Annotated in this window: 52 protein-coding genes; 25 read left to right on the plus strand and 27 right to left on the minus strand. The window is 63.0% G+C overall.

The features are described from left to right. Positions 1–43: 43 nt before the first annotated feature. The 5 genes from N181_RS07010 to N181_RS07030 form a co-directional block, all read right to left on the minus strand. Complete coding sequence (locus N181_RS07010; RefSeq protein WP_014327853.1) at positions 44–508, minus strand: molybdenum cofactor biosynthesis protein MoaE; 465 nt, start codon at positions 506–508, stop codon at positions 44–46. Between the two features lie 4 nt (positions 509–512). Beyond that, complete coding sequence (gene moaD, locus N181_RS07015) at positions 513–773, minus strand: molybdopterin converting factor subunit 1 (protein ID WP_014327854.1); 261 nt, start codon at positions 771–773, stop codon at positions 513–515. Next, positions 770–1,357, minus strand: a complete 588-nt coding sequence (gene pgsA, locus N181_RS07020; RefSeq protein WP_037391120.1) for a CDP-diacylglycerol--glycerol-3-phosphate 3-phosphatidyltransferase — start codon at positions 1,355–1,357, stop codon at positions 770–772. The genes moaD and pgsA overlap by 4 nt, the downstream gene beginning before the upstream one ends. 221 nt (positions 1,358–1,578) lie before the next feature. Continuing rightward, positions 1,579–3,600 carry an excinuclease ABC subunit UvrC gene (gene uvrC / locus N181_RS07025; protein ID WP_037434520.1) on the minus strand — a complete coding sequence of 674 codons (2,022 nt, stop codon included), beginning with the start codon at positions 3,598–3,600 and terminating at the stop codon, positions 1,579–1,581. Next, positions 3,597–4,361, minus strand: a complete 765-nt coding sequence (locus N181_RS07030) for an SDR family oxidoreductase (RefSeq protein ID WP_014327857.1) — start codon at positions 4,359–4,361, stop codon at positions 3,597–3,599. The genes uvrC and N181_RS07030 overlap by 4 nt, the downstream gene beginning before the upstream one ends. A 369-nt stretch (positions 4,362–4,730) precedes the next feature. On the opposite strand from N181_RS07030, the gene N181_RS07035 reads away from it, so the two are divergent. Further along, complete coding sequence (locus N181_RS07035) at positions 4,731–5,369, plus strand: outer membrane protein (protein ID WP_014327858.1); 639 nt, start codon at positions 4,731–4,733, stop codon at positions 5,367–5,369. Positions 5,370–5,472: 103 nt separating this feature from the next. Here the strand turns inward: N181_RS07035 and N181_RS07040 are convergent, their stop codons facing one another. The 4 genes from N181_RS07040 to N181_RS07055 are packed head-to-tail and all read right to left on the minus strand — an operon-like array spanning position 5,473 to position 8,156. Beyond that, positions 5,473–6,063 carry a glutathione S-transferase gene (locus N181_RS07040; RefSeq protein ID WP_037391116.1) on the minus strand — a complete coding sequence of 197 codons (591 nt, stop codon included), beginning with the start codon at positions 6,061–6,063 and terminating at the stop codon, positions 5,473–5,475. 17 nt (positions 6,064–6,080) lie between these two features. Next, on the minus strand, positions 6,081–6,797 hold the full coding sequence (locus tag N181_RS07045) for a ribonuclease T2 family protein (protein WP_037391115.1): 717 nt from the start codon (positions 6,795–6,797) through the stop codon (positions 6,081–6,083). Next, positions 6,779–7,222, minus strand: a complete 444-nt coding sequence (locus N181_RS07050; RefSeq protein ID WP_014327861.1) for a hypothetical protein — start codon at positions 7,220–7,222, stop codon at positions 6,779–6,781. The genes N181_RS07045 and N181_RS07050 overlap by 19 nt, the downstream gene beginning before the upstream one ends. A gap of 52 nt (positions 7,223–7,274) precedes the next feature. Beyond that, on the minus strand, positions 7,275–8,156 hold the full coding sequence (locus N181_RS07055) for a 23S rRNA (adenine(2030)-N(6))-methyltransferase RlmJ (protein ID WP_037391113.1): 882 nt from the start codon (positions 8,154–8,156) through the stop codon (positions 7,275–7,277). Positions 8,157–8,224: 68 nt separating this feature from the next. Between N181_RS07055 and N181_RS07060 the strand changes: the two genes are divergently transcribed. The 4 genes from N181_RS07060 to N181_RS07075 all read left to right on the plus strand — a co-directional run bounded on the left by N181_RS07060 (position 8,225) and on the right by N181_RS07075 (position 15,096). Then, positions 8,225–10,357, plus strand: a complete 2,133-nt coding sequence (locus tag N181_RS07060; protein ID WP_037391112.1) for a molybdopterin-containing oxidoreductase family protein — start codon at positions 8,225–8,227, stop codon at positions 10,355–10,357. A gap of 55 nt (positions 10,358–10,412) precedes the next feature. Further along, positions 10,413–11,009, plus strand: coding sequence for an NUDIX domain-containing protein (locus tag N181_RS07065; protein ID WP_037391110.1), 597 nt, complete (start codon positions 10,413–10,415; stop codon positions 11,007–11,009). A 95-nt stretch (positions 11,010–11,104) separates the two neighbouring features. Further along, a complete protein-coding gene (gene mprF, locus N181_RS07070; RefSeq protein ID WP_037391108.1) occupies positions 11,105–13,717 on the plus strand; it encodes a bifunctional lysylphosphatidylglycerol flippase/synthetase MprF in 2,613 nt (870 codons plus the stop codon). Next, positions 13,714–15,096, plus strand: coding sequence for a virulence factor family protein (locus N181_RS07075; RefSeq protein WP_014327866.1), 1,383 nt, complete (start codon positions 13,714–13,716; stop codon positions 15,094–15,096). Before mprF ends, N181_RS07075 begins: the two co-directional genes overlap by 4 nt. 12 nt (positions 15,097–15,108) lie before the next feature. Here N181_RS07075 and purN read toward each other — a convergent pair whose 3' ends face one another. Together purN and purM are read right to left on the minus strand one after the other, a co-directional pair. Next, entirely contained in the window at positions 15,109–15,774 is a 666-nt protein-coding gene (gene purN, locus N181_RS07080) for a phosphoribosylglycinamide formyltransferase (RefSeq protein ID WP_014327867.1), read from the minus strand. Continuing rightward, entirely contained in the window at positions 15,771–16,841 is a 1,071-nt protein-coding gene (gene purM / locus N181_RS07085; RefSeq protein ID WP_014327868.1) for a phosphoribosylformylglycinamidine cyclo-ligase, read from the minus strand. Before purM ends, purN begins: the two co-directional genes overlap by 4 nt. A 238-nt stretch (positions 16,842–17,079) precedes the next feature. Here purM and N181_RS07090 point away from each other — a divergent pair, with 238 nt between their 5' ends. The 4 genes from N181_RS07090 to ppx all read left to right on the plus strand — a co-directional run bounded on the left by N181_RS07090 (position 17,080) and on the right by ppx (position 22,705). After that, entirely contained in the window at positions 17,080–18,246 is a 1,167-nt protein-coding gene (locus N181_RS07090) for an AI-2E family transporter (RefSeq protein WP_014327869.1), read from the plus strand. After that, the gene (hdaA, locus tag N181_RS07095; protein ID WP_014327870.1) at positions 18,230–18,919 is read left to right on the plus strand and encodes a DnaA regulatory inactivator HdaA; all 690 of its coding nucleotides are present in this window, start codon (positions 18,230–18,232) and stop codon (positions 18,917–18,919) included. Before N181_RS07090 ends, hdaA begins: the two co-directional genes overlap by 17 nt. A gap of 64 nt (positions 18,920–18,983) precedes the next feature. After that, positions 18,984–21,170 (plus strand): RNA degradosome polyphosphate kinase, encoded by a 2,187-nt coding sequence (locus tag N181_RS07100; protein WP_086018579.1) that lies wholly within the window; start codon positions 18,984–18,986, stop codon positions 21,168–21,170. 11 nt (positions 21,171–21,181) lie between these two features. Beyond that, a complete protein-coding gene (gene ppx, locus N181_RS07105) occupies positions 21,182–22,705 on the plus strand; it encodes an exopolyphosphatase (RefSeq protein WP_037391105.1) in 1,524 nt (507 codons plus the stop codon). A gap of 61 nt (positions 22,706–22,766) precedes the next feature. Here the strand turns inward: ppx and N181_RS07110 are convergent, their stop codons facing one another. After that, on the minus strand, positions 22,767–24,125 hold the full coding sequence (locus tag N181_RS07110; protein WP_050999851.1) for an esterase-like activity of phytase family protein: 1,359 nt from the start codon (positions 24,123–24,125) through the stop codon (positions 22,767–22,769). A 198-nt stretch (positions 24,126–24,323) separates the two neighbouring features. Here N181_RS07110 and N181_RS07115 point away from each other — a divergent pair, with 198 nt between their 5' ends. Continuing rightward, a complete protein-coding gene (locus N181_RS07115) occupies positions 24,324–24,731 on the plus strand; it encodes a DUF2000 family protein (protein ID WP_037391128.1) in 408 nt (135 codons plus the stop codon). A gap of 34 nt (positions 24,732–24,765) precedes the next feature. On the opposite strand, the gene N181_RS07120 is transcribed toward N181_RS07115, so the two are convergent. From N181_RS07120 to N181_RS07135, 4 genes are all read right to left on the minus strand, one after another. Beyond that, positions 24,766–25,833, minus strand: a complete 1,068-nt coding sequence (locus N181_RS07120; RefSeq protein WP_014327877.1) for an adenylate/guanylate cyclase domain-containing protein — start codon at positions 25,831–25,833, stop codon at positions 24,766–24,768. A 204-nt stretch (positions 25,834–26,037) separates the two neighbouring features. Continuing rightward, positions 26,038–27,189: a ribonuclease D gene (gene rnd, locus N181_RS07125; protein ID WP_037391103.1), complete on the minus strand. Its 1,152-nt coding sequence runs from the start codon at positions 27,187–27,189 to the stop codon at positions 26,038–26,040. An 80-nt stretch (positions 27,190–27,269) separates the two neighbouring features. After that, positions 27,270–28,670, minus strand: coding sequence for a multicopper oxidase family protein (locus tag N181_RS07130; protein ID WP_037391101.1), 1,401 nt, complete (start codon positions 28,668–28,670; stop codon positions 27,270–27,272). A gap of 74 nt (positions 28,671–28,744) precedes the next feature. Beyond that, complete coding sequence (locus tag N181_RS07135) at positions 28,745–30,040, minus strand: MFS transporter (protein WP_037391126.1); 1,296 nt, start codon at positions 30,038–30,040, stop codon at positions 28,745–28,747. A gap of 286 nt (positions 30,041–30,326) precedes the next feature. Here N181_RS07135 and aspS point away from each other — a divergent pair, with 286 nt between their 5' ends. Together aspS and N181_RS07145 are read left to right on the plus strand one after the other, a co-directional pair. Continuing rightward, positions 30,327–32,114, plus strand: a complete 1,788-nt coding sequence (aspS, locus tag N181_RS07140; protein WP_037391125.1) for an aspartate--tRNA ligase — start codon at positions 30,327–30,329, stop codon at positions 32,112–32,114. Positions 32,115–32,367: 253 nt separating this feature from the next. Beyond that, on the plus strand, positions 32,368–32,748 hold the full coding sequence (locus N181_RS07145) for a rhodanese-like domain-containing protein (protein WP_037391100.1): 381 nt from the start codon (positions 32,368–32,370) through the stop codon (positions 32,746–32,748). A gap of 94 nt (positions 32,749–32,842) precedes the next feature. Here the strand turns inward: N181_RS07145 and groL are convergent, their stop codons facing one another. The 3 genes from groL to N181_RS07160 all read right to left on the minus strand — a co-directional run bounded on the left by groL (position 32,843) and on the right by N181_RS07160 (position 36,198). Then, a complete protein-coding gene (gene groL / locus N181_RS07150; RefSeq protein ID WP_037391099.1) occupies positions 32,843–34,471 on the minus strand; it encodes a chaperonin GroEL in 1,629 nt (542 codons plus the stop codon). 122 nt (positions 34,472–34,593) lie between these two features. Next, complete coding sequence (locus N181_RS07155; RefSeq protein WP_011975002.1) at positions 34,594–34,812, minus strand: hypothetical protein; 219 nt, start codon at positions 34,810–34,812, stop codon at positions 34,594–34,596. A gap of 192 nt (positions 34,813–35,004) precedes the next feature. Then, a complete protein-coding gene (locus N181_RS07160; protein WP_037391097.1) occupies positions 35,005–36,198 on the minus strand; it encodes a hypothetical protein in 1,194 nt (397 codons plus the stop codon). Positions 36,199–36,606: 408 nt separating this feature from the next. Here N181_RS07160 and parC point away from each other — a divergent pair, with 408 nt between their 5' ends. Both parC and N181_RS07170 read left to right on the plus strand, forming a co-directional pair. Continuing rightward, positions 36,607–38,883, plus strand: a complete 2,277-nt coding sequence (parC, locus tag N181_RS07165) for a DNA topoisomerase IV subunit A (RefSeq protein ID WP_037391095.1) — start codon at positions 36,607–36,609, stop codon at positions 38,881–38,883. Between the two features lie 145 nt (positions 38,884–39,028). Beyond that, the gene (locus N181_RS07170) at positions 39,029–39,352 is read left to right on the plus strand and encodes an ArsR/SmtB family transcription factor (protein ID WP_014327887.1); all 324 of its coding nucleotides are present in this window, start codon (positions 39,029–39,031) and stop codon (positions 39,350–39,352) included. 49 nt (positions 39,353–39,401) lie between these two features. Here N181_RS07170 and N181_RS07175 read toward each other — a convergent pair whose 3' ends face one another. The 4 genes from N181_RS07175 to hemB all read right to left on the minus strand — a co-directional run bounded on the left by N181_RS07175 (position 39,402) and on the right by hemB (position 42,813). After that, positions 39,402–40,313: a DMT family transporter gene (locus N181_RS07175; protein WP_037431188.1), complete on the minus strand. Its 912-nt coding sequence runs from the start codon at positions 40,311–40,313 to the stop codon at positions 39,402–39,404. Between the two features lie 3 nt (positions 40,314–40,316). Continuing rightward, on the minus strand, positions 40,317–41,096 hold the full coding sequence (locus N181_RS07180; RefSeq protein ID WP_014327889.1) for an arginyltransferase: 780 nt from the start codon (positions 41,094–41,096) through the stop codon (positions 40,317–40,319). A gap of 161 nt (positions 41,097–41,257) precedes the next feature. Next, positions 41,258–41,722, minus strand: coding sequence for an RDD family protein (locus tag N181_RS07185; protein ID WP_014327890.1), 465 nt, complete (start codon positions 41,720–41,722; stop codon positions 41,258–41,260). Positions 41,723–41,799: 77 nt separating this feature from the next. Further along, positions 41,800–42,813: a porphobilinogen synthase gene (hemB, locus tag N181_RS07190; RefSeq protein ID WP_037391123.1), complete on the minus strand. Its 1,014-nt coding sequence runs from the start codon at positions 42,811–42,813 to the stop codon at positions 41,800–41,802. A 158-nt stretch (positions 42,814–42,971) separates the two neighbouring features. Between hemB and N181_RS07195 the strand changes: the two genes are divergently transcribed. From N181_RS07195 to N181_RS07225, 7 genes are all read left to right on the plus strand, one after another. Continuing rightward, positions 42,972–43,409 (plus strand): DUF6163 family protein, encoded by a 438-nt coding sequence (locus N181_RS07195; RefSeq protein WP_014327892.1) that lies wholly within the window; start codon positions 42,972–42,974, stop codon positions 43,407–43,409. A 130-nt stretch (positions 43,410–43,539) separates the two neighbouring features. Then, a complete protein-coding gene (gene ldtR, locus N181_RS07200; RefSeq protein WP_012707529.1) occupies positions 43,540–44,052 on the plus strand; it encodes a transcriptional regulator LdtR in 513 nt (170 codons plus the stop codon). A gap of 349 nt (positions 44,053–44,401) precedes the next feature. Continuing rightward, on the plus strand, positions 44,402–45,730 hold the full coding sequence (locus N181_RS07205) for a L,D-transpeptidase family protein (RefSeq protein ID WP_037391092.1): 1,329 nt from the start codon (positions 44,402–44,404) through the stop codon (positions 45,728–45,730). 185 nt (positions 45,731–45,915) lie between these two features. Continuing rightward, a complete protein-coding gene (gene glyA, locus N181_RS07210) occupies positions 45,916–47,211 on the plus strand; it encodes a serine hydroxymethyltransferase (RefSeq protein WP_037431185.1) in 1,296 nt (431 codons plus the stop codon). Between the two features lie 12 nt (positions 47,212–47,223). Further along, the gene (gene nrdR, locus N181_RS07215) at positions 47,224–47,697 is read left to right on the plus strand and encodes a transcriptional regulator NrdR (RefSeq protein WP_014327895.1); all 474 of its coding nucleotides are present in this window, start codon (positions 47,224–47,226) and stop codon (positions 47,695–47,697) included. A gap of 21 nt (positions 47,698–47,718) precedes the next feature. Further along, the gene (ribD, locus tag N181_RS07220) at positions 47,719–48,822 is read left to right on the plus strand and encodes a bifunctional diaminohydroxyphosphoribosylaminopyrimidine deaminase/5-amino-6-(5-phosphoribosylamino)uracil reductase RibD (protein WP_037391078.1); all 1,104 of its coding nucleotides are present in this window, start codon (positions 47,719–47,721) and stop codon (positions 48,820–48,822) included. Next, positions 48,807–49,427: a riboflavin synthase gene (locus tag N181_RS07225; RefSeq protein ID WP_037391077.1), complete on the plus strand. Its 621-nt coding sequence runs from the start codon at positions 48,807–48,809 to the stop codon at positions 49,425–49,427. Before ribD ends, N181_RS07225 begins: the two co-directional genes overlap by 16 nt. Positions 49,428–49,521: 94 nt before the next feature. Here the strand turns inward: N181_RS07225 and N181_RS07230 are convergent, their stop codons facing one another. From N181_RS07230 to N181_RS07240, 3 genes are all read right to left on the minus strand, one after another. Further along, on the minus strand, positions 49,522–49,872 hold the full coding sequence (locus tag N181_RS07230) for a hypothetical protein (RefSeq protein ID WP_014327898.1): 351 nt from the start codon (positions 49,870–49,872) through the stop codon (positions 49,522–49,524). Positions 49,873–50,188: 316 nt separating this feature from the next. Continuing rightward, a complete protein-coding gene (locus tag N181_RS07235) occupies positions 50,189–50,725 on the minus strand; it encodes a GNAT family N-acetyltransferase (RefSeq protein ID WP_014327899.1) in 537 nt (178 codons plus the stop codon). Between the two features lie 2 nt (positions 50,726–50,727). Continuing rightward, complete coding sequence (locus tag N181_RS07240; protein ID WP_014327900.1) at positions 50,728–51,276, minus strand: cupin domain-containing protein; 549 nt, start codon at positions 51,274–51,276, stop codon at positions 50,728–50,730. A gap of 244 nt (positions 51,277–51,520) precedes the next feature. On the opposite strand from N181_RS07240, the gene ribH reads away from it, so the two are divergent. The 4 genes from ribH to N181_RS07260 all read left to right on the plus strand — a co-directional run bounded on the left by ribH (position 51,521) and on the right by N181_RS07260 (position 56,137). Then, the gene (ribH, locus tag N181_RS07245; protein ID WP_014327901.1) at positions 51,521–51,982 is read left to right on the plus strand and encodes a 6,7-dimethyl-8-ribityllumazine synthase; all 462 of its coding nucleotides are present in this window, start codon (positions 51,521–51,523) and stop codon (positions 51,980–51,982) included. Continuing rightward, positions 51,979–52,461, plus strand: a complete 483-nt coding sequence (gene nusB, locus N181_RS07250) for a transcription antitermination factor NusB (protein ID WP_037391076.1) — start codon at positions 51,979–51,981, stop codon at positions 52,459–52,461. The genes ribH and nusB overlap by 4 nt, the downstream gene beginning before the upstream one ends. Before the next feature lie 6 nt (positions 52,462–52,467). Further along, the gene (locus N181_RS07255; RefSeq protein ID WP_014327903.1) at positions 52,468–53,697 is read left to right on the plus strand and encodes an MFS transporter; all 1,230 of its coding nucleotides are present in this window, start codon (positions 52,468–52,470) and stop codon (positions 53,695–53,697) included. A gap of 304 nt (positions 53,698–54,001) precedes the next feature. After that, on the plus strand, positions 54,002–56,137 hold the full coding sequence (locus tag N181_RS07260) for a sodium-translocating pyrophosphatase (RefSeq protein WP_014327904.1): 2,136 nt from the start codon (positions 54,002–54,004) through the stop codon (positions 56,135–56,137). Between the two features lie 72 nt (positions 56,138–56,209). Here N181_RS07260 and N181_RS07265 read toward each other — a convergent pair whose 3' ends face one another. After that, a complete protein-coding gene (locus tag N181_RS07265; RefSeq protein ID WP_014327905.1) occupies positions 56,210–56,716 on the minus strand; it encodes an outer membrane protein assembly factor BamE in 507 nt (168 codons plus the stop codon). Positions 56,717–56,834 lie beyond the last annotated feature (118 nt).

Raw genomic sequence — 56,834 nt, forward strand, 5'->3', positions numbered from 1 at the left:
CCGCTTGAGCCAACAGAATGATTCAATTTAACCAGGAAAGGCTCTAGCGGCTCCAGCGATCGCGCGCCGCGTCGTCGGCATCCTTGGCGCTGACCCACTCGCCGGTTTTGCCGTCGGTGCGGTGCTCCTTCTTCCAGAAGGGAGCCGAGGTCTTCAGGAAATCCATGATGAAATTGGCACCGTCGAAGGCTGCCTGCCGATGCGGAGATGCGGTCACGACCAGCACGATGTTCTGACCGGGCTCGATGCGGCCGAAACGGTGAATGGCCGTCGCGGCCTGCAGCCCGAAGCGCTGCACCGCTTCAAGGCAGATGCGGCTGATCTCGGCTTCCGCCATGCCCGGATAGTGTTCGAGCTCGAGCGCCCCAAGGGCGCCTGCCTCGTCGCGGCAAAGTCCGGAGAAGGTGACAATGGCGCCGATGTTCGTCCGGCCGCGGCACAGCGCGGAGACTTCGGCGGCAAGATCGAAGTCTTCTCGCTGGATGCGCACGGTGACCGGGGCAACCATCGCCTCAGCCGCCCGTCATCGGCGGAAAAAGCGCGATCTCGCGGGCGCCGCCGATCGGCTCGGCGTGTTCGACATGTTCCTGGTTGATCGCCGCGCGGATGACGTTCTGGTGTTCGAGCGCCGATTCATACTCGGCACCGAGCGTCTTCAGATGCGCTAGCAGATCGCCGATCGTCACCACACCCGCCGGCAACTCCAGCGTTTCCTCACCCTTGCCGATGCGCTCGCGCACCCAGGAAAAATAGACGAGGTTTACGGTGCTCATTCGTTGACCACATGCTGCAAGCCGGCGCGGAAATAATCATAGCCGGTATAGAGCGTGATTGCTGCGGCGATCCAAAGCAGGACGATGCCCGTCTCCGTGATATAGGGCACGATCTTGTCGCCGGCGGGACCGGCCAGCAGGAAGGCGATCGCCACCATCTGGATGGTCGTCTTCCACTTGGCGATCCGCGTCACCGGGACGCTGACCTTCAGCGCGGCAAGATACTCGCGAAGCCCCGAAACGAGGATTTCGCGGCAGAGGATGATGATCGCGGCCCAGATCGACCAGCCGGCGATCGTTCCATCGGCGGCGACGAGCAGCAGGATCGAGGCGACGAGCAGTTTGTCGGCGATCGGATCGAGCATCCGGCCGATATTCGATGTCTGCTTCCAGATGCGCGCGAGATAGCCGTCGAAGAAATCGGTGATCGATGCTGTGACGAACAGGACGAGCGCCGTCCAGCGCGCGAAATCGGAGCTGTGCAGCCGGCCCTCGATGAAGAAGCACAGCACGATCAGCGGCACGATGAGGATACGGAAGTAGGTCAGCAGATTCGGGATGCTGTAGGCGATGGGCGTTGGCATGGACTCGGTTTCTCTGGACACGACAATCCCCCATTTCCCGCGGGTCATCGATGCGATTTATTGTTCGGATGGCATCGGGCAAGCGCCAGCTTTTCCCAGACCCTCCGGGTTTCAGGTGTACAGAATGACTTTGCGACCACAAGGTCAACAGGTCATTGCGCCACTCCTGTCATATTTGGCGGATTTCGCCTGAACGCAGTCTGAATTGCGCTGCCGGCGCTTTATTTCGCGTCTTCGTGGAAATGTTCGTAGACGAGGCGGGCCACCGTCTCCGAGATGCCGTTGACGGCCATCAGGTCGTTGATGCCGGCGCGGGAAACCGCCTTGGCGGTGCCGAAATGAGTGAGAAGCGCCCGCTTGCGCGTCGGGCCGATGCCGGCAATTTCGTCGAGCGGATTCTTGACCATTTCCTTCTTGCGCCGGGCCCGGTGCGAGCCGATTGCGAAGCGATGCGCCTCGTCGCGCAGCCGCTGGATGAAATAGAGCACCGGATCGCGCGGCGGCAGCGTGAAGCTTTCTTTGCCTTCGGCGAAGAAGCGCTCGCGCCCGGCGTCACGGTCGACACCCTTGGCAATCCCGATCGCCGTCACGCAGTCCGCGACGTCGAGTTCCTTGAGAATGGCGCGAACGGCCGTCATCTGGCCCTGGCCGCCATCGATGAGGATGACGTCCGGCCAGGCCGGAAAGGCAGCCTCCTCGCTCACGTCGATCGAGCGGTCCGGCTTGCCTTCCTCCTTCAAGAGACGCGAGAAGCGCCGCGTCATCACCTCGCGCATCATGCCGAAGTCGTCGCCCGGCGTGATGTCCGTCGATTTGATATTGAACTTGCGATACTGGCCTTTGACGAAGCCCTCGGGACCAGCCACGACCATGCCGCCGACCGCATTGGTGCCCATGATGTGCGAGTTGTCATAGATTTCGATGCGACGCGGCACGGCGGGCAGTTTGAAGGTTTCGGCGAAACCTTCAAGCAGGCGCGACTGCGAGGCCGTCTCGGCGAGCTTGCGGCCATGCGCCTCGCGCGCATTCGCTTGCGCATGCTCGACGAGGTCCTTCTTCTCGCCACGCTGCGGTACCAGGATCGAAACCTTGTAGCCGGACTTCTCGCTCAGCGCCTGACCGAGCAATTCCTGCTCATCGACCGCTTCGCAGAGCAGGACCTGCCGCGGACAGGGCTTGTCGTCATAGAACTGGGCGAGGAACGCGCTGAGCACCTCGGCGGCGGGGAGCGATGGGTCGGCCTTCGGGAAATAGGCGCGGTTGCCCCAGTTCTGTCCGGTGCGGAAGAAGAACACCTGAATGCAGGAAATGCCGCCCTCATGGTGGATGGCAAAGACATCCGCCTCCTCGACGCCGGCCGGGTTGATGCCCTGATAGCTCTGGACATGGCTGAGCGCCGCCAGCCGGTCTCGGTAGAGCGCCGCTCGCTCGAAGTCGAGGTTTTCCGACGCTTCACCCATCGCCGCGGCGATCGTCGCCTTCACCGCCTGGCTCTTGCCGGAAAGAAAATCCTTCGCCTCGCGCACGAGTTCCGCATAGTCCGGGTCGCTGATCTCGCCCGTGCAGGGCGCCGAACAGCGTTTGATCTGGTAGAGCAGGCAGGGGCGGGTGCGCGTTTCGAAGACGCTATCCGTGCAAGTCCTCAAGAGAAAGGCCCGCTGCAGCGAGTTGATGGTCCGCCCGACTGCACCGGCGGAGGCAAACGGACCGAAATAGTCGCCCTTGCGGCTGCGCGCGCCGCGATGCTTGTAAAGCGCGGGCGCGCGGGTGTCGCCGGTGACGACGATATAAGGAAAGGATTTGTCGTCGCGCAACAGCACGTTGAAGCGCGGCCGCAGGCGCTTGATGAGGTTCGCTTCGAGCAGCAGCGCCTCGATCTCGGTCCGCGTCGTCACAAACTCCATGTTCGCCGTCTCGCGCACCATGCGCGCGATGCGGTTCGAATGCCCGCGGCCCTGGGCGTAATTGTTGACGCGCTTTTTCAGGCTGCGCGCCTTGCCGACATAGAGCACGTCGCCGGCCTCGTTGAACATCCGGTAGACGCCCGGTCCGTTCGGCAGAAGCTTGACGAAGGCGTGGATCAGCTCGGCGCCCTTGAGCCCCTGCGTTTCCGGCGTGCTCTCCGCCCACTCCACCGCGGGCGCCGGCCGCTCGCTCTCGGCGACTTCGACGATGTCGTCTTCGTCGTCGGTTTCGCTGCCGTCATAAAGGATGCCGCCGTCCGTGGGCGTCCGCCCGTTCATTCCACTATCTCCCGAATATCCGGCGTCTCCCAGGCAAGGTGCTGGCCGCCGTCGAGCGCGATCATCTGTCCGGTAACCGACGGGGTCTCGAAAAGGAAGCGGATTGCCCGTCCGAACTCGTCCAGCGCCGGTCCGCGCCTGAGGATGAGCGCATTCACCTGCGCCTCGAAATCGCGCCGGTCCTGCCGTTCGTTCGGCAGCGTCGGCCCCGGCCCGATGCCGTTGACGCGAATGTCGGGGGCGAGCGCCTGGGCCATCGTCTGGGTTGCCGTCCAGAGCGCCGACTTGGAGAGCATATAGGAATAAAAGCGCGGATTTGGAGACCAGACGCGCTGGTCGATGACATTGACGATCAGGCCGGAGACATCGCCTGGACGCTGGCGCGCAAAGTCGCGGGCAAGCAGGGAAGGGGCCCTGACATGCAGGGCGAAGTGCCGTTCCCAGACGCCCTCGTCGAACTGGTCGAGGCTATCCCTGTTGAACACCGAGGCATTGTTGACGAGAATGTCGAGCGGCCCGAGGCGGGAGGTCGCCTGCGCAATCAATCCCGACGCCGCGCTGACATCGGTGAGATCTGCCTGAAGGGCGACGGCCTTGGCGCCGGCCGCGCTCAGGTCAGCCGCCAGCGCCTCGGCCTCGGCCAAGGAGCCGTTCGCATGGATAGCGACCGCAAAACCATTGGCGGTCAGATCCTCAACTATTGCCCTGCCTATGCGCCGAGCACCGCCTGTAACCAGCGCCGTCTTCAATGTCCTTCTCAACGTTCTTTCCCGTTCTGCGAATCCTGTTCCGATCGGACAAAGATATAGGCTGGAATGGCGGAGCTGAAAAACTCCCCGGACGATTCATTTCGGAAAAATTAACGCGAACCGCGTATTTTGAATTAACTTTTATCCTTATAGTATATCTTTGGTTAATCTTGAAACATAGTTAATATATCCTCTGTGTCGCCAAGGCAACATCCAATTTTGGACGCGCTTGCGCCACTAAAATTTCACATTTTAGCTCTTGTGAATCCGCATTTTCTGTCCAATTTCCGGTCAACCGGACGGGTTAATTGTAGATACCCGGTGTCCCGATAAAGCACGCTAAAGAGATGCTTCGGAGCGCCGGTCTGAAAGGAGAATAGTATGCGTACGCTCACCACCACTCTCATGGCTTCGGCCGTTGCCCTTGTCGCCTTCCAGGCAGCTCACGCCGCCGACGCCGTCGAGGAGATTCCGGCTGCCCCGGCCGCTGAATATACCGAGCCGGCCGTCAAGAACTGGTCCGGCGCCTATGTCGGCGGCACGGCCAATTGGCACTACGGCGAAGCCGACGCGACCGGCAACAACAAGTCCGTCGCCTTCGGCGGTGGTCTCTACGGCGGCTACAACGTCCAGGACGGCCAGATGGTCTACGGCGGTGAAGCCGACGTCAACTATGCCGGGAACGACTCCACGTCCAGCGGCCGCAAGGTCAAGCAGGGGGTCAACGGCTCGCTCCGTGGCCGCGTCGGTGTCGACATGAACCCGGTCCTGGTCTACGGCACGGCCGGTCTCGCCCTTGGCAACGCCAAGCTCTCGACCCCGGCCGGTTCCGACGACAAGACCCTCGTCGGCTGGACGGCTGGCGCCGGTGCCGAAACCTTCGTCACCGACAACGTCACGGCTCGCGTCGAATACCGCTACACGGATTATGCCTCCAAGGATTTCCGGGCCGGCGGCTCGACCGTCTCCTCCGGCTACGACGAGCACAGCGTCCGCCTCGGTATGGGCGTCAAGTTCTGATCCGACGAAACGGATAAAAAAGAGGCCGGGGGGACCCGGCCTTTTTTATGGTCTGAACTCAGGCGCAGATTTTCTCAGGCCCAGATTTCTTCGGCCAGGTTTCTCAGGCCTTGAATTTCGAATAGTCCGGAAAGTGTTTTTCGAACTTGGCAGGCCAGTTCTTGAGCTTCGGCCGTCCCCTTTGCCATTCGCCGGCAAAGCGCAGTTCGATGTAGCGCAGCAGCGCCGCCAGGGCGAAATGCCCCGCATGCAGCTTGCCGCCGGTCTTCGGCAGGTTGGATTCGAGATGGTCGAGTCCCCGTTCGACCTTTTCCCATTGCCGGTCGATCCAGGGCTGGTGCACCTTTTCCGGCGGATGGAAGCGCTTTTCGTAGACGATTGCCAGCAGGCTGTCGCAGATGCCGTCGCAGAGCGCTTCGAAGATTTCGATCTGCGTGCGCTTCTCGGCATTCTTCGGATAGAGCTTGCCCTTGGTCTCCCGGTCGATGAAATGCATGATCGCCCGGCTGTCGTAGATCGACTGTCCGTCGGCAGTGATCAGTGTCGGGATCTTGCCGAGCGGATTGCTGTCGATCAGTTCCGGCGGATTGGCATTGGTGTCCGTCAGAACGCTTTCCGCGGCGATTCCGACATGGTGGGCGGCCATCCGGACCTTGTTGGAATAGGGCGAGGCGGGCGAGTAGAGTATCTTCATTCGTCTTTTTTCCATTCTCATGGTGTGGCGGGGAGCAGGACCACGTCGCGTCTGCAGGCGCGGCGATCTATTTCAGGGCAGGCCCTGAAACGCAATTCCTTGTCGAAGCAGATTCGGATTTCCTCGACCAGCGCGCCCTCGCAGGTCACGGCGATCATGTCCCTCGCCAGCCCCGGATTTTTCGCTGCGAATGCGGTCTCTATCGATGTCACCGAAAGATTGCGCGATCCCTCGGCAGACGCGAGCTCGGCGGGGATGGCGACCGTCTCGCGGGCGGCCCGGGTGACGGCGAAATAGTCCGCCTGGGCGAGGCCCGAGCAGGTGCCGTGCTTGCGCCATTGATGGCCGATCAGGCCCATCGACGGAACGATGTCGAGATATTGCCGGCCAAGCGACTCAGGCACGCGATCCGATTGCCGGGTCGGGCAGAATTGCGGATAGCCGGTTTCGTTCTGCGGCCAGAGGCCATGGACAATCAGCCCATATCCTCGCTCGCACTGCGTCGATTTCTTCCTGGGATCGTTGCCTTTGCACCAGGTCGGGGACCAGGAAAGCGAAAGCACATAGAAGTCGAAGCCCTTGCCCATCGGAACGCTCGCCGATGCGGCACTTGCCGGAGAACGCGCCTCCGCGCCGGGTTTCTTGTCGCCTTCGTCGCTACAGCCGGTGAATGCCAACAGGGCGAGGAACACCGGCCGCAGCCGTCTTGCGGAAATCAACGAAGCGAAGAGCAATGGGCGCCGTAGACATACCAGGGATCGAGGCCGCCGACGCAGAACTCGATACTCCTGCCGACGCCGGCAAAGCCCCAGGGACGCTCGATCAGATACCAGAGCGGGCGCCGTACGCCGTCGCTCATCACCGCCGTCGCATAGCAATATTCACGTTCGACCAGATGCGTGTAGTCGCGCGGCTCGAAGCGGTTCTGGCCCATCTCGCGAATTTCGGCGATGGCGAGATTGGCATGAAGATAGTTCGCAGCCTTGTAGTCGAAGCGCCGCGTGATGAAGCCCAGCACGGACGGATTGCCGCAAATGCCGACATTGTAGGCCTGGGGAGCGACGGGCACCGCGGCCAAGTCCGCGGCCGTCGCGCTGGTGACCGCACCGGCGGCAAGCGAAAGCGAGGTCAGAAGCATTGCGGCAAGCTTGCAAATCATGGCTACCTCCCTGAATCGTCTTCAAGAGATTGAAGCCACTCGGCGTTGCCCGTCAAGGCCCTCGGTTGAGAGTTGCTTCGCCACGCAGCCAGAAGCAGCGTGCCGATGCGAAGCGATCCTGGCGAAGCCGTTCCTTCAGGAAGGGCAGCAGGATGTCGAGTTCGTCCTTGAGCGTATAGGGTGGATTGACGATGACGAGGCCGGACCCCGCAAGCCCCGTTGTGTCGCGATCGCTGCGGACCGAGAGTTCGGCGCAGAGCATTTTCGGAATCTCCAGCGCCCGTAGCGCCTCATGAAATTCCTTGATAGGCGCGCCCTTCTTCAGGGGATACCAGAGGCAGTAGATGCCGCCGGAAAACCGTCGGTAGGCCTTGGCGAGGCCCTCGGCCAGCCGCTCGTATTCGCCTTCCTTCTCGAACGGCGGATCGACGAGGACGAGGCCGCGCTTTTCCTTCGGCGGCAGGTGGGCGCCGAGCGCCAGCCAGCCGTCGAGCCGCGTGATCCGGCTCTGGAAATCGCCGTCAAACAGGCGGTGCAGCGTCTCGTAATCGTCCGGGTGCAGTTCCATCGCCGACAGCCGGTCCTGCGGCCGAAACAGCATGCGGGCAAGCTTGGGCGAGCCGGGATAGTGCGTGAGTCCGCCATCCGGCCCACCATCCGGGTTGAGATCGCGCAGGGCGGCCAGATAGGGCTCGAGAATGGCAGCGACGGGGGCGGGGAGTTCGGCATCGATCAGCCTGCCGACGCCGTCGCGCCACTCGCCCGTCTTCTGCGCCTCCTCGCCGGACAGGTCATAAAGACCGATGCCGGCATGGGTGTCCAGCATCCGGAAGGCCTTGTCCTTCTGCTTGAGGTAGCTGACGAGCCGCGCCAGCACCGCGTGCTTCAGGACATCGGCGAAATTGCCCGCGTGATAGATGTGCCGATAGTTCATAAGGGCCGCCGATGGCTGCGATCAATTGTTTCGATGGATGACGAATGGGACTTTGAGCCCCCCGGCGGATGCCATATAGAAAAGCCATGAACGTTGCGACCCCCATCCGAGCAGAAAAATCGGTCGGCCACTCGGTCTGTCCGCACGACTGTCCCTCGGCTTGCGCGCTGGAAGTGGACCTGACCGCCGAAGGACGGATCGGCCGCGTCCGCGGCGCTGCCGCGAACAGCTACACGGCCGGCGTCATCTGCGCCAAGGTGGCGCGCTATGCTGAGCGCATCTACCATCCCGGCCGGCTGATGGTGCCGCAGCGCCGCGTCGGCGCCAAGGGCGAGGGGAACTGGCAGGAGATTTCCTGGGGGGCCGCCCTCGACGAGATCGCCGACCAGTTCGTCAAGGCCGAACAGAGGCACGGTTCGGAGGCGGTGTGGCCCTATTTCTATGCCGGCACCATGGGGCAGGTGCAGCGCGATTCCATCGAGCGCCTGCGTCATGCCAAGCGCTATTCCGGCTTCTTCGGCTCGATCTGCACCAATATGGCCTGGACCGGCTTTACGATGGCGACCGGAGCCTTGCGCGGTCCGGATCCGCGCGAGATGGCCAAGTCCGATTGCGTGGTGATCTGGGGCACCAATGCGGTGGCGACGCAGGTCAATGTGATGACCCACGCGGTCAAGGCCCGCAAGGAGCGCGGCGCCAAGATCGTCGTCATCGACGTCTACGACAACCCGACGGTCAAGCAGGCCGATATCGGCCTGGTCCTGAAGCCGGGCACCGATGCAGCGCTCGCCTGCGCCGTCATGCATATCGCCTTCCGCGACGGCTATGCGGATCGCGCCTATATGGCGGAATTCGCCGACGATCCGGCCGGGCTCGAAAAGCATCTCAAGACACGCGGGCCGGAATGGGCCTCGGCGATCACCGGCCTGTCCGTCGAGGAAATCGAGACTTTTGCGAAGCTCGTTGGGACGACGCCGAGAACCTATTTCCGTCTCGGCTACGGCTTCACCCGCCAGCGCAACGGCTCGGTCGCCATCCACGCTGCCGCTTCCGTTGCGACCGTGCTCGGCTCGTGGAAGCACGAGGGCGGTGGTGCCTTCCATTCCAACAACGACATTTTCAAGCTCGACAAGCGCGAACTCGTCGGCACCTCGTTTCACGACCCGGACGTGCGCATGCTCGATCAATCGCAGATCGGCCGGGTGCTGACGGGCGACGCCGAGGCGCTGCGCGATCGCGGCCCGGTAACGGCTCTGCTGATCCAGAACACCAATCCCGTCAACGTCGCGCCCGAGCAGCGGCTGGTAAGGCGTGGCTTCCTGCGCGACGATCTGTTCGTCGCCGTTCACGAACAGTTCATGACCGACACCGCCCGGCTCGCCGACATTGTCCTGCCGGCCACGATGTTCCTGGAGCATGACGATCTCTACCGCGGCGGCGGGCACCAGCACATTCTGATCGGCCCGAAAATCGTCGAACCGCCGCCGACGGTGCGCACCAACCTTTTCGTCATCGAGGAACTGGCAAAGCGCCTCGGCGTCGCCGATCGTCCCGGCTTCGGCCTCTCGGAGCGGCAGCATATCGACCGATTGCTGGCCAATTACGGTATTGGCTTTGAAGAGATGAAAGAGAAGAAATGGCTCGATTGCCAGCCCGGCTTCGACGAAGCGCATTTCCTCAAAGGCTTCGGCCATCCGGACGGCAAGTTCCGCTTCAAGGCCGATTGGACCGGCACGCCCGCCCCGAACCGGCCGCCGAAGTCAATGGGCTTGCAGGGACCTCACGAAAACCTTCCTGAGTTCCCCGACCACGTCGATCTGATCGAAGTTGCCGACGACCGCCATCCGTTCCGGCTGGCAACCTCGCCGGCGCGCTCCTTCCTGAACTCGACCTTCTCCGAGACGCCCTCCTCGATCGTGAAAGAAGGGCGCCCGGAGGTGATGGTCCATGCCGAGGACGCAGCCGAGCTTGGAATCGCCGACGGCGATATCGTGAAGCTCGGCAACGACCGCGGCGAAATCCGCCTTCATGCCAGGATCGGCGGCGGTGCGCGCCGCGGCGTCGTCGTTGCCGAGGGTCTCTGGCCGAACGGCGCCCATCTCGACGGCGAGGGCATCAACGTCCTGACCGGTGCGGATGCGGTCGCTCCCTATGGCGGCGCGGCCTTCCACGACAATCGGGTCTGGATGCACAGGGCCTGAGCAACAATCGAAAAATCCATAGAGCGCGGGCGAAACCCTCTTTCAAGGATGAACCATGACGAAACATGACGACCCGCGCATCCGGATCATCGACCGCCGGTCTCTCTGGAAGGGCTTCATCAGCCTCGAGCAGGTCACGCTTGAGCAACAGATGTCCGACGGCAGGACTGCCCGTCTCGTTCGCGAGGTGCACGACCATGGCCGCGCCGCGACGATCCTGCTCTTCGACCCGGAGCGCCAGATCGTGGTGCTCGTCCGGCAGTTCCGTCTTCCCGTCCTCCTGCAGGGCGAGCCGGCTTTCCTGATCGAGACGCCGGCGGGCCTGCTCGACGGCGAGGCGCCGGAAGTGGCGATCTGCCGCGAAGCGATGGAAGAGACCGGCTATCGTATCGAGAGTGCCATGCATCTCTTCGACGCCTATATGAGCCCCGGCTCGATAACCGAGCGCACGAGTTTCTTCCTCGGCCGCATCGACACGTCCAAGAAGGTGGCGGCCGGCGGCGGGCTGGCCCATGAGGGGGAAGACATCGAGGTGCTTGAAATTGCCTTGGACAAGGCCGTCGCGCTGATCGGCACCGGTGAAATCTGCGACGCCAAGACGATCATGCTTCTGCAATGGGCCATGCTGAACCGGGCGGCGCTGGCGGCTTAACCCATTGATACAGCATACATTACCGATAATTCACTTTTTGTGCGCGGCATGCTGCGGTAAATCGATCGTGTCTTCTTCAACGACACGGGCGATCCATGACGTCCTCTTCCTCCCTCCACGAAATTGAAGTCCAAGACGAACCGGCCGAGGGTGGGTGGCGGCCATTCCTGAGGCGTCACCAGCGCTATCTTTCCGCCATAGGCACACTCGTAATGATCGCGCTCTTCGGCGTGGCGATTTTCCATCTCACCGCCGAGGTGAAGTATGAAGATGTGGTGGCTGCCCTGGCGAGCACGAGCTGGAGCACGGTGGCAACCGCCATCCTGTTCACCGCCCTGAGCTTTCTCTCGCTCACCTTCTATGACGTCGGGGCGCTCGACTATATCAAGCAAAAGCTCCCCTATCTCGACGTCGCCCTGACGGGGGCCTGTGCCTATGCAGTCGGCAACACGGCGGGCTTCGGACCCTTGAGTGGCGGCGCGATCCGGTATCGGTCCTACTCTCGCCTCGGCCTGGAGCCTGACGATATCGGCCGGGTCATCGCCTTTGTCACGCTCGCCTTCGGCCTGGGGCTTGCCGCCGTCGCATGCCTGAGCCTGCTCGCCGTCGCCGAGTATGTCGCGCCGCTGACAGGGATCGCGCCGTTCTGGCTGCGGGCGATAGCCGTACTCGTGCTTGGCGCAATGCTCACCGTCATGGTGGCGGCACGCAGCGGTCATGAGATGCGTATCGGCCGCGTCACCCTGCGCCTGCCGGATACCAGGACCTCGTCGCGTCAGTTCCTGGTGACGGCGCTTGACCTGGCGGCCTCCGCGACCGTGCTCTATGTGCTGCTGCCGGCAGGCACGATCGGCTGGCCGGCCTTCCTGGCGATCTATGCCGTGGCGGTCGGTCTCGGCGTGCTGAGCCATGTGCCGGCGGGCTTGGGGGTCTTCGAGACCGTGATCGTCGCGACCCTTGGCCATGCGGCCAAAGTCGACGCTATTCTCGGAGCCCTGGTCCTCTACCGCGTGATCTACCATGTGCTGCCGCTGTTGATCGCCATCGTCGTGATCATCGGCATGGAAGCCCGCCAGCTCGCCGGCCATCCGGCCGCGTCCAGCCTGCGCCGCGCTGGCGGCCGCATGACGCCGCTCCTGCTTGCGACCCTGGCTCTCGTGCTCGCCCTCATGCTGGTCCTTTCGAGCGTCACCCCGACACCGGACGAGAACCTCGCCTTCCTCGAAAGCTACGTTTCCCTGCCGATCGTCGAGGGCGCGCACTTTCTTGCCAGCCTGCTGGGGTTGGCGCTGATCATTGTCGCGCGCGGGCTGGCGCTGCGGCTCGACGGCGCCTGGTGGGCCTCGGTCGTCATCGCGCTCACCGCTCTTCTGCTGTCGCTCATCAAGGCCGTGGCGCTGGTGGAAGCAGGCATGCTTGCTTTCTTCATCGTCGGGCTCCTTGCCAGCCGCCGGCTTTTCGTTCGTCCCGCCTCGCTGTTCGGGCAGGCGCTGACCCCTCCCTGGCTGATGGCGATGGGGGTCATCTGCCTGGGCGCCTATGTCGTCCTGCTCTTCGTCTATCGCGACGTCGACTACAGCCATGAGCTCTGGTGGCAGTTCGAGTTTTCGGCAGAGGCGCCGCGCGGGCTGCGCGCCCTGCTTGGGGTCACGATCGGCGCGACCGCGGTGGCGATCTGGAGCCTGATGCGCCCGGCCACGACGGCGGTTGCGCCGGCATCCGAGGAGGACATGGAGCGTGCCATCGCGATTGTCGAAGCTCAGGACATGTCCGATGCCAACCTGGTGCGGATGGGCGACAAGAGCATCATGTTTTCCGCCGATGGCCGCGCCTTCCTCATGTACGGCCGCTGGTCGCGTTCCTGGATCGCGCTTTTCGATCCCGTCGGCCCCCTGGATGCCTGGCCGGATCTCATCTGGCAGTTCATCGAGACGGCTCGTTCCAACGGCTGCCGCGCGGTCTTCTACCAGGTCTCGCCGAGGGGACTAGCCTATTACGCCGATGCAGGCTTGAGAGCCTTCCGTCTCGGCGAGCTCGCCGACGTCGACCTCGAGCGTTTCGAGATGAAGGGCGGCAAATGGGCGAACCTGCGCCAACAGGTCAGCCGCGGCCTGCGGGATGGGTTGGAATTCTCGGTGGTCGAGCCCGTCGATGTGCCGGCGATCCTGCCGGAGCTTGCCGAGATATCCGATGCCTGGCTCGCGCACCACAGCGCACGCGAGAAGAGCTTTTCGCTCGGTGCCTTCGATCCGCAATATCTCGCCACACAGCCGGTCGCGATCCTCAGGTGCAATGGTCGGATCGTGGCCTTTGCCAACATTCTCGTGACCCAGACCAGGGAAGAAGGGTCGATAGATCTGATGCGCTTCTCGCCTGAAGCGCCCAAGGGCGCGATGAATTTTCTGTTCGCGCAGCTCATGGAATATCTGAAGCTTAAAGGTTATCGGCGCTTCAATCTCGGCATGGCGCCGCTCTCCGGCATGTCGTCCCGCCGCCTGGCGCCGGTCTGGGACCGCGTCGGCCGGACCTTCTATGAACACGGCGAACGCTACTACAACTTCAAGGGCCTGCGCGCCTTCAAGTCCAAATTCCATCCACATTGGCAGCCACGCTATCTTGTTGCGAGCGGCGGACTCAACCCGATCCTTGCCCTGATGGATGCGACGTTCCTGATCGGCGGTGGCCTCAAGGGAGTGATAAGGAAATGACGCTTATGGGAAAACTCTGGAGCACCGCCTTCCTTGCCGCACTGGTCCTCGGGACGGCTAACCTTCCGGCCGCGCCCGACGACGCGCGGAAGTTCGACACAGGAATGATCCCGTCGCCGCATATCCTGTTTCCCAGGCAAGACGCGACAGGACTCGTCGTGCTGCTTTCGGACGCCGGCGGCTGGACGGCGAAGGAAGATGCGGTTGCTCGCTCGCTGTCCGGCGACAATGCGATCGTCATCGGGATAGACCTCAGGGCCTATCTGATGGCCCTCGCCAAGGATGATGGCGACTGCGTCTACACCGTCTCCGACATCGAATCCTTGAGCCAGCAGGTGCAGCGCGCGGCCGGAAGCGTTGCCTATCGCCCGCCGGTCGTTGCAGGGGTTGGCGCCGGTGGCGCAATGGCTCTGGCGATCGCCGCGCAATCCCCGGCCGAGACGATCGGCAGGACCCTTGCCATCGATCCGGAAGAAGGAATTGCCCTGACGAAGCAACTCTGCACCCCGGCGGAGAAAAATCGCAAGGACGATCGCATGGTCTACGGCCTGACCGACGGACCCTTGCCCGACCCGGTGGCGGTGACCTTTTCTTCTGCCGCGTCAGCGGATGGTCGAGCCCATGTCGCTGCGCTTGTCGAGAAGCATTCGGAAATCGAGACCGACGATACCGACGATAATGCCTATGCGGCGTTGTCCGACGCCCTCTCGGGCTATCTGGGCGAGGACGACGAAGCCGACAATCCGTTCGGGCTGCCGCTGACGATCCTCGACGCCAAGCCGAGCCGCGACACGATGGCGGTGATCTATTCCGGCGACGGCGGCTGGCGCGACATCGACAAGGAAGTCGGCAATGTCCTGCAGCAGCAGGGGGTTCCAGTCGTCGGGGTGGATTCGCTGCGCTATTTCTGGGCGGAGCGCCAGCCGCAGGAGACCGCCGATGACCTACAGCGGATCATTGGCTATTACGGCAAGCGCTGGAATGTCCGCAACGTCCTGCTGATCGGCTATTCCTTCGGCGCCGATATCCTGCCGCGCACCTACAACCTGCTGCCGCCCGCCGACCGGGCGCGCGTCCGCCAGGTGACGCTCATGGCGCTGTCGCATCAGGCCGACTTCAAGGTCTCCGTCCTCGGCTGGCTGGGCGCGGAAGGGGCCGGGAGCGCCGGCGATCCGGTCGATGATGTCAAGGCGATCGACCCGTCGCTCGTCCAATGCATCTACGGCACCGAGGAGGAGGACGACGCCTGTCCGGAACTGAAATCGTCCGGTGCCGACGTGGTCGCGATCGAGGGCGGCCATCATTTCGACGAAGACTATCCGGCCCTGACGCGGCGCGTCCTTGACGGCCTCGACCGAAGGCTTGCGGCGGCGAAGTGAAGGCGACTGGTATCAGATGGCCGGAGAAATGAGCGTGCCCGAGGCTTCCCCGACCGCATGGCTGACGGCGCGCCCCTCTTTCATTTCCACCTGGCCCTCGGCGACCAGCCTGAGCGCCAGCGGATAGGTCTTGTGCTCCACCGTCAGGACGCGCGCGGCGAGTGTCTCGGGCGTGTCGCCGGCAAGGATCGGAACGGCGGCTTGGGCGATGATCGGGCCGTCGTCCATGGCTTCGGTTACGAAATGCACGCTGCAACCGGCGAGCTTCATGCCCGCCTCGAGCGCGCGCTGATGCGTATTGAGCCCCGGGAAGAGCGGCAGCAGTGACGGATGGATGTTGAGGATCCGGCCTTCGTGGCGCTGGATGAAGGCTGCGGACAGCAGGCGCATATAACCGGCAAGGCAGATGATGTCCGGCTGGAGCCGGTCGAGTTCCGCGAGGATCGCCGCCTCGTGCGCTTCCTTGCTTTGAAAGTCCCTGCGCACGAATGAGGATGTCGCGATGCCGAGCGCTGCCGCCTTGGCGAGGCCGCCGGCCTCCGCCTTGTCGGAAATGACAGCGATGATCTCGGCGGGGAAATCCGGATCAGTCGCAGTCGACACCAGCGAGAGCATATTGGAGCCGCCGCCCGAGATGAAGACGACGACCCTTTTCTTTGCGCCTGCGGTCACGCTCATAGGGCGAGGCTGCCCTTGTATATCGTGCCGGCAGCACCCTCGTCGCGCGCCACTATGCGGCCGAGTGTGAAGACCGTCTCGCCTTCGCCGGCCAGAACCGTCGCGACCTTGTCGGCTTCCGCCGCCGGAACGACGGCAATCATCCCGACGCCGCAATTGAAGGTGCGCAGCATCTCGTTGGCGGCGACGCCGCCGGTTTTCGCCAGCCAGGAGAACACGGCCGGAGGCTTGACCGCGTCGAGGTCGATCTCGGCGGCGAGATGCTTCGGCAGTACGCGCGGAATATTCTCGGGGAAGCCGCCGCCGGTGATGTGCGCCAGCGCCTTGATCGCGCCGGTCGCGCGGATCGCTTTCAGAAGCGGCTTCACGTAGATGCGGGTCGGGGTCATCAAGAGGTCGGCAAGCGTACCTTCGCCGAAGGGTGCCGGAGCATCCCAGGCGAGACCCGAGAGGGCGACGATCTTGCGCACCAGCGAATAGCCGTTCGAGTGGACGCCGGAGGAGGCGAGGCCGAGGATGACGTCGCCCTCGGCAATGTCGCCCGCCGGGAGAAGCTGTCCGCGCTCGGCCGCGCCGACGGCAAAGCCGGCAAGATCATAGTCGCCGCCGGAATACATGCCGGGCATTTCGGCCGTCTCGCCGCCGATCAGCGCACAGCCCGCCTCGCGGCAGCCGGCGGCGATGCCGGCGACGATCGCCGCGCCCTGGTCCGGGTCGAGCTTGCCGGTGGCGAAATAGTCGAGGAAGAACAAGGGCTCGGCGCCCTGCACGACGAGGTCGTTGACGCACATGGCGACGAGGTCGATGCCGACGGTGTCGTGCTTGTTCGCATCGATGGCGATCTTGAGCTTGGTGCCGACGCCGTCATTGGCGGCGACCAGCACCGGATCGGTGAAGCCGGCCGCCTTGAGATCGAAGAGTCCGCCGAAGCCGCCGATCTCGCCGTCGGCGCCGGGACGCCGGGTCGAGCGCACATGCGGCTTGATCTTCTCGACCATCAGGTTGCCGGCATCGATATCCACACCCGCGTCGCTATAGGTGAGGCCGTTCTTTCCCGACTGGCTCATGCTCGTTCTCCAAAGCTCGTCGTATTTTGCGGATGCGATTGGCACGGTAAGCTGAGGAGTGCAAGCGGAGAGGCCGGGCCTCGCGGCTTTTTTCACGTTTTTGCCTCCGCTTCATCGCCTTCAGGCGCCAAGCGAGCGGATTGAAGGGCGTCGGGCTTGACCTGCGCGCGCACCGCACCCTATCTCGTCGGACGAAAGACGAGGGGCGCGACGCGCCGGACGCGTGACGGGGAACACCATGGGCAATCGGATCAGCGGTTTCGGACTTCAGCGCCAGATCTTCTTCTGGCTGCTTGTGCTCGCCGCCTTCATTGCCTTTCTGATGGTGTTCAGCTCCATCCTCCTGCCGTTCCTCGCCGGCATGGCGCTTGCCTATTTCCTTGATCCCGTCGCCGACCGGCTGCAACGCCTCGGCCTCACCCGCCTGATGGCGACGATCGCCATTCTCGTTGCCTTCATCGTCCTCTTTGCGCTGTCGCTGATCATCGTCATCCCGCTGATTTTCACGCAAGCCGCCGACTTCATCCAGAAGATGCCCGGCTATGTCGCGAGGCTCCAGGCCTTTGTGGCGGACACCACCCAGTCGACGCTGGTGCCTGACTGGCTCGAGGCTCAAATGGCGGCAATCAAGGAGAATTCGGCCAAGCTCCTCGAGCAGGGTGCCACCTTTCTCGGCACCTTGTTCCAGCAGCTCTGGAATTCCGGCATGGCGCTGCTGGACATCCTGTCGCTCTTCATCATCACACCGGTCGTCGCCTTCTATCTGCTGCTCGACTGGGATCGCATGGTTCAGAAAGTCGATAGCTGGGTGCCGCGCGACCATGTCGACGTCGTGCGCCAGATCGCCCGCGACATGAACGCGACGATTGCCGGCTTCGTGCGCGGCCAGGGATCCCTTTGCGTCATTCTCGGCCTCTACTACGCGATCGGCCTGTCGCTCGTCGGGCTCAATTTCGGCCTGCTGATCGGTTTCTTTGCCGGCATGATCAGCTTCATCCCCTATGTCGGATCGCTGGTCGGCCTCGTGCTTGCCGTCGGCGTGGCGGTCGTCCAGTTCTGGCCCGACTACATCTGGATCCTGCTCGTCCTTGCCGTCTTCTTCACCGGCCAGTTTCTCGAAGGCAACATTCTCCAGCCGAAACTGGTCGGCAAAAGCGTCGGTCTCCATCCCGTCTGGCTAATGTTCGCACTGCTGGCCTTCGGCGCGCTGTTCGGTTTCGTCGGCCTCCTCGTCGCCGTGCCGGCGGCCGCGGCGATCGGCGTCCTTGTTCGTTTCGGTATCCAGCGGTACCTTGATAGCGACCTCTACCACGGGCATAGGACGGCCGCGAACCAGCAGTCGGAGGGTCAGGAGCCCGACCGACAGATGCCATCCCCCAGAGCAAAGCATGACAAGACGCCCTAACGAACAACTGCCGCTCGTCTTCGGCCATGACCCGGCAACCGGCCGGGAGGATTTGCTCGTTTCCGATCGCCTCAGCGCAGCCATTGCGATTGTCGATCACTGGCCGGAGTGGCCGTCTCCGATCGTTATCATCGCCGGACCGGTCGGCTCGGGGAAGTCGCACCTCGCCAACATCTGGCGCGAAAGGTCGGACGCGGTGGCAATCCACCCCGTCGCCGGCTCGAATGCCGCCGACATCGCCGCCTTCAAGCCGGTGCTCTTCGAGGACGTCGACCGGCAGGGTTTCGACGACACGGCGCTCTTCCATGTCATCAACAGCGTCCGGCAAAACGGGACGGCGCTTCTGATGACCTCGCGGCTATGGCCGATGTCCTGGGCGGTAACGCTTCCGGATCTCAAGTCCCGGCTGAAGGCGGCGACCGTCGTCGAGATCGGCGAACCGGACGACGAACTCCTGACGCAGGTGCTCTTCAAGCTTTTCGCCGATCGCCAGTTGCTCGTCGACGAGCGTTTCGTGGCCTATATAGTCAATCGGATGGAGCGATCGCTTGAGGCGGCGCAGACGCTCGTTGAGCGAATGGATCATCTGGCGCTCGCGCGCGGCACGCGGCTGACGCGTGCCCTTGCGGCGGAAGTCTTGGAAGAACTTGCAAATGCCCGTCGGTCCGATTGACTGTCACAGAACCGTCGTCAAACTGGGATAGCTCGTTCATCCGGAGCAATGGGGTCTGATGGGAATGGATAACGCGACGTCTGCAATCACCGAACAAAAGGCGCCTGCGGAGCAACTTGATCTTCTCACGAGCCCGGAGCGCTTCATCAACCGCGAGTTCTCGTGGCTTCAGTTCAACCGCCGGGTGCTCGAGGAAACGCTGAACACCGCGCATCCGCTCCTGGAACGCGTCCGCTTCCTGTCGATTTCCGCCGCCAACCTTGACGAATTCTTCATGGTTCGTGTCGCCGGCCTCGAGGGCCAGGTGCGCTCCGGCGTGTCATTGCGCAGTCCCGACGGCAAGACGCCGGTCGAACAGCTCGACGAGATCCTCAAGGAGATCGACAATCTCCAGATGGAGCAGCAGGCCTCGCTCGCCGTCCTGCAGCAGTATCTCGCCAAGGAGGACATCCTCATCGTTCGGCCAGCCTCCCTGTCCGCCCAGGACAGAAGCTGGCTTGCCAATGAATTCAACCAGTCGATCTTCCCGGTGCTGACGCCGCTATCGATCGATCCGGCGCATCCGTTCCCGTTCATCCCGAATCTCGGCTTCTCGATGGGCCTGCAGCTCGTCAGCAAGACCGGCCGCGAGCCGATGACGGCGCTGTTGCGCCTGCCGGTGGCGCTTGACCGGTTCGTCCGCCTGCCGGACGTCAAGAACGTCATCCGCTACTTCACCCTCGAAGATGTCGTCGGGCAGTTCATCGACCGCCTGTTCCCGGGCTATGAGGTTCAGGGGTCCGGTACGTTCCGCATCATCCGCGACAGCGATATCGAGGTCGAGGAAGAGGCCGAAGACCTGGTGCGCCTGTTCGAGACGGCCTTGAAGCGCCGCCGCCGCGGGTCGGTGATCCGCATCGAGACCGACTCCGAAATGCCCGCTTCGCTCCGCCAGTTCGTCGTCCACGAGCTCGGCGTTCCCGACAACCGCGTCGCCGTGCTGCCCGGGCTTCTCGCCCTCAACACGCTTTCCGAAATCACCAAGGCGCCGCGCGAGGATCTGCGTTTCGAGCCCTATAATCCGCGTTTCCCGGAACGCGTTCGCGAGCATGGCGGCGACTGCCTCGCCGCGATCCGCGAGAAGGACATGGTGGTCCACCATCCCTACGAGTCCTTCGACGTCGTGGTGCAGTTCCTGCTGCAGGCGGCGCGTGATCCCGACGTGCTGGCGATCAAGCAGACGCTCTACCGTACCTCCAACGACAGCCCGATCGTGCGCGCCCTGGTCGACGCCGCCGAGGCGGGCAAGTCGGTGACCGCGCTCGTCGAACTGAAGGCCCGGTTCGACGAGGAGGCGAACATCCGCTGGGCGCGCGACCTCGAGCGCGCCGGCGTCCAGGTGGTCTTCGGTTTCATCGAACTGAAGACGCACTCGAAAATGTCGATGGTCGTTCGCCGCGAGGAAGGCAAGCTCAGGACCTATTGCCATCTCGGCACTGGCAACTATCACCCGGTCACGGCGAAGATCTATACTGACCTGTCCTTCTTCACCTGCAATCCGGTGATCGCCCACGACATGGCGAACATCTTCAACTTCATCACCGGCTATGGCGAGCCGGAGGCGGGAATGAAGCTCGCCGTCTCGCCGCATACGATGCGTCCGCGCATCCTCAAGCACATCGACGAAGAGATTGCGCATGCCGAGGCGGGCCGGCCAGCGGCGATCTGGATGAAGATGAACTCGCTCGTCGACCCGGAAATCATCGACGCCCTCTACAAGGCCAGCCGTGCCGGCGTCGAGATCGACCTCGTGGTGCGCGGCATCTGCTGCCTGCGTCCGCAGGTGCCGGGCCTCTCCGACAACATCCGTGTCAAGTCCATCGTCGGCCGCTTCCTCGAGCATTCCCGGATATTCTGCTTCGGCAACGGCCACGGCCTGCCTTCGGAAAATGCGCTTGTTTATATCGGTTCGGCGGATATGATGCCGCGCAATCTGGATCGGCGGGTCGAGACGCTCGTGCCTCTCATCAACCGGACTGTGCACGAACAGGTAATTTCGCAGATCATGCTGGGCAATCTCATCGACAACCAGCAGAGCTACGAGATTCTTCCGGACGGCACGTCGCGCCGCATGGAAGTCGGCAAGGACACCGAGCCGTTCAACGCGCAGCATTATTTCATGACCAATCCCAGCCTCTCGGGCCGGGGTGAGGCTCTGAAGTCCAGTGCACCGAAGCTGATTGCCGGCTGGAAAAGCGGTTGGCGCAAGTAAACTGGAATCGCATGGTCGAATCTGAAGCGCAGGGGCGTCTGCCCGGCATCCGCCCGGTGTCCGTCGTGGACATCGGCTCAAACTCCATTCGCCTCGTGGTCTACGAGGGGCTCAGTCGAGCCCCCGCGGTGCTCTTCAATGAAAAGGTGATGTGCGGGCTCGGCAAGGGGATCGACGCGACCGGCCGGATGGAGGAGGAGAGCGTCCAGAGGGCGCTGAAGGCGCTGCACCGCTTTCGTGCGCTGTCCGACCAGGCGCGTGCCACGCAAACCTATGTGCTGGCAACCGCCGCCGCGCGCGAGGCTTCGAACGGCGCAGCCTTCATCGAGAAGGCGGAAGCCATCCTTGACCAGAGGGTTCGCATCCTGACCGGCGAGGAGGAGGCCTATTACTCGGCCATGGGCGTCGTCAGCGGCTACCACGATCCGGATGGCGTCGTCGGCGACCTCGGCGGCGGTTCGCTCGAACTGGTCGACGTCGAGGGCCGGCGGATCGGCAACGGGATAACCCTGCCGCTCGGCGGCATCCGCCTCTTCGAGCACAGCAATGGATCCTTGAGCCGGGCGCGCACGTGGGTGCGGAAGTTCATGAAGGGGGCGGATGTCCTGAGGCGCGGTACCGGGCGCACTTTCTACGCCGTCGGCGGTACCTGGCGCTCGATTGCCAAGCTGCAGATGGAAGCGCGCGACTACCCGCTGCACATGATGCAGGGCTACGAGATCTCCTATGAGGAGGCGATGGCGATCCTCGCCGAGGTGATAGAGCCCAAGGTCCTGAAGCCGTCGGCCTTTGCGACGATATCCAAGAGCCGTCGCAGCCTCTTGCCGTTCGGCGCCGTGACGATGCAGGAGGCGATCTCCATCATGAAACCGGAACGCATCTCGTTTTCCGCGCTCGGTGTTCGCGAAGGCTACCTCTACTCGCTGCTTTCCAACGAGGAACGCCTGCAGGACCCGTTGCTCACCGCAGCCGACGAGATCGCCATCCTGCGCGCCCGTTCCCCGGAACATGCCCGCGAACTTGCCGAATGGACCGGCCGCATGGTGCCGCATTTCGGCATCGTGGAAACGGACGAGGAGAGCCGTTACCGGCAGGCGGCCTGCCTGCTGGCGGACATCAGCTGGCGCGCGCATCCGGACTATCGCGGCCTGCAGGCGCTGAACATCATCGCCCACTCGGCCTTCACGGGGATCACCCATGCCGGCCGGGCCTATATCGCGCTCGCCAACTACTATCGTTTCGAGGGGCTCAACGACGACGGCGCCACCAGCCCTCTCGCCGGCATCACGACGCCGCGCCTGCTGGAACTGGCGAAGCTGCTCGGCGGCCTGTTGCGGGTTGCCTATCAATTCTCCGCCTCCATGCCGGGTGTCGCCCGCCATCTCACCCTCAGACCATCGACGCGACCGGATGTCGATCTCGAATTCGTCGTGCCCGCGGCCTATCTCGATTTCGAAGGCGAACGCCTCGATGGCCGCCTGCAGCAACTGAGCCGTCTGACGGGCAAGAAACTCGCTTTCCACTTCGAGCGCTGAGCGCCGCCGCCCATTGGGCGGTAGCGGTCGCGCGCGGATGTCCACGCGCGACCGTTTGGGCCTATTCGGCCTTGAGGAATTCGCTGACGTCGAGCAGCACGAATTCATTGTCGTCCGCCTTGTCGAGCGCGCGCCCGGCGGAGAAGGGCAGATTGTTGTCGTTGCCGACGACGATATGCGTGTCGTCCACCCGATCGACGTTCTCAATCGTCACGAAGGGCATGTCGTAGTAGCCGTCGCCGCCGCCCTGGCGCTTCCGGTTGTCCGGATCGGCGACCTTCAGGAGATCGATGTAGCCGATCTTTCGCACCGCCTTGCCGACGTTTTCCTCGGTCATCTCGATCTTGTAGATGCGCTTCAGCTTCGATCCGACCGCAAAGCAATCGGGCTTGGGTTCCTTGGGGTCGGCACAGGCCTTGTCGACGGCGCCGGCGCCGTTGTCGCGTTCGATCACCAGCGCCGTCTTTTCGTCGAGCATGTTGAAGTCGCCGATCGCCTCGCCGCCTTCGGCGAGCGGATAGAGCCAACTGCGCCCGGTCCAGTCCTTGCTTGCAGCATCGAGCTCGACGATGCGGAGCGCCGGACGGCCTTCCGCCTGCTCGACCGATTCACTGTCGATCCAGAGAGCCCCTTCGAGCAGACCGTAGAGCTTGGTGCCGTCCTTGGACAGCGCCAGACCTTCATAGCCACCGGAGCGCTTGAGGTTGAAGGCCGGGGTCTTCTTGGATGGGTCCGCCTGCAGAGCCAGCGTCGGATTGTCCGGCGAGAGCACCGGCTTGCCATCCACCAGCGTTGGGATGACGTCGGTGAGCTTGCCGCTCGTGTCGAATTTCAGGACATAGGGACCGAATTCTTCGCCGACCCAGAAACCGTCGGCGACCGGCTGGATCGACTCGACGTCGAAATCCCCGCCGGTCAGATAGCGGCTCGTGGAGCCTTCCATGACGATCGGGAAGGGAGCCTTGCGGTCGGGATCGGACAGGAAGACGGTTTCCAGGGCTTGGACCTTGCCTGCGTCCCAGTCGATCTTCACGTGATGAAGCATCAGCATGGCGTCGGTCGAATTGAGCTTGTTGCCGAAGCCGTTGTCCGAAAGGCTCCAGAAGGTGCCGTCCGGCATCGCCTTGATACCGGAAAAGCCTTGCATCGGCTGGCCGTTGAAGGGGAGCGACAGCCCGGTCGGCCGAACGCCGTCCTTGCCCGGCACGCTGCCCAGTTCCTGGGCACGCTTGCGGTCGGCGGTCGAGAACTTGCCGGAGGTCTTGAGGTAGTCGGCCGCATCCGCCGGCGCGGCGATGATGGTATTGGCCGGAAGGATCGCATGCGCCTTCAGCGTCGCCGGAAAGGCCCTCTCCTCGGCGAGCGCGCTCGTCGACATCAAAAGCGTCAGCGTCACGCCGGCAAGAAACGATTTCGTCATGAAGTTCACCCTGGGTTGGAGATCGGCACCGATCCCCGATAGGCGGCTTTGATGACGCTTGCTTGATGCTTGTTTGACAGCCCCGTGAAGCTTTGATGACAGCGGCAAGCCGTCCCGGCGCCGTGCACGAATGTTCAAGATCGGCGGCGATTTCCCGCGGTAAGCTGGCAGTCGTTGGCGGAGATCGGATTGCTCATCATGTTCGAGACGAAATTTGCGATAGCCCTGCGCGATGACCTTGCCCAATGGCAGAAGCTGAATGTCACCGCCTTCCTGGCGACGGGCATTGCCGGGCAGAGGCCGGAGATCATCGGCGAGCCCTATCGCGACGCAGCGGGCAATGTTTACAATGCCTTGAGCATCCAGCCGATCATCGTGCTTTCGGCGGACGCCGCGACATTGAGCAATATCCAGAGACGCGCGCTCGAACGCAATATTCGAATCTCGCTCTATGTCGACGGCATGTTCTCGACCGGTCACGATCGTGCCAACCGCGAGGTTTTCTCACGGTCCGGACCGGACGAGGCCGCCATCGCGGGGATCGCCATCCATGCTGAACGGAAGCTCGTCGACAAGATCACTAAGGGCGCGAAACTGCACGGCTAGAATTGCGCTCGGGAGGAAAGGCGCGGAACATTCCTCATCCCGAGTGATCTGCCGTCGCAATTTCGATCCGCGAATTAGGCAAGGGCGGGCCGCCGGCGTGAAGCGCGAAGACGCCGAGCTTCTGGCCACGCCCCTTGACCTCGTGCTCGCCGAGGTCTTCGCTTTTGACGAAAGCGGGCAGGCGCAAGCGACGCAGCAGGTCGGCGGAAATCAGCACCTGCCGGTCGAGCGTCCGGCAGAGGCCTTCGAGACGCGCCGTCGTGTTCACGGTGTCGCCGAAATAGGTGATCTTGTGCCGGTCGACGCCGATTTCCGCGGCGACGATCGTTCCGCCGTGGAGCGCGGCGCGCAGCCGCGGCACTTCGCCGTAAACCTTGCGCCAGCGGGCCGCGGACGCTTCGACCTGGTCGAGAATGTCGAAGACGCAGCGAATGCAGGCGGCGTCCGCCACGGCGCGATCGAAGGACCAGGTGATGACTGCGGCGTCGCCGATATAGTCGTCGATGGATCCGCGATAGCGCAGGACCGGATCGGCGACCTCGGCAAACAGCTTTCCGAGATATTCCTGCATCTTGAGGTCGCCGAAGCGCTCGGCGTAGGAGGTCGAGCCGGCGACATCGACAAACAGGAAGACGCGTTCCTCCTGCACTGGCTTGCGGTAGCGTCCCGTCAGCAGGCTCAGGAACACGTCGCGGCCGAGCAGTTCCCGCACCCGCAGGACAAAAATAATGGGACCGGAAACGACGAGCGCATAGATGAGCGCATTGAAGGACGGCACCATCGCGTCGCTCCAGGACTGCTGCAGCACGCCGGTCAGTTTCAGCGCCATCCCCGCCGCGACAAAGCCAAGATTTTCGACCGCGAAATACACGGCGACCGATGACAGAAGGAAGGCAGGCGTCGGAAAGCTGTGGATCGTCCGATAAAGGCGCCGGAGGATGATGTGTCGTTCGAAGGCAAGGACCGGCATGCAGATAAAGACCGCATAGGTCGCGCCGATCAGCGCACCGTCGCCATAGACGACCCAGGCATAGGCCACGCCACTACCGGCGACCACCAGAAGCAACAGGATGAACTCGAGCGTGGAAAATCTCCAGCGCATGCGCGATGGCCCCGAAAATCGAAAATACCGAAAGGATAGCCGCGACTTGGACAACCCATCCGCAGCGATGCGAACATCTGATCTTCGGCCTACAGCGCCGCGCGCCTTATCGGGCGCGCAAAGGTCGCTGTAGCGTCGGACCAGCTTTCGATTCGTCTGGCTAAGGCCGGATTCGGGCGGAAAGGTGTTGGCAGCCGCGGTCGTTCAACCGGGGATTTCCACTGCCTCGATCTTCTTTCCGACAAACCGAAGTGCCACTTCGCCATTGATGAGCTTCAGCGCCATGTCGCCGAACAGCTCCCGGCGCCAGCCTTTCAGCGCCGCGACGTCGGCCTTTTCGCCTTCGGCGGCGATCCGGTCGAGATCGTCGCTGCTGGCGATGATCTTGGCCGCCACGCCCTCCTTCTCGGAGATGAGCTTCAAGAGCACCTTGAGCATCTCGCCCGCTGCGGCCGCCCCCTCCGGTGTGTGATTCTGGCGGGGCAGGCGGGGCAGGTCGGTCTTCGGGATCGCCAGGGCCTCGGTCACCGCCTCGACGATCGCAGCGCCCGCGCTGGAGCGCTCCCAGCCCTTCGGAATGGTCCTCAGCCGGCCGAGCGCCTCCGCGTCCTTCGGCTGCTGCTGGGCAATCTCGTAGATCGCGTCGTCCTTGATGATTCGGCCGCGCGGCACGTTGCGCGCCCGCGCTTCGCGCTCGCGCCATGCGGCGATCTTCTGCAGAACCGCCAGTTCGATCGGCTTTCTGACGCGCATCTTCAGGCGCTGCCAGGCGTTCTCCGGATGAAGATCGTAGGTCTCGCGGCTTTCCAGAATTGCCATTTCCTCGGCGAGCCAGGAGGAGCGTCCTTCGCGTTCGAGCTCCGCTTTCAGGTAGTGGTAGATGTCCCTGAGATGCGTCACGTCGGCCAGCGCATATTCGAGCTGCTTGTCGCTGAGCGGCCGGCGGCTCCAGTCGGTGAAGCGCGACGACTTGTCGATCTGCTCATTCTTGATGCGACTGACGAGTTGGTCATAGGAAACGCTGTCGCCGAAACCGCAGACCATCGCCGCAACTTGCGTGTCGAAGAGCGGATGCGGAATGAGGTTGCCGAGATGGTGAATGATCTCGATGTCCTGGCGCGCCGCGTGGAAGACCTTGACGACGTCGGCGTTGGCCATCAGCGCGAAGAACGAAGCGAGGTCGATCCCCGGGGCCATCGGATCGACGATCACCGCCGTATCGGGGCCTGCCATCTGGATCAGGCAGAGTTCGGGCCAGAACGTCGTCTCGCGCAGAAATTCCGTATCGATCGTGATGTAGCTCGAGAGGGCCAGCTCTTGGCAGGCGGCCTCCAGTTCTGCTGTCGTCTGAATCATCGGGGCTTAATTCACTGTGGCGAAAATGAGGCTTGAACCTTCCCTCTATAGTTTCGCTGCGGTCGTCTCAATCGAAATTGTCAGATTATTCTGAAATATCCGGTCATTCCGGTCTTTTGATGTTCGATGATGTGGCAGTGGATCACCCAGTCGCCGGGATTGTCGGCAACAAGCGCCACCTCCGCCTGTTCGTCCGGCAGCAACAGGATCGTGTCGGTCGGCGGCGGCAGAAAGCTTCGCTTGTTCGAGCTCAGGATGCGGAAGCTCAAGCCATGCAGGTGGATAGGATGCGCGTGCGGGGTGCGGTTGGCGATTTCGAGCACATAACTTTTGCCGAGCTTCAATTCCTCGATCGGTGCAATCGGGTCGGGCGTGTCTCCCGACCACGGAACCTTGTTGAGCGCCCAGAAAGTGAAGCCGAGCGAACCGCAGACCGATGGTACCGCTTTGTGTTCGGCGGTCGCGGTGAGTTCGAGGGGAATCCGCTTCGCCGTCGAAAGGTCGGCTCTAGCGACCGGATTGGCGGGCAGGGGAGCGACGTCGCCAAGGTCTCGTTTCAGGGAAGGGCCGACCGCCTGGAGGCTTGCGATCGTCCATGGATTCGACCCGCGGAAGTTGCCGAGCGTCGCGCGCGCCCCTTCGCTGTCGGGCATGCGCATGACGAGATCGACGCGCTGCCCCGGCCCGATGTCGAGCCGATCGAGCAGGAACGGACGTTCGACCGGATTGCCATCGAGTGCGACCACCTTCGCCTCGGCGCCTTCAAGGCCGATCGTGTAGATGCGTGTTACGTCGGTCGCGGCGATCCTGACGCGAACGAGCCCGCCGGCCGGTGCGTCGTAAACGGGTTCCTGCTGCCAGTTCGCAGTTCTGACCGTTCCATAGGTGCCGCCGCGCGCCGCATCCCGCGGCTTGAAGGGGTCGATGTATTTCCCTCCGGCGCCCAGCCGCCAGTCACGAAGATTAAGGACGATTTCAGCGTCGAAAGTCGGGTCTGCCGGGTTCTCGACAACAATCAATCCGGTCAGGCCATGGCCCATCTGCGTCAGCGTGTTGCAATGGGGATGGTACCAGAAGGTGCCGGCGTCGGGCGGGGTGAAGAGATAGTCGAAGTGATCGCCGGGATAGACGTAAGGCTGGGTCATTTCCGGCACGCCGTCCATTGCATTGGCGATCCGCAAGCCGTGCCAATGGATCGTCGTCGGCTCATCGAGCCGGTTCATGAGCCTTGCCGCATAGGCCTCGCCCTTGCGCATCCGCAGGACCGGTGGCATGCCGGCATGGGTCGTTTCGCCGAGTCCGTATGTCATGACGGGCGTGACGCCATCGCCCGCAATCTGCGCCTTCGCGAGCTGCGCCGTGAGGAGCTGGGGTTCGGGAGCCGCCCCGGCGCGTGCGGCAAGTCCGGCACCGAGCGCAAATGCGCCGCCAAGTGCGGCCGAGCCCTGGAGGAAAGTGCGGCGGCTGAGCAGCGGCGTCATGACGTCCACATTCTAAAGGGGCCGAGCGGCTCACGGATGAGTCCGGCCCGCGGCGTTTCGGGAACGGCGCCGTTTTAAACCTGATCTTCGCGTTCAGCAATTCGATCGGATCGCGCATCTTGCCGCAGGCCCCGCCCAGCTTGATGCGGATGGCCGCCGCCGGCCAGCTTGTTGAAGAAGGACGACGTCCGCAGCAGGTTGCGGAACGGCATGGAGCGTTCCCCGGTGGGAACGGCCTCACGCGCCGTCATCCGCTGCAGCGTGTAGAGCATGAAGAGGAAAAGGACCGCCGCAGTATAGATGAAGAGTGCCCGCGGCCCGAAGAGGTCGAGCATGAAGGAGGCGAAGAGCGGCCCGATGATGGCGCCGAGCGACCAGAAGAACAGCATGCCGGCGGAAACCAGCGCGTGCTGCCCTTCGGCCGCGTGGTCATTGGCATGGGCCGAACAGAGCGAATAGAGCGGCATGGCGAAGGCGCCGAAGGCGAAGATGCCGGCGAAGTTCAGCCACTCGTCGCTGCCGGCGCCGAAGGCGAGGAAGAGCCCGGCAACAAGCGACCCGAAAGTGGCGATCAGGATGATCAGCCGGCGGTCGAACTGGTCCGAGTAGTGCCCGAGCGGATATTGCAGCACGACGCCGCCTATGATGCCGGCGCTCATGAACGTGGCAATCGCGGTCACCGACAGGCCGATCCCTTGCGCATAGATCGGTCCGAGCGACCGGAAGGCCGCGTTGGTGAGCCCGACGACGATGCAGCCGATCGTGGCGAGCGGCGAGATGTTCCAGAGCGCCTGGACGTCGAAGCGGATCGCTTCCGGCGCGACGGGGCTCGAGCGGTCGGCAAAGGAGATCGGCACGAGCGACAGCGTCAGCGCCATCGAGATGAAGGCGAAGAGCTCGAAGCCGCCGATTCCCACGCCCGGAATCAAGTATTGCGCGGCGGTCACCGAGCCGAGATCGACCAGCCGGTAGACCGACAGCGTACGCGCCCGGTTGGCATTGGTGACGCTGGCGTTCAACCAGCTTTCCACCGTTGCAAAGAGGCCGGCGAAGCAGATGCCGGCGACGAGCCGCATGAGGAACCAGAACCACGGTTCTATGACGAGCACCATGGCGATTGCCGCCGCCGAAGCGATTGCCGCCATGGCCGAGAAGGTGCGGATATGGCCGATGGCTCTGAGGATTCGGGTCACGTAGACGCAGCCGATCGCAAAGCCGACATTGTAGCCCGCACCGACGACGCCGATCAGCGATGTCGAAAAGCCTTCCTCGAGCGCCCGCAGGGATATGAAGGTGCCCTGCAATCCATTGCCGCCGATCAGAATGCCGGCGGTGAGGAGGAGGGGGATCAGCGGGCGAATCTGGGACATGGGCGCATCCGGCTTCACGGCGGCGACTCTTGGGGCGGGCGGTCCTTCCTGTTTAACGGGACGCCGTCGGTGGGGACAGTCGTGATTTGTGACCTTTTCCGGAATCTTGTGCGGTTGACGTCCGGCGCGGCGAAGATCTTCGGGGCGGAACTGCCGACGGGCGCGCGGGCGCGTCGCGGCCTTGACAAATCCGGCGCATCATGCGCTTTTCCGCCCGACTTTGGCTATGCCGCCGCGCCCGCCTTGGCGAGCCTCGCGCGGCCCTCTGCAATTCCAGGACCAGACGATGCACCGTTACCGCAGCCACACCTGTGCCGCACTCCGCAAGTCGGACGTCGGCTCCACCGTTCGCCTTTCCGGCTGGGTTCACCGCGTCCGCGACCATGGCGGCGTGCTGTTCATCGACCTGCGCGATCACTACGGCATGACCCAGGTCGTCGCCGATCCGGATTCGCCGGCCTTCAAGATGGCCGAGACCGTGCGCGGCGAGTGGGTCATCCGCGTCGACGGAACGGTAAAGGCTCGCACCGACGACACCGTCAACAAGAACATGCCGACCGGCGAGATCGAGCTTTATGCCGGCGAAATCGAAGTCCTCTCGGCCGCCAAGGAACTGCCGCTGCCGGTCTTCGGCGAGCCGGACTATCCGGAAGACGTGCGCCTCAAATATCGTTTCCTCGACCTTCGCCGCGAGACGCTGCACAGGAACATCGTCAAGCGCACCGAGGTCATTTCGGCCATGCGCCGGCGCATGAGCGACATCGGCTTCACCGAATATACGACGCCGATCCTGACGGCCTCGTCGCCGGAGGGCGCGCGCGACTTCCTCGTGCCGAGCCGCATTCATCCCGGCACCTTCTACGCGCTGCCGCAGGCGCCGCAGCAGTACAAGCAACTGCTGATGGTCGCAGGCTTCGACCGCTATTTCCAGATCGCCCCCTGCTTCCGCGACGAGGACCCGCGCGCCGACCGGCTGCCCGGTGAGTTCTACCAGCTCGACCTGGAAATGAGCTTCGTCGAGCAGGAAGACGTATGGGACACGATGGAGCCGATGATCCGCGCGATTTTCGCGGATTTCGCCGGCGGCAAGCCGGTCACCGACAAGTTCCCGCGCATCCCTTATGACACGGCGATCCGCAAATACGGTTCCGACAAGCCGGACCTTCGCAACCCGATCGAGATGCAGGAAGTCACCCAGCACTTCGCCGGCTCCGGCTTCAAGGTCTTCGCCAACATGATTGCCTCCAACCCGAAGGTGGAGATCTGGGCGATTCCGGCCAAGACCGGTGGCTCTCGCGCATTCTGCGACCGCATGAATGCCTGGGCCCAGGGCCAGGGGCAGCCCGGCCTCGGCTATATCTTCTGGCGCAAGGAAGGCGAGAAGCTCGAAGGCGCCGGCCCGCTTGCCAAGAACATCGGCGAGGAGCGCACCGATGCGATCCGCACGCAGCTCGGTCTCGAGGATGGTGATGCCTGCTTCTTCGTCGCCGGCGAGCCGGCCAAGTTCTACAAGTTCGCCGGCGAGGCTCGCACCAGGGCCGGCGAGGAGCTGAACCTCGTCGATCGCGACCGGTTCGAACTGTGCTGGATCGTCGACTTTCCGTTCTATGAGTGGAACGAGGACGAGAAGCGCGTCGACTTCGCCCACAACCCGTTCTCGATGCCGCAGGGCGGGCTCAAGGCGCTCTCGGGTGACGATCTTCTGTCGATCAAGGCCTTCCAGTACGACATGGTCTGCAACGGCTTCGAGATCGCATCGGGCTCGATCCGCAACCAGTCGCCGGAACTGATGGTCAAGGCCTTCGAGAACGTCGGCCTCAGCCAGGCCGACGTCGAAGAGCAGTTCGGTGGTCTCTACCGCGCCTTCCAGTACGGTGCCCCGCCGCATGGCGGCATGGCCTTCGGTATCGACCGCATCGTCATGCTGATCGTCGGCGCCAAGAACCTGCGCGAGATCTCGCTGTTCCCGATGAACCAGCAGGCCGTCGATCTGCTGATGGGCGCGCCGTCGCCGGCAACACCGGCGCAGCTGCGCGAGCTGGCGATCCGCCCGATCCCGCAGAAGAAGGACTGAGCTTCACGACAGCGCCGCGCGTCTTATGAGACGCGCAAAGGTCGCTGTAGCACTTTCATTGCTGCATGTTTTTTCCTTGAACCGGCTACGATTTAAGGAAACATGCAGTAGAAGCGACAGAAAACCCGGCGAGACCATCGCCGGGTTTTTCTTTGGTCGGGCTGCGTCATCCGACTGCTCGCCTTGACAGTGATTCTTTTGAAGCGTTCCCTTATTCCGCTGCCCCGGAGCAGCGCATCGATGGAGAGCAACGATGGCGAAGAACGTCAAGGATCTGCTGGCGGAAGCGAATAGTGCCGTCCCGAAATTGTCTCCCGCCGAAGCCGCCGAAAAGGTGCACTCAGGTGATGTGCTCATCGTGGACGTCCGTGATCCGACAGAAGTCCAGCAAACCGGCAAGCTCAAGGGGGCGTTGAACGTCTCACGAGGCATGCTGGAATTTCGAGCAGATCCGGAGAGCCAGTACCACAACCCAGCCTTTCAGAAGGACAGAACCATCCTTCTGCATTGCGCCTCCGGCGTCCGTTCCGCTCTTGCGGGCAAGACCCTCCAGGAGATGGGCTATACCTCGGTTTTCAATATTGGCGGCTTCAAGGAACTGGCCGAAGCAGGGATCGACACCGAGCCCGCATGAGCCATCAGTTCACCTCGCGAGCAGGCAAGCTCTGGACGTGGGACGTGACCGTACCCCGTCCCTGATCGCCAGCCACGCCTAAGCGTTCCGCTACTCAGAAATCCATGCCCGGGCCAGGGGGCATCGGCATCTGGCCCTCTTTCTTCGGCTTCTCGGCGATCATCGCTTCCGTCGTCACCAGTAGGCCTGCGACCGAGGCTGCGTCCTGCAGCGCCGCGCGCACGACCTTGGCCGGGTCGATGACGCCCATCGCGAAGAGATCGCCGAATTCTCCTGTCTGGGCATTCCAGCCGTAGGCGAAGTCGGTCTTCTCGCGCAGCCGCCCGACGATGATCGATCCCTCGGCGCCGGCGTTCTCGGCAATCTGGCGCACCGGCGCTTCGATGGCACGGCGGACGATTTCGACGCCGACGCGCTGGTCGGCATTACCGGTCGACAGGCCTTCGAGCACCTTGACGATACGCAGCAGAGCGACGCCGCCACCCGGCACGATGCCTTCCTCGACCGCGGCGCGCGTCGCATGCAGCGCGTCGTCGACACGGTCCTTCTTCTCCTTGACCTCCACTTCCGTCGAGCCGCCGACGCGGATCACCGCGACGCCGCCGGCGAGCTTGGCGAGCCGCTCCTGCAGCTTCTCCCGGTCGTAGTCGGAAGTCGTTTCGTCGATTTGCGCCTTGAGCTGTGCGACACGGCCGCTGATATCCTCTTTCGTGCCGCCGCCGCCGACGATGGTGGTGGCGTCTTTCTCCACCATGACGCGCTTTGCCCGTCCAAGCGCCTCCATCGTCACGTTTTCGAGCTTGATGCCCAGATCCTCCGACACGACCGTGCCGCCGGTCAGGATGGCGATATCCTCCAGCATCGCCTTGCGCCGGTCGCCGAAGCCGGGTGCCTTGACGGCGGCGATCTTCAGGCCGCCACGCAGCTTGTTGACCACGAGCGTCGCAAGGGCTTCCCCCTCGACGTCTTCGGCGATGATCAGCAGCGGCTTGCCGGCCTGGATCACCGCTTCGAGAATCGGGACCATCGCCTGCAGGTTGGAGAGCTTCTTCTCGTGGATCAGGATGTAGACATCCTCCAGATCCGCCCGCATCTTGTCCTGGTTGGTGATGAAATAGGGCGAGAGATAGCCGCGATCGAATTGCATGCCTTCGACGACTTCGAGCTCGATTTGGGCGGTCTTGGCCTCTTCGACGGTGATGACGCCCTCGTTACCGACCTTCTGCATCGCCTCGGCAAGATAGCGTCCGATCTCCGCGTCGCCATTGGCCGAGATCGTCGCCACCTGGGCGATTTCCTCGTTCTTGGAAACCTGCCGCGCTTTTCCCTTCAATTCGGTGACGAGCGCCTCGACGGCAAGATCGATGCCGCGCTTCAGGTCCATCGGGTTCATGCCGGAGGCCACGGCCTTGGCGCCTTCTTTGACGATCGCCTGGGCCAGCACCGTCGCCGTCGTCGTGCCGTCGCCGGCAATTTCACTGGTCCTCGAGGCGACCTCCCGGAGCATCTGCGCGCCCATATTCTCGAACTTGTCCTCGAGCTCGATCTCCTTGGCGACGGAGACGCCGTCCTTGGTGATCCGCGGCGCGCCGAAGGACCTGTCGATGACCACGTTCCTCCCCTTGGGGCCGAGGGTGACGCGGACAGCGTTGGCCATTATGTCGACCCCGCGCAGCATCCGGTCACGCGCATCGGCGCTGAACTTGACGTCTTTGGCAGCCATGGATCCCTCCCTCAACACGATAAATCAGGTACTCCTACCGGCAGCGGCCGGGCCTCACGAATGAACCCTTGCCGGCCGCAGGAGCGAGACGATGGCCTCGTCCTGAGGCGGAAGGTTCGCAGTCATTCCTCATCGACGTCGGGCGTCAGGATGTCGATAAGCGCGGCAACCCGGCCGGCCGGAAGATGGCGGCCCTCGCCGATCAGGGCTTCGTCGTTGTTGACCCAGGCAATCGCTTCGGCAAGTTCACTCGCGGTCGCGCCCGTCGCAAGAAGTTCGGCCATCAGGGTTTCGTCGACCGGGCCGAGAATGGCGGTGATATCCGAATGCTTCAGTCCCATTGCGTCCTCCTTCCGCTTTTCTTCGGTCGGGAATGCACAAACTGCCGGCAAACCATGTCGAGATAGATAGGCCGGCGCCGGCGAGCATCAAGCGCCACATCGCAACATCGATCGCAGCAACAAAAAAAGCCTGGCGGAGTTCGCCAGGCTTGGACACGAAGGCCGCTCCGAGTCGCGGCGTTTCATGGTGCGTCAGTCGTTCGCCGTCACCTTGACGCCGAGAACCGATGGGATGGTGTTCGGCGCGCCCATGGCGGCACCCATGATCATCGGGAACGGCACGGGCTTTTCCGGTTCGGCGCTGATCGTCAGGCTCTTCGGCGCGTCGAGATAGGCGTTGACCGCGGCTGACACCTGGTTCTGCAGTTCCGGCAGGTTCAACTGCGCCATCATGATCGGCACGAGACCCTTCAGCGACTGTGCCATCTGCTCGCCGGTGACGCCCTGCTGGCTGCCGGCATAGTCGAGCGCCTTCTTGGTGATCGAGGCGTCGTCGAAACGGATCGAGGCGCTGTTGAACGTCAGTTGCTGCATGAGGCCGAGCATGGCGAGGCCCATTGCCTGGTTGGCCTCTTCCTTGTTCGGATTGGCTTGCGCGGCCTTGTTCGCCTCCTGCAACGCCTTCAGGAACTGGAGCGTGTAGCCGGAAAAATCCATGGCGATGTTCAACCGGCCGACGTTCCTGAAGTCGAAGGCGTATTCCTCAACGGCGAGATTGCCGCTCTCGAGTTCCCAGCTTCCCTTCATCGTCATCTGGCCGTCGAGCTGCTTCACGTCGAGCTTCTCGATCGCATCCTTCGCCTTGGCGTCCTCCACATCCGAGAGGTCCGCGTACAGTCCGGCCAATGTCGCATCGAAGTCGAAGCCGGCGTCATTTTCCTGCCGGTTCAGATTGCTGTCGATGCTGGCGATCTTGAAGACGTCCTTGCCCTTGACCTTGACCTCGATCGGACCGGTGCCGAAGCTCTCGTAGAGCAGAACGTCGTCGATCGTGCCGCCCGAGGCATTGCCCGGAATGGAAAGGCCGCCGATCGCGATATCCTTTATGGAGACGCTGTCCTCTTTCTCGCTGACATTCACATCCGCGAAGGAGACCGTTTCGGCAGTGTAGCCGCCGTCATCGCTTTCCTCGACGCCTTCGAACGTCACGTCGCCTATGTTGATCGACTCGCCGGGCTGTCCTGTCACTTGCAGCTTCACGCCGCTTGCCGTCACCACGTCGCCGTCCGCCTCCGCCTTGTCGAAGGCGAGCGAGGTGCCGTTCACCTCGAGTGCGGCACTCAGTTTCTTTATCATGTCCGCGCCGTCCAGGGCGAGGGCCGGGCCGGCAAGCGTGAGGAAGGCGGCGCTGGCCATCATCAGGCGGATCTTGCGCGTATTCATCATTGCGGTGTTCCTTGTAAAAACGTTCGTTTGTGGGGCTGTTTGCGAGGCTGCGGGTGGTTTTGGCGGTCGTCTCGAAAAGCGTCAACCATGAGGATGCGCAGACGACCTGCGGCGGGGAGGCGACCACTGCAATGCAATACGGCCGTTCGCGTCCAACATCGTTCCTTGCATAAATTCCACCCCTCAACCTGGCCAAATCGGCAGACGTGACCCTAATACGAAACAGGGCAGATTTATATCGCCGAGTCGAATGACGGATGTTCCCTGCGGATCATGCTTTCCGGATAATTACCCGGAAGGATTTCATCCCTGCAACCCGGGGTATAGGCAAGTGGCCGAAGCGCGTTCTCCACAGTGCTATCGCCTCGGATTCTTGCCGCGGCGAGCCGGTTGCGGTAGCAAGGAGGCATGGGACAAAGCCTTTTGCCGCCGTCAGGCGGGGACGACAACATTCAGCCGGTTGACCTCAAGGCGGCGCTGGAAGAGCGCTATCTCGCCTATGCGCTGTCGACCATCATGCATCGCGCGCTTCCGGATGTCCGCGACGGATTGAAACCGGTCCATCGCCGCATCATCCATGCGATGAGCGAGATGGGCTTGAGGCCCAATTCCTCGTTCAAGAAATGCGCCCGCATCGTCGGCGATGTCATCGGTAAGTTCCATCCGCATGGCGACCAGTCGGTCTATGATGCGCTGGTCAGGCTCGCGCAGGATTTTTCACAGCGCTACCCGGTCGTCGACGGGCAGGGCAACTTCGGCAATATCGACGGCGACAACGCCGCCGCCTACCGCTACACCGAAGCAAAGATGACCGAGGTCGCGGCCCTTCTTCTGGAGGGCATCGACCAGGATGCCGTCGATTTCCGCCCGACCTACAACGAGGAGGATCAGGAGCCGGTCGTCCTTCCCGGCGCCTTCCCGAACCTACTGGCCAACGGCGCCTCGGGCATCGCGGTCGGCATGGCGACGTCCATCCCGCCGCATAATGCCCATGAGCTTTGCGACGCGGCGCTCCATCTCATCCGTCATCCGAACGCGCCGCTGGAGGATCTGCTGTTCGATCCGGCCAATCCGCAGCGCGGCGGCATCGAGGGTCCGGATTTCCCGACCGGCGGCATCATCGTCGAGAGCCGCGCCAGCATGCTCGAATCTTACCGCACCGGCCGCGGCGGCTTCCGGGTCCGGGCCCGCTGGAGTGTCGAGGACCTGGGGCGCGGCGGCTATCAGATCGTCGTTACGGAAATTCCCTACCAGGTCCAGAAGTCGCGGCTGATCGAAAAGATCGCCGAGCTGCTCATTGCGCGCAAACTGCCGCTGCTCGAGGACATTCGCGATGAATCGGCTGAGGACGTCCGTGTCGTGCTGGTGCCGAAGAGCCGCTCGGTCGATGCCAATATCCTGATGGAATCGCTGTTCAAGCTGACCGAGCTCGAAAGCCGCATTCCGCTCAACATGAACGTGCTGTCGATGGGCCGCGTGCCGCGTGTCATGGCGCTCAACGAGGTGTTGAGCGAATGGCTGGCGCATCGCCGCGAGGTCCTGCAGCGACGTTCCCGCCACCGGCTTGCCGCCATCGACCGGCGGCTCGAGATCCTCGGCGGCTATCTGATCGCCTATCTCAACATCGACGAGGTCATCCGCATCATCCGTGAGGAGGATGAGCCGAAGGCGGTGATGATCGAGCGCTTCGCGCTCACCGATGTCCAGGCCGAAGCGATCCTCAACATGCGGCTTCGCTCACTGCGCAAGCTCGAGGAGTTCGAGATCCGCACCGAGTTCGACGCGCTGTCGAAGGAGAAAGCGGAAATCGAAGCGCTGCTCGCTTCCGACGACAAGCAGTGGCAGGCGGTCGCCTGGGAAATCGGCGAGGTCAAGAAGAAATTTGCCAAGGCGACCGAGCTCGGCAAGCGCCGCAGCACCTTCGCCAATGCGCCCGACGCCGATATCGAGGCGATCCAGCAGGCGATGATCGAGAAGGAGCCGATCACCGTCGTCATCTCGGAGAAGGGCTGGATCCGGGCGCTCAAGGGGCACATCTCCGACACGTCCGCGCTGCAGTTCAAGGACGGCGATGCGCTGAAGGTGGCGTTCCCGGCGCAGACGACGGACAAGATCCTCGTCTTCACCACCGGCGGCAAGGTCTATACTCTCGGCGGCGACAAACTGCCGGGCGGCCGGGGCCATGGCGAGCCGTTGCGAATCATCGTCGATATGGAAAACGATCAGGATGTGCTGACGGCGCTCGTGCATGATCCAGCGCGCAAGCTGATCGTCTCGTCGGCCGCCGGCAACGGCTTCCTCGTCACGGAAAGCGACATTGTCGCCAATACCCGCAAGGGCAAGCAGGTGATGAACGTCGTGATGCCGGACGAGGCGAAGCTTGTCGTGCCGATCAAAGGGGATCACGTTGCCGTCGTCGGCGACAATCGCAAGATGCTGGTCTTCCCGCTGGCGCAGATACCGGAAATGGCGCGCGGCAAGGGCGTGCGCCTGCAGCGCTACAAGGACGGCGGTATTTCCGACATCCGCTGCTTCAACATGGCCGACGGCCTCACCTGGGAGGATAGTGCCGGCCGTGTCTTCACGAAGACGAAAGACGAGTTGGTCGAGTGGCTGGGCGACCGCGCCGGCGCCGGTCGCCTTGTGCCCAAGGGCTTTCCGCGAAGCGGCAGGTTCAGCGGCTGATTGCCGGACCTTCGGCTCCCCTGGTCGCTGGTTCGGATCTGTTTATCCACAGCTTCCGCGTCTCATTCGCCGACGGCCGCAACTCTTCGATGTTTCCTTAAATCGGCCGCGATTTGCCGAATGATGCGCCGGAGAGAGGAACGCGATGATCTCGGCTCTTGACGATACATTGTTGGCGCTCGCCGATCCCACGCGCCGCCGCATATTCGAAGTCCTGTTTGCTGGTGAAACCGCCATTGCGGACGTCGCCACTGCGGTCGGCGCCGAACAGGACGAGTTGTCAAATCACATGGTGATACTGGAGGAGGCGGGGCTGATTACCCGCCGGCACAAGGACGATCGCGAAGTGGTCGCCGCCGATCCGGGCCCATTGGAGGTCGCGGCGGAATGGATCAACACCAATCGGGAGCTCTGGGCGATGCGATCGCAGATCGAGGAAACGGGGCCCGCTCCGGCCCCCCCGCAGTGACTCCTGCAGCGCCGCGCGTCTGATCAGACGCGCACGGGTCGCTGCAGCATCAGCCGGTAAATGGCAATTCTGCACAGGGAAGCCGCGCCTTCGCCGCCTTGCTGCGCATCTGCCAGAGCGAATGGCCGAGCAAAGCGAGAATGAGGATTGTGCCGCCAATGACCGTTTGGAGAGTGGGCATCTCGGAAAAGACGACCCACACCCAGATCGGCGCCAGGATCGTCTCGAGCAGGTAAAACATCCCCACTTCCGGCGCCGAGAGATACCGCGGTCCCGTCGCCAGACAAAAGAAGGCGACAGGGATCATCACCAGCCCGTTGAAGAGAATGTAGCCCGGTTCGGCAATGGCGATTCCGCTCGCTGGCAGGAGCATGAGCGCCGCGAGCGCCGGGAAGATCGCCGTCGTCAGCGGCACCAGCGCCATGTCCCGTCCGTCGGCGCGGCTGATCGTGATGGCGCTCGCCAGCAGGAAGGCGGAGCAGGCGGCCATGGCGTCGCCGAACAGGTGCCCGCTTTCAAGCCCGTCCTGGACGATCACCCCGACGCCGAGAAGCATGATCGCCATCGTCAGCAGCGTCGCGTTGGAGGGCCGCTCCTTCAGGAAGATCCAGGAAAGGATCGCTGCGAACATCGAGGTGAAGGCGAGGATGAAGACGACGTTTGCCGTCGACGTGTTGAATACCGCGAGCAGGAAGGTGAAGGAATTGATGCCGTAAAAAAGGCCGGCGATTAGCCCGGCCTTGCCGGGGATCAGCGCGATGCGGCGGCGGAGCACGCGATTGATGAAGAACCAGGCGGCAATCGCCACCGCAAAGGTCGACAGGCTGCGCACGGCGAGGATAGACCACACTTCACCGTCTGCCGAACGGATCAGCGGGATGTCGAAGGAAAGCGCAAGGCCGCCGAGGCCCGTGATGGCAAGGCCGCGCCGGTGCCGGGCGGCGTCAGAGGAGGGGGTCAATCGTCAATCCGTGGCGGTTTCGGGGGAGTCTTCCCCTCCAGCATAACGCTCCCAACCGCGGGCCATAAGGTGCTCCTGCGGTAAAAACTTTGTTTTATACCCCATCTTGCGGGATCCCTTGACCCAGTAGCCGAGATAGACGTGCGGCAGGCCGCGTTCCTTTGCCCGGCGGATATGATCGAGGATCATGAAGGTGCCGAGGGAGCGGTTTGCGAGGCCTGGATCGAAGAAGGAATAAACCATCGACAGCCCGTCGCCCATCCGGTCGGTGAGCGCTGTTGCGATCAGAGGACCTCTGGCCTTCTCGCTGATGCCATCGCCTTCGGCCCGCAAGCGGTACTCGATGATCTTCGTGTGCACATGGGTATCCTCGACCATCATGGCGTAGTCGAGCACCGACATGTCCGACATGCCTCCCCTCTGGTGCCGGCAATCCAGATAGCGGCGGAAGAGGTTGTACTGCTCGCTCGATGGTTCTGCCGGGTATTCGGTGGCGACCACGTCCTGGTTGGCCGCCAGAACACGACGCATCGAGCGGGTGGGCAGGAACTCGTTGGCCAGTATTCGCACCGAAATGCAGGCGCGGCAGGTCTCGCATGCCGGGCGATAGGCGATGTTCTGCGAACGGCGGAAGCCGCCCTGCGTCAGAAGATCATTCAGTTCGGGCGCGCGCTCGCCCACCATGTGCGTGAAGACTTTCCGTTCCATCTCGTTCGGCAGGTAGGGACAGGCTGCCGGAGCGGTCAGATAGAATTGCGGAGACGATGTGGTCTGCGTGTTCATCGAGCGCGGGGGTCACTCTTCGCGAGGTTACTCTGCAATAGGATGGCCGAAGAATGAAAAACGTCAACACACTCGTTCGGGGCGAGCGAGCAAAGTGCCGGCAAATTTTTCCTGGGGCCGTCGCTTCCGGCTCTGGCCGGCTTTTCCGGGCCGTAAAACGGTCAATACATGTCGCGTCGGACGGCGACAGTGCCGATCAGAAGATCGTGCAGCAACCTGCCGCGGTCCGTGAACAGCCCGATCAGCAGGATCAGCGGCGTCAACAGCGCATTGGCGATCCAGAAGATCGCCAGATGGACGATCGCGGTCAGGAAATCCATCGGCCGCCCATCGGTTCGAGCGATCGCTACGCCCATGATCCTCATTCCGAGCGACGCCTGCTCGCGGCCCCCGACCGTCAGGCCGAAATAGAGCATCGCCACGAGCGCGAAGAGCACCGGATAGAGGAAGAAGCCGAGGCCGAGCGTCAGGATGCCCAGGAAGAAGACCACCACTGCAGCCGGGATCCACAGCAGCGCGACGATCAGATAGTCGATAATGAAGGCGAACACGCGGCGCGACAGGACACCCTGGTAAGCGCGCCAGTCCTGGCTCGGAAGTCGGAGTTCCTGGTTTTGCATGCTCATGTCAGCCTCGCATCGTTTCGATCACATATGGGGACCGAATTCGACAAAACAATGCGTCTGGCGTGCGAACCGGCCGCTCACCGCTTTGCCAGGATCCTCGCCACCTCGACGGCGAAATAGCTGAGGATGCCGTCGCAGCCGGCGCGCTTGAAGGCAAGCAGCGTCTCGAGCATGACGCGCTCGCCGTCGATCCAGCCGTTGGCGGCTGCCGCCTTGATCTGCGTGTATTCGCCCGAGACCTGATAGGCGAAGACCGGCAGGCCGAAGGCTTCCTTCATCCGCCAGCAGATGTCGAGATAGGGCAGGCCCGGTTTCACCATCAGCATGTCGGCGCCTTCCTCGACGTCGAGCGCGGCGTCGCGGATCGCCTCGGTGCCGTTGGCCGGATCGATGTAGTAGGTCTTCTTGTCGCCTTTCAGCAGGCCGCCGGTGCCGATCGCCTCGCGATAGGGGCCGTAGAAGGCGGAGGCGAACTTCGTCGCATAGGACATGATGCCGACATTCTGGTGGCCGGCCGCATCGAGCGCCTCGCGGATAGCGCCGATCCGCCCGTCCATCATTTCGGAAGGAGCAATGATGTCGGAGCCGGCATCCGCCTGGATGACGGCGGCGCGGGCGACCGCTTCCACCGTCTCGTCGTTGACGATCTCGCCGGCCCGCAGGATGCCGTCATGGCCGTGGCTGGTAAACGGATCGAGCGCGACGTCGGTAATGACGCCGATATTCGGCACGGCCTTCCTGATCGCCCGCGTCGCCTCGTTGATGAGATTGTCGGCGGCAAGGCTGTTCGAGCCGGTCTCGTCGCGGAGCGCCATCTCGATATTCGGGAAGGTGGCGACGGCGGGAATGCCGAGGTCGGCCGCCTCCCTGACCGCCTCGACGGCCTTGTCGATGCTCATGCGGCTGACGCCGGGCATCGCTTCGATCGGCTGAACGATGCCGCTGCCCGGCACGATGAAGATCGGCCAGATCAGGTCGTCGACGGTGAGCCGGTTCTCCTGTACCAGGCGGCGTGTCCAGTCCGCCTTGCGGTTGCGGCGCATCCGACGGTGTCCGGTGATCCTGTCCACAAGATTTGTCCTGTCGTTCATCGCGCCCATGTCCTTCTTCTTTCATCTGCGTCGGTCGAAGGCGGTTTATCACGCGCCTCGGCAGATTGAAAACCGCATCGCGGCGGGTGAGGGGCTGCGGCATTTCCACCCGCGCTTAGCGCTGGTGGATTGCCGGCACTCGGCCTATCTTGCCGGCCATGCTTCACGATTCTGCTCATGTCCCGAAGCCGTCGCTCACCGAAATGCTGTTCGGCTGGTTCCTGCGCCTGGTCTCGGCTTCCTGCTTCTGGTTCGCGCTGAACTACTGGGCGATGCTGATCGGCTTCTCTCACGGCGGTGCCGGTCGATTCGATTTGCTGGCGCCGGAGTGGCGTGCCGCGGCGACCGCGCTTGCCGTCCTCTATCCGGTCGCCGCCATCGGGCTCTGGTTGCTGGTCTCCTGGGGGCCGGTGATCTGGGTGCTTGCGGCCGCCATCGAGATGGTCATGTACGAGTTCTATCCTGGCATGCTCGAGGCTCGTCCGCTGCTCCTCGTGCTGCATGGGACGGTCGCCGTCACCTTTGTTCTCTTCCGTGCGGCGATACTCTGGCAGCGCCTGCGCCAGGCGCGGCAGGTAAGGGTTGATTCACCCTGAGACAGGCTCTGCGAATGGTAAGTACATGTTAAGGCTGCGGTTTAAGTAGAATTTTATACGTATTCGATAGGGTCTCACTCAAGGCGGGAAGACAAAGAAACACCGCCAAACGAAACAGTGAGGCACGAAAATGAACACCAAGATGAAGCCGCAGGTAGCAGCACCCCGGGACCCGCAGGAAGAAACGATCCGTGGTCTCTATATGGAATCCCTTCACCTCGTCGAGCGTCTGCATCGCCGTCTGCTCGACGTCATCAAGGACGAGTTCGACCGGCAGGGTCGCAGCGACGTCAATGCCGTCCAGGCGCTGCTGCTGTTCAACATCGGTAATTCGGAGCTGACGGCCGGCGAGCTTCGCTCCCGCGGCTACTACCTCGGTTCCAACGTCTCCTACAACGTCAAGAAGCTCGTCGATCTTGGCCTCATCAACCATCAGCGCTCCCGCATCGACCGGCGTTCGGTCCGCATCAGCCTGACGGAAGAGGGCCAGGAGATCGCCGAGACCGTTGCCAAGCTCTATGAGCGCCATATCGGCTCGATCCACAAGGTCGGCGGCATCGGTTCGGACGAGTTCACCCAGATGAACAAGCTCCTGCAGCGCCTCGACCGCTTCTGGAACGACAGCATCATGTATCGCCTGTAATCACGGCCATACGCACCTCCAGCTTCAAGGGTCGGACGCAATCCCTGCGTGTCCGACCTTTGCTGGCATTTCCCGAGCGAGTTGTTGTCGAAGCTCCGCCGCGCCATGCCTCGGGAGAGGTCGAGACACGAATTGGCCATATTGCTATGACAGCGACGCTTTCATGCGGCAGGTGCGCAATTGCGTTTTTTCGCGGCGATTCGTTTTCGCCCCGACCTGCCGGGATGGCTCTCGCTCGCACGACCGTGAAAGCAATTTGAGGGCCGGGTGGGCACGCGGGTTTACCTTTGTTAACCATGTGCGTGCTAGGGCTCGGGCAGCGCGCTTTTTGCGCATTGGGTGGTAGGACATGTCGAAAAAGAACGGAATTGATGCTTTCTCGCGCCGCGTGTTTCTGCGTTCGGCCGCATCGCTCGGTACCGCCGCGTGGGCTGGCGCCGCCAGTGCCCAGGACGCACTGGGCGAGCTCATCAATTCGCCGCGCCGCGGCTCCTGGGATGACCAGTTCGACGCCAAGGCCTCGCGCACCGCGACGGCAGTCCTCTCCAATACGCCGGTTTTCGGTCCTCAGACGATCGGCCATGTGCAGCAGGCCATCTTCGATTACCAGCAGATCGTCGCCGGCGGCGGCTGGCCCCAGGTTCCGCAGACCGGCGTAAGGCTCGAGCTCGGCGTCACCGATCCCTCGGTACAGCAGCTGCGTCAGCGCCTGATGGTCTCGGGCGACCTGCCGCGGTCGGCCGGTATTTCCTCTTCCTTCGACTCCTATGTCGACGGCGCGGTCAAGCGCTTCCAGGCGCGCCACGGCTTGCCGGCCGATGGCGTGATCGGCGAATATTCCTTCAAGGCGATGAACGTCGACGCCGCGACGCGTTTGGCCCAGCTCGAGACCAACCTTGTGCGGCTCCAGTCGATGTCGGGCGATCTCGGCCGCCGCTATGTCATGGTCAACATCCCCGCCGCCTATATCGAGGCGGTCGAGAATGGTCGCGTTGTGCTGCGCCATACCGCGATCGTCGGCAAGATCGACCGTCAATCGCCGATCCTCAATTCGAAAATCTACGAGGTCATCCTCAACCCCTACTGGACCGCGCCGCGCTCGATCGTCCAGAAGGACATCTTGCCGTTGATGCGCAAGGACCCGACCTATCTCGAGCGCAACGCCATCCGCCTCTTCGACGGAAGCGGCAACGAAGTGTCGCCCGAAACCGTCGACTGGAACGCCGAGAAGGCGCCCAACCTGATGTTCCGTCAGGATCCTGGCAAGATCAACGCAATGTCCTCGACGAAGATCAACTTCCACAATGAACATGCGGTCTACATGCACGACACGCCGCAGCAGGGCCTGTTCAACAAGCTGATGCGTTTCGAATCGTCTGGCTGCGTGCGCGTGCAGAACGTCCGCGACCTTTCCACCTGGCTGCTCAAGGAAACGCCCGGCTGGTCGCGCCAGCAGATCGAGGCGACCATTAAAACGGGCGTCAATACGCCGATCAAGCTTGCCGAAGAAGTGCCGGTCTACTTCACCTACATCACCGCCTGGTCGGCCAAGGACCGCGTCGTCCAGTTCCGCGACGATATCTATCAGCGCGACGGCGCAGCGGAGCTGGCCCTCCAGACGACGACCGGAGTCGAGCAATCGCCCGGACCAATCGACGCCGACGCTTTGCCGCAATAAGCAAAGTGCAGCATTCCTAGATTCGTAGCCGCGCATTCCCCGGGATGCGCGGCTTTTTCATGACTGGCCGGCCGCGACTTTGGGCGCGGCGGACGGTGGAAATGGCGCAAACCGCACAGCGGATATTGCTCTCGGCGTGCGAGGAAGATAAAGGAACAGCCACCCTTGAGAGGAGCCTCGCCCCGATGCTTGCACAGACCACTGACGCCTTCTTCACCCGCTCGCTCGCCGATAGCGATCCGGAAATCTTCGGTGCGATCGAGAAGGAGCTGGGTCGCCAGCGCCACGAGATCGAGCTGATCGCCTCCGAGAACATCGTGTCCCGCGCCGTGCTCGAGGCCCAGGGCTCGATCATGACCAACAAATATGCCGAGGGCTACCCGGGCAAGCGCTATTACGGCGGCTGCCAATATGTGGATATCGCCGAGGAACTGGCGATCGATCGGGCCAAGAAGCTCTTCGGCGTCAACTTCGCCAACGTGCAGCCGAACTCCGGTTCGCAGATGAACCAGGCGGTGTTCCTGGCGCTCCTGCAGCCCGGCGACACCTTCATGGGCCTCGACCTCAATTCCGGCGGTCACCTGACCCACGGCTCCCCGGTGAACATGTCGGGCAAGTGGTTCAACGTCGTTTCCTACGGCGTGCGCGAAGACGATCACCTGCTCGACATGGACGATGTCGCCGAGAAGGCCCGCAAGCACAAGCCGAAGCTGATCATCGCCGGCGGCACCGCCTATTCGCGCATCTGGGACTGGAAGCGTTTCCGTGAGATCGCCGATGAAGTCGGCGCCTGGCTGATGGTCGACATGGCCCACATTGCCGGTCTCGTCGCTGGTGGGCAGCATCCGTCGCCGTTCCCGCATTGCCATGTCGCGACGACCACCACGCACAAGTCGTTGCGCGGCCCGCGCGGCGGCATGATCCTCACCAATGACGAGGACATCGCCAAGAAGATCAATTCGGCCGTCTTTCCGGGCCTCCAGGGCGGCCCGCTGATGCATGTGATCGCTGCCAAGGCCGTTGCATTCGGCGAGGCGCTGCAGCCCTCCTTCAAGGACTATGCGGCCCAGATCGTCAAGAATGCCCGCACCCTTGCCGAGACGCTGAAGGCAAACGGCCTCGACATCGTGTCCGGCGGCACCGACAACCACCTGATGCTGGTCGACCTGCGCAAGAAGAACGCCACCGGCAAGCGCGCCGAGGCGGCGCTTGGTCGCGGCTACATCACCTGCAACAAGAACGGCATCCCGTTCGATCCGGAAAAGCCCTTCGTCACCTCGGGCGTTCGCCTCGGCACGCCGGCCGGCACGACGCGCGGCTTCAAGGAGGCGGAATTCAAGGAAATCGGCGAGTTGATCGTCGAGGTGCTTGACGGTCTCAAGGCCGCCAACTCCGACGAGGGCAATGCGGCCGTCGAAGCTGCCGTTCGCGAAAAGGTCGTGAAGCTCACTGACCGATTCCCGATGTACGGCTACATGTGATCGGACGATTGCATGCGCTGCCCCTATTGCAGTTCCGAAGACAGCCAGGTGAAGGATTCCCGTCCGGCCGAGGACGGGAACGCCATTCGCCGTCGCCGCATCTGCCCGGATTGCGGTGGCCGGTTCACGACCTTCGAGCGGGTGCAGCTGCGTGAGCTGATGATCATCAAGAAGACCGGTCGGAAGGTGCCTTTCGACCGGGACAAGCTCTTGCGCTCCTTCGAGATCGCCCTGCGCAAGCGCCCCGTCGATCGCGACCGTATCGAGCGGGCGGTGTCCGGCATCGTCCGCCGGCTGGAAAGCTCCGGCGAGACCGAAATCCCCTCGGAGGAAATCGGCCTTCAGGTGCTCGAGGCCTTGAAAAGCCTCGATGACGTCGGTTTCGTGCGATACGCCTCCGTCTATCGGGATTTCTCCCACGCCGAGGATTTCGAGAAGGTCATCGCGGAGATCAGCGCCAAGATCGCGCGCGATCCCAGCGAATAGCTGTAGCGAGCGGAGGAGCGCATGGGCGGGCCGACGCGTGAGGACGAGAGGTTCATGGCGGCGGCGCTGCGCCTCGCGCGCCGCAATCTTGGTCTGACATCCACAAATCCTTCGGTCGCCTGCCTTATCGTCAAGGACGGAACAATCGTCGGGCGGGCCGTGACGGCGCCGGGCGGGCGCCCGCATGCCGAGACGCAGGCGCTCGCCGATGCCGGTGAGAAGGCGAGGGGGGCGACGGCCTATGTCACGCTCGAACCCTGTTCGCATCACGGCAGGACGCCGCCCTGCGCCGATGCGTTGGTCGCCTCGGGGGTTGCCCGGGTCGTCGTCTGCCTTCTCGACCCCGATGAGCGTGTCGCCGGCCGTGGAGTGGTGATGCTGCGCGACGCCGGCATCGATGTCGATCTTGGCGTTCTCCGCGATGAAGGCGAGCGTGTGCTCGAAGCCTATCTCATGCGCCAGCGGATGAAACGGCCGCATGTCACCCTCAAGCTTGCCGTTTCGGCGGACGGCATGATCGGGCGAAAGGGCGAGGGGCAGGTCAGGATCACCGGTGCGGTCGCGCGCGCCCAGGTCCAAGTGCTGCGCGCCGAGACCGACGCCATCCTCGTCGGGGTTGGCACGGCAAGCGCCGACGATCCGGAACTCACCGTTCGGTTACCTGGGCTTGAAGCGCGTTCTCCGATCCGCATTGTCCTTGATCGTCGTCTCGATCTGGCGGTCGGGTCGAAGCTCGTTCGTTCGGCCCGTGCGGTTCCATTGATCGCCGTTGCCGATTCGGTGCTCGATGCGCCCGCAATGACGAGGCGCAGCAGGCTGGAAGAAGCGGGTGTAGAGGTGTTGAACGCCGACACGATATCCGACCTTTTGACCGCACTTGCGTCGCGCGGCATTTCATCGCTTCTGGTCGAAGGCGGGGCGCGGGCCGCGCGCCAGTTTCTCGATGCGGGTCTCGTCGATCGAATTCTGCTCTATACGGGACCGGCGACCCTTGGCGAAGACGGCATCCGATCCCCATTTGATCGGACGACCGTACCGGCAGGATTCTCGCTCAAGCGCACAGCCCATTACGGCGACGATATATTCGACGACTACGAGAGAGATAGCGGATGTTCACAGGCATAATCACCGATATCGGTACCGTGGAGAAGGTCACGGCGCTGAGAGAAGGCGTCAAGCTGCGCGTCGCCACCAGCTATGATCCGCAGACGATCGACATGGGCGCCTCGATCGCCCATGCCGGCGTGTGCCTGACCGTAACGGCCCTGCCGGAGGCCGGCAGCAATGAGCGCTGGTTCGAAGTCGAGGCCTGGGAAGAGGCCTTGAGGCTGACCACTATTTCCGGCTGGCAAGAGGGGACCCGCATCAATCTCGAGCGCTCGCTGAAGATCGGCGACGAGCTCGGCGGCCACATCGTCTCCGGCCATGTGGACGGCCAGGCGGAAATCCTTGCCGTCGAGCCGGAAGGCGACGCCGTGCGCTTTCGGCTCAGGGCGCCGGAACATCTCGCCCGATTTGTCGCGCCGAAAGGTTCCGTGGCGCTCGACGGCACATCTCTGACGGTCAATCGGGTCGATGGCGCCGAGTTCGACGTGCTGTTGATCCGCCACTCGCTCGAGGTCACGACCTGGGGTGACCGCCGGGCCGGCGACTTTGTCAATTTCGAGGTCGACACCATGGCCCGCTATGCGGCAAGGCTTGCCGAGTTCCCCGCGCCGAAGGCGGAATGAAAACATTACTGCAGCGACCTTTGGGCGTCTAAAAAGACGCACGGCGCTGTAGCCGAGAAGCCCGCCCCCGGTGACCCCGGGGGCGGGCAATCTGTCAGCGAACATAGATGGTCAATCCACCATCGGCGGCTTCCTCGGCGCCGGCGATGTTGTTCATCTCGACGTTTTGCGTCTTCAGCTTGGCGGCCAGCGGCTTGTTGGCCTCGACTGCGGCCAAGAGGGAGGCGCGTTGCTCCGCCGACGCCTCGTCGATCCACATCCGTGTCTGGTTTTCTTGCTTCAACGTGTCGACGTCGACGACCCTGATATTGTCGCCCTTGAAGGCGCGAACGCTCTGGTCGATGTGGCTCGGCCAATTCATCTTGGCGTCGGTGGCATAGGTCATGCCGCCGAAGCTCAGCGTCGAGAGGGCGGCGATGACGGAAAAAGTCGCGATGCGGTTCATTGTCATGCTCCTTTGCTTTGCGGGCCGCGGCCCGGGCCGGCAATCGAACGCATGACTCGTCGCGATCGCCAGATCCATCGGGCAGCGCCGCCTTGGCCAGCACGGACCGTTTGCGGGTGGGGTCATCCGCAGCGAGGGGTGCTGGACTGTTTCGACTGGTTGAGGCGGCGTCTCCGCGCCGTGCCAACGGTTAGGAAACTGGACCGGAATGTGGCCGTTTCCATGGCGTAACGCACTGAAAAATAATTAAAAATTGTTCATGTTGGCGGATGCCTGGGCGTCAGGCAATGGGGAGGCGCGTCGTCGCCGGCTCGGCTCAGGTTGCGCCCGTCGACCGCCGTTCGAGCATGAGCATCGGTCTGCCGTGGTAGGTGGTGCGCCAGAATTCCCTGAACCCGTGCTTGAGCGCGACCCGGATCGAAGCCTCGTTGCCGGGTTCGATGATGCAGGTCTTTCTGAGGGCGGGAAACTCGCGGTCGCCCCAGGCGAGCGCGGCGGAGACGGCTTCCGACGCGAGGCCGCGGCCATGGCTCCTGGGAGAAAGCGCCCAGCCCATCTCCATCGTTCCCTCTAGCGACGGTGTGATCTGGCGGTGGGGATCGTGAAAGCCGGCCTCGCCAATGAAAGCACCGCCCTCCTTCTCCTGGATCGCAAAGAATCCGAAGCCGAAATAGTGCCACATCCCGACCTGGCGCAAAAAGCGCGTCCAGGATTGTTCGCGCGTGTAGGGAACGCCGCCCACGTAACGTGTCACCTGCTCGTCCGCGAAGAGCGCGCTGTAGGAGGGAAAATCGTCGCGCCGGTAGGGACGCAGTAGAAGCCGCTCGGTCTCGATCACGGGCACACGATGCATTTTCACTCCGGTTTGGCTGATGGGGGAAGTGGTGTTGGGTCTTGAGCATGAGCGCCCGGCTCGCCGTCCCAATATTCCGTCGTGGATCCGGGCCGGCCGATAAAGTCGAACGAAGTCTCGCCCGTGTCGGCCCGCCGGGTTCTGGCGAGGAACTTGCCGGAATCGGGATATTCGCAGATTTCGGTCGCCGCCATGGTCGATATGGACAGATATTTGAGCGGCAGCGTTCCGGTGTTGATCAGGTGATGGGCCGTTTCGGGGCCGCCGGCCGGTGCGCCGAGCACGTCTCCGGGCCTGACGGCATAGCGGTCACCGCCGAAGCGGTATGTTCCCTCACCCTCGAGAATGACGAACAATTCTTCCTCGACATGATGGTTGTGGAAGGGGCAGCCGGATTTGCCGGGCGGCACCTCGCCATAGCTGATGCCGAGGTCCTTCAGCCCAAGAAGTGCGCCGAACGAGGCGTCCCGCGACTCGAAGAACGCGCCCCGGCGCCAGTGGTTGAGGCCGAGCTCCCTGAGACTGACAATCGGCTTGCGGACTTCCGACATGGCGTTCCTCCCGACCGTGGCGGCGCTCCGCAACATGAACAGCTTCACCTTGCAGAATCGTCCGCAATATACTTGAGGTTTTAAGGCTAGTATACGCCGGAACTGTCATCGGGCAGTCTGAAGCGGAGCATGGCGCGGCAAATGGCCCCCGCATGGAGGAATTTGCTTGCCATTCTGTGCAGGCCGTGGTTTGACCGCCGCCTGTGCGGGCCAAGGCCGGCCGATATTTCAAGACAGGTGATCCATGGCGAAGACCAAGCCCGTCCGCATCCTGATTGTGGAAGCGCGCTTCTATGACGATATGGCGGATGCAATGCTCGACGGAGCGAAACATGCGTTGGACGCCGTCGGCGCGAGCTATGATATTGTCACGGTTCCGGGCGCACTGGAAATTCCCGCGGCGGTCGCCATGGCGCTCGACGGCGCCGACGAAGGCGGCACCGACTACGACGGCTTCGTCGCACTCGGCATGGTGATCCGCGGCGAAACCTATCATTTCGACATCGTCGCCAACGAGTCGGCGCGCGCCCTGATGGATCTTGCCGTGAGTGAGAGCCTGGCGCTCGGCAACGGCATCCTGACGGTGGAAAACGAGGAGCAGGCGTGGGCGCGTGCCCGCCGGTCGGAGGGGGACAAGGGCGGCTTTGCCGCACGCGCTGCGCTGACCATGATCGAACTGAAGAACAAGCTGGGTGCAGAAAAGTGACGAACACGCCTTCGGATCAGCCGCTGAAGCAGGCCAACCAGCGCGGCGCCGCGCGCCTTGCGGCCGTTCAGGCGCTCTACCAGATGGAGATCGGCGGAACCGGTGTCCTCGAGATCGTTGCCGAGTTCGAGGCGCATCGCCTTGGTCAGGAACTTGACGGCGAGACCTATCTGAAGGCGGACGCCTCTTGGTTCCGCTCTATCGTCTCCGGCGTCGTGCGCGACCAGCGCAAGCTCGACCCGTTGATCGGATCGGCCCTTCAGGACGACTGGGCGCTTTCGCGGCTCGATTCCACCGTGCGCGCCATCCTGCGCGCCGGCACATTCGAATTGCTGGAGCGCAAGGACGTGCCGATTGCAGTGATCGTTACCGAATATGTCGAGATCGCCAAGGCCTTCTTCGAGGACGAGGAGCCGAAACTCGTCAACGCCGTTCTCGACAGGATCGCCAAGCAGATTCGCTGCGAGCGGCGGAAATAGTCCCTGATGCTTATTGCGGCCGCTGAAGACATCGGAACGGTTCTTCGCGAGGCCCGCCGCAACGTCTTTTTGCTGGGCGTCGCTCAGGCGCTGCTCGGCGTCGTCGGACCGATCAGTTTTGCCGTCGGCGGGGTTGCCGGCCATCAATTGCTCGGCGACGACAAGTCTCTCGCGACTGCGCCGCTGACTGCCTACAATGTCGGCATGGCGCTTGGCGTCATCCTGGTGGCAATCCTGTCGCGATCCGTCGGACGGCGCTTTGCCTTCATGGTCGGCGCGATGATTGCTGTGATCGGCGGCCTGATCGCCGCTGCGGCCCTTTTCCGGGAGAGTTTCTGGGCTTTCGCAGCCGGTCTGGCGATACTCGGCTCCTCGAACGGCTTTACCCAGAAACTGCGTTTCGCTGCCGCGGATGCATCGCCTTCCTTCTACAAGGCGAAGGCGATTTCCTGGATTCTCGGCGGCGGCATCGTCTCGGCGGTCCTGGGCCCCCAGATCGTCATCTTCGCCGGTGACTACTTCGCACCCGTCTGGTTCGCCGGCGCTTTTGTCGCCCTGATGCCGGTCTGCCTCGTCGCCCTTGCCTTCTTCTTGCCCTTGCGGCTGCCGAAAGCCACGGCGACATCGGCCGTGCATGCGGACCTGCCCGCCCGGTCACTCCGCGAGATCGTCAGCGGCCAGCGCTTTTCGACCGGAATGATCTGCGGCATCTCCTCCTATGCACTGATGACCTTCATGATGACGGGCGCCCCGGTCGCCATGGTCGTCGGCTGCGGTTTTTCGAGCGACTTGGCGACGCTCGGGATCCAGTGGCACGTGCTTGCCATGTTCGCCCCGAGCTTCGCCACCGGCTCGCTGATCAGCCGCTTCGGCGCGGAGCGCGTCGTCGCCTGCGGCCTCTTGCTGCTCATGGGCTGTGCGGCCGTCGCCCATCTGGGATTGGCGCTCTGGAATTTCTGGGGCGCGCTCGTCCTCCTCGGGCTTGGCTGGAACTTCGGCTTCATCGGCGCGACAGCGATCGTCGCCCAGAGCTATCGACCGCAGGAGGCGGACAAGGTCCAGGGCTTCCACGACATCGTGTTGTTTTCGACCGTCGCCGGCTCGTCTTTCGCTTCCGGCAAGGTTCTGGCCGTATACGGCTGGGATATGCTCAACGCCGTCATCTGGCCGGTGGCCGGCTTCTGCCTTTTACTCCTCTTTCTCCTGATGCGTGCAGGCAAGAGAGCTGCAGCCTGAAGCCGCCGTTTCTTCCGTGAGGAAACTGGACCACGGGGCCCGGTGTGCCGGTATTTTCAGGGGCTTGACGATCTACTTTCGCAACCGCACTCTGGCCGCGCCGTGACGGCATGCCGCGTGCATGATTCCTTAAATCAGAATCGATTTGAGGACAAAATCATGCAGCAATCCAAAGTGCTACAGCGACCTTTGCGCGTCTAACTGGACGCGCGGCGCTGTAGAGGAGGCGGGTGCGATTCGCGGAAAACGAGGGGCCCGCGGCAGGGAGTTGAGGCCGCGGGTTTTTAACGGAGGATAGTGCGAAATGACCATATTGTTGGGCGTTATCGCATGCGGGTTGCTTTCGGTGGCCTATGCCATCTGGGCAACACAGTCGGTGCTGGCCGCCGACCAGGGGAATGCCCGCATGCAGGAGATCGCAGGTTTTATCAGAGAGGGGGCGCAGGCCTACCTCACGCGTCAGTATACTACCATTGCCATCGTCGGTGTCGTCGTCTTCTTCGCCGCATGGGCTCTGCTGTCGAGTGCGGCCGCCGTTGGTTTCCTGATCGGCGCAGTGCTCTCGGGTGCGGCCGGCTTCATCGGTATGCATGTTTCGGTCAGGGCCAATGTCCGCACGGCCCAGGCCGCATCGGTCAGCCTTGCCTCCGGTCTCGACATCGCATTCAAATCCGGTGCAATCACCGGCCTCCTGGTGGCCGGCCTCGCGCTCCTGGGCGTCTCGGTCTACTATTTCATACTCACCGTCGGCCTCGGCCATGGACCGGCCGAGCGTGAGGTCATCGATGCGCTTGTCGCACTCGGCTTCGGCGCCTCGCTGATCTCGATCTTCGCCCGCCTTGGCGGCGGCATCTTTACCAAGGGCGCCGATGTCGGCGGCGACTTGGTCGGCAAGGTGGAAGCAGGCATTCCGGAAGACGACCCGCGCAACCCGGCGACGATCGCCGACAATGTCGGCGACAATGTCGGCGACTGCGCCGGCATGGCGGCCGACCTCTTCGAGACCTATGCGGTCTCTGTGGTTGCGACCATGGTACTCGCATCAATCTTCTTCGCCAGTGCGCCGATACTCGCGACCGTCATGGTCTATCCGCTGGCAATCTGCGCGGCCTGCATCATCACCTCGATCATCGGCACCTTCTTCGTCAAGCTCGGCACCAACGGCTCGATCATGGGCGCGCTCTACCGGGGACTGATCGTTACGGGCTTCCTTTCGATCTTCGGTCTCGGCGCTGCGACATCGCTGACGATCGGCTGGGGTCCGATTGGCATTGTGGCGGGCCAGGAAGTCACCGGTTGGGCGCTGTTCGCATGCGGCATCATCGGCCTCATCGTCACCGCGCTCATCGTCGTGATTACCGAATATTATACCGGCACGAACAAGCGGCCAGTGAACTCGATTGCGCAGGCCTCGGTGACCGGCCACGGCACCAACGTGATCCAGGGGCTTGCCGTGTCGCTCGAATCGACCGCCTTGCCGGCGATCGTCATCGTCGGCGGCATCATCACAACCTATCAGTTCGCCGGTCTCTTCGGCACTGCGATCGCGGTCACGGCCATGTTGGGCCTCGCCGGCATGATCGTCGCGCTCGACGCCTTCGGCCCGGTCACCGACAATGCCGGCGGCATTGCCGAGATGGCGCACCTGCCGCCCGAGGTGCGCAAGTCGACCGACGCCCTGGATGCCGTTGGCAACACAACGAAGGCTGTGACCAAGGGCTACGCGATCGGCTCTGCGGGGCTGGGTGCGCTGGTGCTGTTCGCGGCCTATTCCAACGACCTCGCTTTTTTCGCCGCGAATGGCGACAAGCATCCCTACTTCGCCGACGTGGGCCCGATCTCGTTCGATCTCTCCAACCCCTATGTCGTCGCCGGGCTGATCTTTGGCGGTCTCATTCCCTATCTCTTCGGCGGCATTGCCATGACCGCCGTCGGAAGGGCAGGAGGCGCCGTGGTCGAGGAAGTGCGCCGTCAGTTCAAGGAAAAGCCGGGCATCATGGAAGGCAAGGACCGGCCGGACTATGGCCGCGCCGTCGATATGCTGACCAAGGCGGCGATCCGCGAGATGATCATTCCCTCGCTCTTGCCGGTTCTCGCACCGATCGTCGTCTATTTCGGCGTGCTGCTGATTTCCGGATCGAAGGCCTCGGCCTTCGCGGCGCTCGGCGCCTCGTTGCTCGGCGTCATCGTCAACGGCCTGTTCGTGGCTATCTCGATGACCTCAGGCGGCGGCGCCTGGGACAATGCGAAGAAGAGCTTCGAGGACGGTTTCGTCGACAAGGACGGCACGCGCCACATGAAAGGCTCGGAGGCGCACAAGGCGTCGGTCACCGGCGACACGGTCGGCGATCCTTACAAGGATACGGCCGGTCCGGCTGTCAACCCGGCGATCAAGATCACCAATATCGTGGCCTTGTTGCTGCTCGCCGTGCTCGCCTGACGCGACGTCCGTTCAACGGAAAAGCCCGCGGAACACGGTTCCGCGGGCTTTATTGTGAGGGCATTTCGTCAGTTATTGCCCGAAGTTCTTGAACAGGTTGCGTGCCGCAGCCTGTCCAGCACCGGGTCCGGTCAGAAGCTGGCCCAGGAAGCTCGTTTCCTTGCCGCCCGTCGGCGTGGTGCGGGACAGCATGTCGAAGACCTTGCCGTCCTTCATCGTATAGTGGGCGAGCTGGCTGACGACGCCTTCCTTGTCGAAATAGACCGCGAGGATAGACTGGTCGATCAGCTTGGGTTTCATGAAGGCGACCGGACGCTTGCGCTTCTGCGAGATGTAGTAGAACACCTCATTGTCGAACGTCGCCGTCGTCGAGGGCGTGCCGAGCGAGAGCAGCACCTGTTCGCGGCTCGACCCGACGGGAACCAGGTTGAGGGTCTCCTGGTCGACGACATAGCCCTGGTGCAGGACTTCGCCGACATTGGTTGCCTGGCAGCCGGCAAGCACTCCAGTGCATAGGGAAGCCACGACCACGGCACGGCCAAGAACTTTCAGGTTTGATGTCAGATACCGCTTCGTCAACGACTGCTCCCCTTGGAGTAACGATGGCATATGCGCCATTGCATTTCGTGCCTGCTTCGGTAAACCAGCTTCGGCTATCATGCAATAACGTCATGGGCGCGTGCCCATGAATTCGAGA

This window comes from Sinorhizobium fredii USDA 205 (assembly GCF_001461695.1).
GTDB lineage: Bacteria > Pseudomonadota > Alphaproteobacteria > Rhizobiales > Rhizobiaceae > Sinorhizobium > Sinorhizobium fredii.

Coding starts and splice junctions, on each gene's coding strand:
- purM (WP_014327868.1), bottom strand. CDS start 16,841: ATGAGCCAGTCGGGAAAGAACGGCCTCACCTATAGCGACGCGGGTGTG.
- moaD (WP_014327854.1), bottom strand. CDS start 773: ATGAGCACCGTAAACCTCGTCTATTTTTCCTGGGTGCGCGAGCGCATC.
- N181_RS07100 (WP_086018579.1), top strand. CDS start 18,984: ATGGATAACGCGACGTCTGCAATCACCGAACAAAAGGCGCCTGCGGAG.
- N181_RS07065 (WP_037391110.1), top strand. CDS start 10,413: ATGACGAAACATGACGACCCGCGCATCCGGATCATCGACCGCCGGTCT.
- N181_RS07180 (WP_014327889.1), bottom strand. CDS start 41,096: ATGAACACGCAGACCACATCGTCTCCGCAATTCTATCTGACCGCTCCG.
- hemB (WP_037391123.1), bottom strand. CDS start 42,813: ATGAACGACAGGACAAATCTTGTGGACAGGATCACCGGACACCGTCGG.
- rnd (WP_037391103.1), bottom strand. CDS start 27,189: ATGATTCAGACGACAGCAGAACTGGAGGCCGCCTGCCAAGAGCTGGCC.
- N181_RS07185 (WP_014327890.1), bottom strand. CDS start 41,722: ATGAGCATGCAAAACCAGGAACTCCGACTTCCGAGCCAGGACTGGCGC.
- N181_RS07110 (WP_050999851.1), bottom strand. CDS start 24,125: ATGACGAAATCGTTTCTTGCCGGCGTGACGCTGACGCTTTTGATGTCG.
- N181_RS07035 (WP_014327858.1), top strand. CDS start 4,731: ATGCGTACGCTCACCACCACTCTCATGGCTTCGGCCGTTGCCCTTGTC.
- purN (WP_014327867.1), bottom strand. CDS start 15,774: ATGAGCGTGACCGCAGGCGCAAAGAAAAGGGTCGTCGTCTTCATCTCG.
- N181_RS07160 (WP_037391097.1), bottom strand. CDS start 36,198: ATGATGAATACGCGCAAGATCCGCCTGATGATGGCCAGCGCCGCCTTC.
- N181_RS07050 (WP_014327861.1), bottom strand. CDS start 7,222: ATGATTTGCAAGCTTGCCGCAATGCTTCTGACCTCGCTTTCGCTTGCC.
- N181_RS07235 (WP_014327899.1), bottom strand. CDS start 50,725: ATGCATCGTGTGCCCGTGATCGAGACCGAGCGGCTTCTACTGCGTCCC.
- uvrC (WP_037434520.1), bottom strand. CDS start 3,600: ATGAACGGGCGGACGCCCACGGACGGCGGCATCCTTTATGACGGCAGC.
- N181_RS07230 (WP_014327898.1), bottom strand. CDS start 49,872: ATGAACCGCATCGCGACTTTTTCCGTCATCGCCGCCCTCTCGACGCTG.
- N181_RS07090 (WP_014327869.1), top strand. CDS start 17,080: ATGGGCAATCGGATCAGCGGTTTCGGACTTCAGCGCCAGATCTTCTTC.
- N181_RS07130 (WP_037391101.1), bottom strand. CDS start 28,670: ATGACGCCGCTGCTCAGCCGCCGCACTTTCCTCCAGGGCTCGGCCGCA.
- N181_RS07170 (WP_014327887.1), top strand. CDS start 39,029: ATGATCTCGGCTCTTGACGATACATTGTTGGCGCTCGCCGATCCCACG.
- N181_RS07120 (WP_014327877.1), bottom strand. CDS start 25,833: ATGCGCTGGAGATTTTCCACGCTCGAGTTCATCCTGTTGCTTCTGGTG.
- N181_RS07055 (WP_037391113.1), bottom strand. CDS start 8,156: ATGAACTATCGGCACATCTATCACGCGGGCAATTTCGCCGATGTCCTG.
- N181_RS07260 (WP_014327904.1), top strand. CDS start 54,002: ATGACCATATTGTTGGGCGTTATCGCATGCGGGTTGCTTTCGGTGGCC.
- N181_RS07240 (WP_014327900.1), bottom strand. CDS start 51,276: ATGTCGGAAGTCCGCAAGCCGATTGTCAGTCTCAGGGAGCTCGGCCTC.
- ppx (WP_037391105.1), top strand. CDS start 21,182: ATGGTCGAATCTGAAGCGCAGGGGCGTCTGCCCGGCATCCGCCCGGTG.
- aspS (WP_037391125.1), top strand. CDS start 30,327: ATGCACCGTTACCGCAGCCACACCTGTGCCGCACTCCGCAAGTCGGAC.
- N181_RS07135 (WP_037391126.1), bottom strand. CDS start 30,040: ATGTCCCAGATTCGCCCGCTGATCCCCCTCCTCCTCACCGCCGGCATT.
- N181_RS07040 (WP_037391116.1), bottom strand. CDS start 6,063: ATGAAGATACTCTACTCGCCCGCCTCGCCCTATTCCAACAAGGTCCGG.
- hdaA (WP_014327870.1), top strand. CDS start 18,230: ATGACAAGACGCCCTAACGAACAACTGCCGCTCGTCTTCGGCCATGAC.
- N181_RS07010 (WP_014327853.1), bottom strand. CDS start 508: ATGGTTGCCCCGGTCACCGTGCGCATCCAGCGAGAAGACTTCGATCTT.
- groL (WP_037391099.1), bottom strand. CDS start 34,471: ATGGCTGCCAAAGACGTCAAGTTCAGCGCCGATGCGCGTGACCGGATG.
- N181_RS07075 (WP_014327866.1), top strand. CDS start 13,714: ATGACGCTTATGGGAAAACTCTGGAGCACCGCCTTCCTTGCCGCACTG.
- N181_RS07225 (WP_037391077.1), top strand. CDS start 48,807: ATGTTCACAGGCATAATCACCGATATCGGTACCGTGGAGAAGGTCACG.
- ldtR (WP_012707529.1), top strand. CDS start 43,540: ATGAACACCAAGATGAAGCCGCAGGTAGCAGCACCCCGGGACCCGCAG.
- N181_RS07205 (WP_037391092.1), top strand. CDS start 44,402: ATGTCGAAAAAGAACGGAATTGATGCTTTCTCGCGCCGCGTGTTTCTG.
- N181_RS07115 (WP_037391128.1), top strand. CDS start 24,324: ATGTTCGAGACGAAATTTGCGATAGCCCTGCGCGATGACCTTGCCCAA.
- N181_RS07155 (WP_011975002.1), bottom strand. CDS start 34,812: ATGGGACTGAAGCATTCGGATATCACCGCCATTCTCGGCCCGGTCGAC.
- ribD (WP_037391078.1), top strand. CDS start 47,719: ATGGGCGGGCCGACGCGTGAGGACGAGAGGTTCATGGCGGCGGCGCTG.
- nrdR (WP_014327895.1), top strand. CDS start 47,224: ATGCGCTGCCCCTATTGCAGTTCCGAAGACAGCCAGGTGAAGGATTCC.
- mprF (WP_037391108.1), top strand. CDS start 11,105: ATGACGTCCTCTTCCTCCCTCCACGAAATTGAAGTCCAAGACGAACCG.
- parC (WP_037391095.1), top strand. CDS start 36,607: ATGGGACAAAGCCTTTTGCCGCCGTCAGGCGGGGACGACAACATTCAG.
- pgsA (WP_037391120.1), bottom strand. CDS start 1,357: ATGCCAACGCCCATCGCCTACAGCATCCCGAATCTGCTGACCTACTTC.
- ribH (WP_014327901.1), top strand. CDS start 51,521: ATGGCGAAGACCAAGCCCGTCCGCATCCTGATTGTGGAAGCGCGCTTC.
- N181_RS07255 (WP_014327903.1), top strand. CDS start 52,468: ATGCTTATTGCGGCCGCTGAAGACATCGGAACGGTTCTTCGCGAGGCC.
- glyA (WP_037431185.1), top strand. CDS start 45,916: ATGCTTGCACAGACCACTGACGCCTTCTTCACCCGCTCGCTCGCCGAT.
- N181_RS07195 (WP_014327892.1), top strand. CDS start 42,972: ATGCTTCACGATTCTGCTCATGTCCCGAAGCCGTCGCTCACCGAAATG.
- N181_RS07145 (WP_037391100.1), top strand. CDS start 32,368: ATGGCGAAGAACGTCAAGGATCTGCTGGCGGAAGCGAATAGTGCCGTC.
- N181_RS07060 (WP_037391112.1), top strand. CDS start 8,225: ATGCCATATAGAAAAGCCATGAACGTTGCGACCCCCATCCGAGCAGAA.